At 61.3% G+C, this 57,671-nt stretch carries 51 protein-coding genes (2 of these 51 cut by a window edge); 18 read left to right on the top strand and 33 right to left on the bottom strand.

What is annotated here, in order from left to right; genetic code table 11:
- From E4P32_RS14740 to E4P32_RS14715, 6 genes are all read right to left on the bottom strand, one after another.
- Positions 1–73 carry the 5' end (the start) of a M48 family metallopeptidase gene (locus E4P32_RS14740; protein WP_116435068.1) on the bottom strand. Its footprint begins 1,019 nt before the window's first position, so the window shows 73 of its 1,092 coding nt (coding positions 1–73); the start codon lies at positions 71–73; the stop codon falls past the left edge of the window.
- Between the two features lie 12 nt (positions 74–85).
- Positions 86–535 (bottom strand): dUTP diphosphatase, encoded by a 450-nt coding sequence (dut, locus tag E4P32_RS14735; RefSeq protein WP_116435069.1) that lies wholly within the window; start codon positions 533–535, stop codon positions 86–88.
- 37 nt (positions 536–572) lie between these two features.
- On the bottom strand, positions 573–1,781 hold the full coding sequence (gene coaBC, locus E4P32_RS14730) for a bifunctional phosphopantothenoylcysteine decarboxylase/phosphopantothenate--cysteine ligase CoaBC (RefSeq protein ID WP_116435070.1): 1,209 nt from the start codon (positions 1,779–1,781) through the stop codon (positions 573–575).
- Between the two features lie 75 nt (positions 1,782–1,856).
- Positions 1,857–2,366, bottom strand: a complete 510-nt coding sequence (lspA, locus tag E4P32_RS14725) for a signal peptidase II (RefSeq protein WP_116435071.1) — start codon at positions 2,364–2,366, stop codon at positions 1,857–1,859.
- Between the two features lie 98 nt (positions 2,367–2,464).
- The gene (ileS, locus tag E4P32_RS14720; RefSeq protein WP_116435072.1) at positions 2,465–5,359 is read right to left on the bottom strand and encodes an isoleucine--tRNA ligase; all 2,895 of its coding nucleotides are present in this window, start codon (positions 5,357–5,359) and stop codon (positions 2,465–2,467) included.
- A 94-nt stretch (positions 5,360–5,453) separates the two neighbouring features.
- Positions 5,454–6,431 (bottom strand): bifunctional riboflavin kinase/FAD synthetase, encoded by a 978-nt coding sequence (locus E4P32_RS14715; protein ID WP_116435073.1) that lies wholly within the window; start codon positions 6,429–6,431, stop codon positions 5,454–5,456.
- A gap of 286 nt (positions 6,432–6,717) precedes the next feature.
- On the opposite strand from E4P32_RS14715, the gene E4P32_RS14710 reads away from it, so the two are divergent.
- Positions 6,718–7,173, top strand: coding sequence for a GNAT family N-acetyltransferase (locus E4P32_RS14710; protein ID WP_116435074.1), 456 nt, complete (start codon positions 6,718–6,720; stop codon positions 7,171–7,173).
- Positions 7,174–7,209: 36 nt separating this feature from the next.
- On the opposite strand, the gene E4P32_RS14705 is transcribed toward E4P32_RS14710, so the two are convergent.
- From E4P32_RS14705 to E4P32_RS14640, 14 genes are all read right to left on the bottom strand, one after another.
- Entirely contained in the window at positions 7,210–7,902 is a 693-nt protein-coding gene (locus E4P32_RS14705; protein ID WP_116435075.1) for a GntR family transcriptional regulator, read from the bottom strand.
- Positions 7,903–7,945: 43 nt separating this feature from the next.
- A complete protein-coding gene (hpxZ, locus tag E4P32_RS14700; protein WP_116435076.1) occupies positions 7,946–8,326 on the bottom strand; it encodes an oxalurate catabolism protein HpxZ in 381 nt (126 codons plus the stop codon).
- On the bottom strand, positions 8,323–9,009 hold the full coding sequence (locus E4P32_RS14695; protein ID WP_116435077.1) for a cysteine hydrolase: 687 nt from the start codon (positions 9,007–9,009) through the stop codon (positions 8,323–8,325). Before E4P32_RS14695 ends, hpxZ begins: the two co-directional genes overlap by 4 nt.
- Positions 9,006–10,595 (bottom strand): ABC transporter ATP-binding protein, encoded by a 1,590-nt coding sequence (locus E4P32_RS14690; RefSeq protein WP_116435078.1) that lies wholly within the window; start codon positions 10,593–10,595, stop codon positions 9,006–9,008. Before E4P32_RS14690 ends, E4P32_RS14695 begins: the two co-directional genes overlap by 4 nt.
- A gap of 2 nt (positions 10,596–10,597) precedes the next feature.
- Positions 10,598–11,293: an isochorismatase family cysteine hydrolase gene (locus E4P32_RS14685; protein ID WP_116435079.1), complete on the bottom strand. Its 696-nt coding sequence runs from the start codon at positions 11,291–11,293 to the stop codon at positions 10,598–10,600.
- A gap of 16 nt (positions 11,294–11,309) precedes the next feature.
- On the bottom strand, positions 11,310–12,230 hold the full coding sequence (locus E4P32_RS14680) for an ABC transporter permease (protein WP_116435080.1): 921 nt from the start codon (positions 12,228–12,230) through the stop codon (positions 11,310–11,312).
- Positions 12,223–13,365, bottom strand: a complete 1,143-nt coding sequence (locus tag E4P32_RS14675) for an ABC transporter permease (RefSeq protein WP_116435335.1) — start codon at positions 13,363–13,365, stop codon at positions 12,223–12,225. Before E4P32_RS14675 ends, E4P32_RS14680 begins: the two co-directional genes overlap by 8 nt.
- Positions 13,366–13,473: 108 nt before the next feature.
- Positions 13,474–14,571, bottom strand: coding sequence for a BMP family ABC transporter substrate-binding protein (locus E4P32_RS14670; RefSeq protein WP_116435081.1), 1,098 nt, complete (start codon positions 14,569–14,571; stop codon positions 13,474–13,476).
- 63 nt (positions 14,572–14,634) lie between these two features.
- Positions 14,635–15,480, bottom strand: a complete 846-nt coding sequence (locus tag E4P32_RS14665) for an ABC transporter ATP-binding protein (protein WP_116435082.1) — start codon at positions 15,478–15,480, stop codon at positions 14,635–14,637.
- Positions 15,477–16,334 (bottom strand): ABC transporter permease, encoded by an 858-nt coding sequence (locus E4P32_RS14660; protein ID WP_116435083.1) that lies wholly within the window; start codon positions 16,332–16,334, stop codon positions 15,477–15,479. Before E4P32_RS14660 ends, E4P32_RS14665 begins: the two co-directional genes overlap by 4 nt.
- Positions 16,335–16,336: 2 nt before the next feature.
- Positions 16,337–17,386, bottom strand: a complete 1,050-nt coding sequence (locus E4P32_RS14655) for an ABC transporter substrate-binding protein (RefSeq protein WP_116435084.1) — start codon at positions 17,384–17,386, stop codon at positions 16,337–16,339.
- Between the two features lie 45 nt (positions 17,387–17,431).
- A complete protein-coding gene (atzF, locus tag E4P32_RS14650; protein ID WP_116435085.1) occupies positions 17,432–19,288 on the bottom strand; it encodes an allophanate hydrolase in 1,857 nt (618 codons plus the stop codon).
- 341 nt (positions 19,289–19,629) lie between these two features.
- Positions 19,630–20,094, bottom strand: a complete 465-nt coding sequence (locus E4P32_RS14645) for a YidB family protein (protein ID WP_116435086.1) — start codon at positions 20,092–20,094, stop codon at positions 19,630–19,632.
- Between the two features lie 212 nt (positions 20,095–20,306).
- Entirely contained in the window at positions 20,307–21,032 is a 726-nt protein-coding gene (locus E4P32_RS14640) for a 16S rRNA (uracil(1498)-N(3))-methyltransferase (protein ID WP_116435087.1), read from the bottom strand.
- A 302-nt stretch (positions 21,033–21,334) separates the two neighbouring features.
- Between E4P32_RS14640 and tkt the strand changes: the two genes are divergently transcribed.
- The 6 genes from tkt (at position 21,335) to E4P32_RS14610 (ending at position 27,350) form a co-directional block, all read left to right on the top strand.
- Positions 21,335–23,329: a transketolase gene (gene tkt / locus E4P32_RS14635; RefSeq protein WP_116435088.1), complete on the top strand. Its 1,995-nt coding sequence runs from the start codon at positions 21,335–21,337 to the stop codon at positions 23,327–23,329.
- Positions 23,326–23,916 (top strand): GNAT family N-acetyltransferase, encoded by a 591-nt coding sequence (locus E4P32_RS14630; RefSeq protein ID WP_116435089.1) that lies wholly within the window; start codon positions 23,326–23,328, stop codon positions 23,914–23,916. The genes tkt and E4P32_RS14630 overlap by 4 nt, the downstream gene beginning before the upstream one ends.
- Before the next feature lie 9 nt (positions 23,917–23,925).
- Entirely contained in the window at positions 23,926–24,939 is a 1,014-nt protein-coding gene (gene gap, locus E4P32_RS14625) for a type I glyceraldehyde-3-phosphate dehydrogenase (protein WP_016832950.1), read from the top strand.
- A 252-nt stretch (positions 24,940–25,191) separates the two neighbouring features.
- Complete coding sequence (locus E4P32_RS14620) at positions 25,192–25,680, top strand: hypothetical protein (protein WP_116435336.1); 489 nt, start codon at positions 25,192–25,194, stop codon at positions 25,678–25,680.
- A gap of 125 nt (positions 25,681–25,805) precedes the next feature.
- The gene (lepB, locus tag E4P32_RS14615; protein ID WP_116435337.1) at positions 25,806–26,495 is read left to right on the top strand and encodes a signal peptidase I; all 690 of its coding nucleotides are present in this window, start codon (positions 25,806–25,808) and stop codon (positions 26,493–26,495) included.
- A gap of 126 nt (positions 26,496–26,621) precedes the next feature.
- Positions 26,622–27,350, top strand: coding sequence for a class I SAM-dependent methyltransferase (locus tag E4P32_RS14610; protein ID WP_116435090.1), 729 nt, complete (start codon positions 26,622–26,624; stop codon positions 27,348–27,350).
- Between the two features lie 52 nt (positions 27,351–27,402).
- On the opposite strand, the gene glnE is transcribed toward E4P32_RS14610, so the two are convergent.
- Positions 27,403–30,156 (bottom strand): bifunctional [glutamate--ammonia ligase]-adenylyl-L-tyrosine phosphorylase/[glutamate--ammonia-ligase] adenylyltransferase, encoded by a 2,754-nt coding sequence (glnE, locus tag E4P32_RS14605; RefSeq protein ID WP_255419425.1) that lies wholly within the window; start codon positions 30,154–30,156, stop codon positions 27,403–27,405.
- A 165-nt stretch (positions 30,157–30,321) separates the two neighbouring features.
- Here glnE and E4P32_RS14600 point away from each other — a divergent pair, with 165 nt between their 5' ends.
- The 5 genes from E4P32_RS14600 to E4P32_RS14580 all read left to right on the top strand — a co-directional run bounded on the left by E4P32_RS14600 (position 30,322) and on the right by E4P32_RS14580 (position 38,940).
- On the top strand, positions 30,322–34,494 hold the full coding sequence (locus E4P32_RS14600) for a YhdP family protein (protein ID WP_116435092.1): 4,173 nt from the start codon (positions 30,322–30,324) through the stop codon (positions 34,492–34,494).
- 72 nt (positions 34,495–34,566) lie between these two features.
- Positions 34,567–35,373, top strand: coding sequence for a carbon-nitrogen hydrolase family protein (locus E4P32_RS14595; protein ID WP_116435093.1), 807 nt, complete (start codon positions 34,567–34,569; stop codon positions 35,371–35,373).
- Between the two features lie 46 nt (positions 35,374–35,419).
- Entirely contained in the window at positions 35,420–36,880 is a 1,461-nt protein-coding gene (tldD, locus tag E4P32_RS14590; protein ID WP_016832944.1) for a metalloprotease TldD, read from the top strand.
- Between the two features lie 338 nt (positions 36,881–37,218).
- Positions 37,219–38,283: a 3-deoxy-7-phosphoheptulonate synthase AroG gene (aroG, locus tag E4P32_RS14585; protein ID WP_116435094.1), complete on the top strand. Its 1,065-nt coding sequence runs from the start codon at positions 37,219–37,221 to the stop codon at positions 38,281–38,283.
- Positions 38,284–38,442: 159 nt separating this feature from the next.
- Positions 38,443–38,940, top strand: a complete 498-nt coding sequence (locus tag E4P32_RS14580; RefSeq protein WP_116435095.1) for a VOC family protein — start codon at positions 38,443–38,445, stop codon at positions 38,938–38,940.
- A 94-nt stretch (positions 38,941–39,034) separates the two neighbouring features.
- On the opposite strand, the gene E4P32_RS14575 is transcribed toward E4P32_RS14580, so the two are convergent.
- Positions 39,035–39,520 (bottom strand): YajQ family cyclic di-GMP-binding protein, encoded by a 486-nt coding sequence (locus E4P32_RS14575; RefSeq protein ID WP_116435096.1) that lies wholly within the window; start codon positions 39,518–39,520, stop codon positions 39,035–39,037.
- Positions 39,521–39,661: 141 nt separating this feature from the next.
- Between E4P32_RS14575 and murB the strand changes: the two genes are divergently transcribed.
- Entirely contained in the window at positions 39,662–40,687 is a 1,026-nt protein-coding gene (murB, locus tag E4P32_RS14570) for a UDP-N-acetylmuramate dehydrogenase (protein WP_116435097.1), read from the top strand.
- Positions 40,688–40,772: 85 nt separating this feature from the next.
- On the opposite strand, the gene E4P32_RS14565 is transcribed toward murB, so the two are convergent.
- The 4 genes from E4P32_RS14565 to argF are packed head-to-tail and all read right to left on the bottom strand — an operon-like array spanning position 40,773 to position 43,821.
- On the bottom strand, positions 40,773–41,087 hold the full coding sequence (locus E4P32_RS14565) for a pyrimidine/purine nucleoside phosphorylase (RefSeq protein WP_116435098.1): 315 nt from the start codon (positions 41,085–41,087) through the stop codon (positions 40,773–40,775).
- 31 nt (positions 41,088–41,118) lie between these two features.
- Positions 41,119–42,459 carry an argininosuccinate synthase gene (argG, locus tag E4P32_RS14560; protein ID WP_116435099.1) on the bottom strand — a complete coding sequence of 447 codons (1,341 nt, stop codon included), beginning with the start codon at positions 42,457–42,459 and terminating at the stop codon, positions 41,119–41,121.
- A 52-nt stretch (positions 42,460–42,511) separates the two neighbouring features.
- Complete coding sequence (locus E4P32_RS14555; RefSeq protein WP_116435100.1) at positions 42,512–42,910, bottom strand: VOC family protein; 399 nt, start codon at positions 42,908–42,910, stop codon at positions 42,512–42,514.
- The gene (gene argF, locus E4P32_RS14550) at positions 42,907–43,821 is read right to left on the bottom strand and encodes an ornithine carbamoyltransferase (RefSeq protein WP_116435101.1); all 915 of its coding nucleotides are present in this window, start codon (positions 43,819–43,821) and stop codon (positions 42,907–42,909) included. Before argF ends, E4P32_RS14555 begins: the two co-directional genes overlap by 4 nt.
- 377 nt (positions 43,822–44,198) lie before the next feature.
- Between argF and E4P32_RS14545 the strand changes: the two genes are divergently transcribed.
- A complete protein-coding gene (locus tag E4P32_RS14545; protein ID WP_116435102.1) occupies positions 44,199–46,370 on the top strand; it encodes a TonB-dependent siderophore receptor in 2,172 nt (723 codons plus the stop codon).
- Between the two features lie 68 nt (positions 46,371–46,438).
- Here the strand turns inward: E4P32_RS14545 and rsgA are convergent, their stop codons facing one another.
- The 3 genes from rsgA to E4P32_RS14530 are packed head-to-tail and all read right to left on the bottom strand — an operon-like array spanning position 46,439 to position 48,985.
- Positions 46,439–47,344: a ribosome small subunit-dependent GTPase A gene (gene rsgA, locus E4P32_RS14540; RefSeq protein WP_116435103.1), complete on the bottom strand. Its 906-nt coding sequence runs from the start codon at positions 47,342–47,344 to the stop codon at positions 46,439–46,441.
- 2 nt (positions 47,345–47,346) lie between these two features.
- Complete coding sequence (locus E4P32_RS14535) at positions 47,347–47,700, bottom strand: 4a-hydroxytetrahydrobiopterin dehydratase (protein ID WP_116435104.1); 354 nt, start codon at positions 47,698–47,700, stop codon at positions 47,347–47,349.
- A gap of 10 nt (positions 47,701–47,710) precedes the next feature.
- Positions 47,711–48,985: a M48 family metallopeptidase gene (locus tag E4P32_RS14530; RefSeq protein ID WP_116435105.1), complete on the bottom strand. Its 1,275-nt coding sequence runs from the start codon at positions 48,983–48,985 to the stop codon at positions 47,711–47,713.
- Positions 48,986–49,096: 111 nt separating this feature from the next.
- On the opposite strand from E4P32_RS14530, the gene orn reads away from it, so the two are divergent.
- Both orn and E4P32_RS14520 read left to right on the top strand, forming a co-directional pair.
- Positions 49,097–49,687 carry an oligoribonuclease gene (orn, locus tag E4P32_RS14525; RefSeq protein WP_116435106.1) on the top strand — a complete coding sequence of 197 codons (591 nt, stop codon included), beginning with the start codon at positions 49,097–49,099 and terminating at the stop codon, positions 49,685–49,687.
- A gap of 46 nt (positions 49,688–49,733) precedes the next feature.
- Positions 49,734–50,495: a sulfite exporter TauE/SafE family protein gene (locus tag E4P32_RS14520; RefSeq protein WP_116435107.1), complete on the top strand. Its 762-nt coding sequence runs from the start codon at positions 49,734–49,736 to the stop codon at positions 50,493–50,495.
- A 22-nt stretch (positions 50,496–50,517) separates the two neighbouring features.
- Here the strand turns inward: E4P32_RS14520 and E4P32_RS14515 are convergent, their stop codons facing one another.
- A complete protein-coding gene (locus E4P32_RS14515; protein ID WP_116435108.1) occupies positions 50,518–51,210 on the bottom strand; it encodes a UPF0149 family protein in 693 nt (230 codons plus the stop codon).
- Positions 51,211–51,309: 99 nt separating this feature from the next.
- On the opposite strand from E4P32_RS14515, the gene E4P32_RS14510 reads away from it, so the two are divergent.
- Entirely contained in the window at positions 51,310–52,305 is a 996-nt protein-coding gene (locus tag E4P32_RS14510; protein WP_116435338.1) for a serine/threonine protein kinase, read from the top strand.
- 25 nt (positions 52,306–52,330) lie between these two features.
- Positions 52,331–52,912 carry a DNA-3-methyladenine glycosylase I gene (locus tag E4P32_RS14505; RefSeq protein WP_116435109.1) on the top strand — a complete coding sequence of 194 codons (582 nt, stop codon included), beginning with the start codon at positions 52,331–52,333 and terminating at the stop codon, positions 52,910–52,912.
- Positions 52,913–52,989: 77 nt separating this feature from the next.
- On the opposite strand, the gene E4P32_RS14500 is transcribed toward E4P32_RS14505, so the two are convergent.
- From E4P32_RS14500 to E4P32_RS14490, 3 genes are all read right to left on the bottom strand, one after another.
- The gene (locus tag E4P32_RS14500; protein WP_116435110.1) at positions 52,990–54,423 is read right to left on the bottom strand and encodes an NAD-dependent succinate-semialdehyde dehydrogenase; all 1,434 of its coding nucleotides are present in this window, start codon (positions 54,421–54,423) and stop codon (positions 52,990–52,992) included.
- Between the two features lie 165 nt (positions 54,424–54,588).
- Complete coding sequence (gene namA, locus E4P32_RS14495) at positions 54,589–55,704, bottom strand: NADPH dehydrogenase NamA (protein ID WP_116435111.1); 1,116 nt, start codon at positions 55,702–55,704, stop codon at positions 54,589–54,591.
- 177 nt (positions 55,705–55,881) lie between these two features.
- Positions 55,882–57,671, bottom strand: partial view of an ABC transporter transmembrane domain-containing protein gene (locus tag E4P32_RS14490; protein ID WP_116435339.1) — the 3' portion only. It continues 16 nt past the right edge of the window; only the last 1,790 of its 1,806 coding nucleotides appear in the window; its start codon lies beyond the right edge, outside the window; the stop codon is at positions 55,882–55,884.

Genomic DNA, 57,671 nt, shown 5'->3' with positions numbered 1-57,671 from the left:
CGAGCAGTGCCGCCGGCATGACTGCCAACGCGATTTTTATTCTTCCCCAATAAGCCAGGTGTCGAGCGTGCATCCAGTGATCTCCTTAATGTTTGCCGGTACTGCCGAAGCCGCCTGCGCCGCGCTCGCTGCTGTCGAATTCTTCAACCACGTTAAAGCCCACTTGCATGACCGGAACGATCACAAGTTGCGCCAGGCGCTCCATGGGGTTTAGGACAAACTCGGTCTGTCCGCGGTTCCATGTCGATACCATCAGTTGACCTTGATAGTCGGAGTCGATCAGGCCGACCAGGTTACCCAGCACGATGCCGTGCTTGTGGCCGAGACCGCTGCGCGGCAGGATGATCGCGGCGTAGCCGGGATCGGCCACGTGGATCGCCAGACCGGTCGGGATCAGGTGCGTGGTTCCCGGTGCGATCGTCAGCGGCGCGTCCAGGCAGGCGCGCAGATCCAGTCCGGCGCTGCCGGCGGTAGCATAGGTCGGCAGCTGGTCTTTCATGCGCGGGTCGAGGATTTTGACGTCGATAGTTTTCATGGGAAAAAAAGTCGTTAAGTTGAAAGTGAATACTGAATTAGTGCGTGCCTGATGCAGACAGGCGATACGCAATCTCGCGCACCAGTTGTCGCGCCAGCGTCTGCTTGTCGGCGCGCGGCAGGCTGGTATGGCCCTTGTCATCGAACAGCGTCAGCGCGTTCTCATCCTTGCCGAAGGTCTGATGGCCGATGTTGCCGACCAGCAGGGGAATGTTTTTCTTCACGCGTTTGGCGGCGCCGTATTGTTCGAGGTTTTCGGACTCTGCTGCAAAGCCCACACAGTATGGACGATTGGGCAACGCGGCGACATCGGCGAGGATGTCGGCATTTTGTTCGAAAGCCAGTTTGAGACTGTCGTCGTCCGCGCTTTTCTTGAGTTTCTGATCGCTGACGTTGGCGACGCGCCAGTCGGCCACCGCAGCAACGGCGACGAAGATATCCTGGCCAGCTATGTTGGCGAACACCGCGTCATGCATTTGCTGCGCGGTCTGCACGTCGATGCGACGTACGCCGTAAGGCGCATCCAATGCCGTCGGACCGGACACCAGCACCACCTCGGCGCCGGCTTCGCGAGCAGCGCGTGCCACCGCGTAACCCATCTTGCCGGACGACAGGTTGGTGATGCCGCGCACTGGATCGATAGGCTCGAACGTCGGCCCGGCGGTCAGCAGCACACGGCGACCGGCCAGCAGCTTCGGTTGGAACGCCGCGATGATTTCTTCCAGCAGTTGCTCGGGTTCGAGCATGCGGCCATAGCCGACCTCGCCGCAGGCCTGGTCGCCGGAATCGGGACCGAGCAGCCTGATGCCGTCCTGCTGCACCTGCGCGATATTGCGCTGGGTCGCCGGGTTCTGCCACATCTCGACGTTCATGGCCGGGGCGATCATCAGCGGCACGCCATGCGGACGCGCCACGCACAGCGTGGACAGGAGATCATCGCAGGCGCCATGCGCAAGTTTGAAAATGAAATCGGTGGAGCAGGGCACGATCACGATCGCGTCGATGCCGCGTGTGAGATCGATGTGCGGCATGTTGTTCTCGATGCGCGCATCCCATTGATCGGTGTAGACCGTGTTGCCGGTCAGCGCCTGCATGGTGACGGTCGTGATGAACTGCGTCGCCGCCTGCGTCATCACGACTTGCACCGAGGCGCCCGCCTTGCCGAGGCCGCGCGCCAGTTCGGCGGCCTTGTAGCAAGCCACGCCGCCGGTCAGGCCGAGAAGGATTTTTTTGCCAGCGAGATCCATTGCCTTACTCCTTATAGAACTCAATCGTGACGACCGCAGCAATCAAGCAAATTGCTGCAGCCTTGCCGCCCGACACTATTTGCCGACGCGGCGCAATTCATCCAGCACGAACAATACCGCACCGACGCAGATCGCACTATCGGCGATGTTGAACGCCGGCCAGTGCCAGTTGCCGATGAAGACGTCGAGGAAGTCGATCACGTGACCGTACAGGATGCGATCGATCACGTTACCCACCGCGCCACCCAGGATCAGCGCCAGCGCCCAGCAAAACATGCGTTGGCCGGCGTGCTTGCGCAGCAGATAGATGATGTAGATCGCGGCGGCGATGCCGATCGCGGTGAAGAGGTGACGTTGCCAGCCCGATTCCGCTGCGAGGAAGCTGAACGCCGCGCCCTTGTTATAGACCAGCACCAGGTTGAAGAAGCCGGTGATCGGACGCGATTCGCCGTAATGGAACAGTTTGACGATGGTGATCTTGGACAACTGATCCAACAGCAATATGATCAGCGAAATACCCAGCCATGGCAGCAGGCTGTTGTTGTTGCTGGAGCTGGGCATGAGGCGTTTTTTATTGGAAGCCATGGAGGATGAATTTGGATACGGACGTGGATGATATCGGGGGAAAAGCTCGGAAAAAGCGCCGGCACGTGTCATATGTCACGCGCCGGCTTGCCTGATGCTTACGCGAAGTGGCGGTCTTCACCACTGCCAAACAGATTGGCGACGCAGCGGCCGCACAGGCCTTCGTGCTCGGCGTGTGAGCCGACGTCAGCGCGGTAGTGCCAGCAGCGTTCGCATTTCTGGTTGGCCGATGGCGTGACGACGATGGCTTCGTCGGCTTCCGTCGCCACCGCAGTGACCTTGGCGGCCGAGGTGATCAGCACGAACTTCAGATCGTCGCCCAGGCTTTGCAGCAGAGCCACCTTGTCGCCGCTGACCTTCAGTTCGACTTCCGCTTGCAGCGACGAGCCGATGTTGCCGGCGATGCGGACTTCTTCCAGTTGCTTGGTCACGGTCGCGCGCACTTCGTGCAGCACGTTGAACTTGGCCACCAGCGCCTCGGCTTGCGCCACTTCCGGCAGCGCGTAATACGTCTGCGTGAAGATGGTTTCGCTGCTGTCGGCAAACGCTTCCTTGCTGGCGAAGAAGCTCCACGCCTCTTCCGCCGTGAACGACAGCGTCGGCGCCATCAGGCGCAGCAGCGCCTGGGTGATATGCCAGATCGCGGTCTGCGCGGAACGGCGCGCGTGCGAATCGACGCCGCTGGTGTACAGGCGATCCTTGAGGATATCGAGGTAGAAGCCGCCCAGGTCTTCCGAGCAATACATCTGCAGCTTGGAGACGACCGGATGGAACTCGTAAGTCTCGTAATGCGCCAGGATTTCCTTCTGCAGGTTGGCCATGTTGGCGATCGCATAGCGATCGATTTCCAGCATCTCGGCGACCGGCACGGCGTTCTTGGCCATGTCGAAATCGGCCGTGTTGGCCAGCAGGAAGCGCAGCGTGTTGCGGATGCGGCGATACGCTTCAGTGACGCGTTTCAGGATTTCGTCGGAGATCGAGATCTCGCCGGAGTAATCGCTCGACGCCACCCACAGGCGCAGGATTTCCGCGCCCAGCGAGTCGGCCACCTTCTGCGGCTCGACGCCGTTCTTGAGCGACTTCGACATCTTGCGGCCTTCGCCGTCGACCACGAAACCGTGGGTCAGCAGGGCCTTGTACGGTGCGCAGCCATTCAGCATCGAGGAAGTCAGCAGCGACGAGTGGAACCAGCCGCGATGCTGGTCTGAACCTTCCAGATACAGATCGGCAGGAAATTGCAATTCCTGCTTGTGCGAACCGCGCAGCACGGTCTGATGGGTCGAACCGGAGTCGAACCAGACGTCCAGCGTGTCCTTGTTCTTCAGGTATTGATCGGCCTCATCACCCAGCAATTCCTTCGGATCCAGCGCCTGCCATGCCTCGATACCGCTCTGCTCGATGCGCTGGGCGATCTGTTCCAGCAACTCGGGCGTGCGCGGATGCAGCAGGCCGGTTTCCTTGTGCACGAAGAAAGCCATCGGCACGCCCCATTGGCGTTGGCGTGACAGCGTCCAGTCGGGACGGTTGGCGATCATGCCGTGCAGGCGCGCCTTGCCCCACGCCGGGAAGAAGGCGGTGTCTTCGATGCCTTGCAGCGCGGTTTCGCGCAGGCTCTTGCCGCCGTCTTTCGGCGCGTTGTCCATGCTCGCGAACCATTGCGAGGTGGCGCGATAGATGATCGGCGTCTTGTGGCGCCAGCAGTGCATGTAGCTGTGGTCGAACATCACCAGCTTGAACAGCGTGCCGACTTCTTCCAGCTTGGCGCAGATCGGCTTCGAGGCTTCCCAGATCGTCAGGCCGGCGAACAGCGGCAGCGACGACGCGTAGCGGCCATCGCCCATGACGGGGCTGATGATGTCGTCGTCCTTCATGCCATGCGCCTTGCACGAGATAAAGTCTTCGATACCGTAGGCAGGCGCCGAGTGGACGATGCCGGTGCCGCTGTCGGCGGTCACGTAGTCGCCCAGGTAGATCGGCGACAGGCGGTCGTAGCCCTTGTCGGCGGTCGCCAGCGGATGATGGAAGGCGATCAGCGACAGCGCCTCACCCTTGGCGGTGGCGATGACCTTGCCGGTCAGGCCGAAGCGTTGCAGGCAGGATTCGACCAGGTCGTTGGCCAGGATCAGCAGCGTCGGCTCTCCATTGCGCTCGGTCTGCACCAGCGCGTAGTCGAATTCCGGATGCACGTTCAGCGCCTGGTTGGACGGGATGGTCCATGGCGTGGTGGTCCAGATGACGACGTAACCCTTGTCGGTTGGCAGCTTGCTCAGGCCGAAAGCCTTGGCGATCTTGTCGTGTTCCGCAAACGGGAAGCCGACGTCGATGGCCGGATCGCGCTTGTCTTGGTATTCGACTTCAGCTTCCGCCAATGCGGAGCCGCAGTCGAAACACCAGTTGACCGGCTTCAGGCCGCGATAGACGTAACCCTTCTCCAGGATCGTGCCGAGCGCGCGCAACTCATCGGCTTCGTTGGAGAAGTTCATGGTCTTGTATGGATTGTCCCATTCGCCCAGTACGCCCAGACGGATGAAGTCTTTCTTCTGCAGCTCGATCTGCTCGTTGGCGTAAGCGCGCGCCTTGGCTTGCACTTCGGCCACCGGCAGGTTCTTGCCGTATTTCTTTTCGATCTGGATTTCGATCGGCATGCCGTGGCAATCCCAACCCGGCACGTATTGCGCGTCGAAGCCGGCCATGTTGCGGGCCTTGACGATCATGTCCTTGAGAATCTTGTTGACGGCGTGGCCCAGGTGGATTTCACCGTTGGCGTACGGAGGACCGTCGTGCAGGATGAACTTCGGACGACCGGCCGAGGCCTTGCGGATGCGTTGATACAGCTTCTTGCTCTGCCATTCCTTGACCCATTGCGGCTCGCGCTTGGCGAGGTCGCCGCGCATCGGGAATGCGGTTTCGGTCATGTTGACCGGATACTTGCTGGCCGGTTTGCCTTCGTTCTTGCCGGGCTTGTTCGGCTTGGAGGATTCGTTGTTCGACATAAGTTGTTTTCAGTTAAATTCTGGAAATCGGTGACGGCTGATGCCGGAAGAAGCGACGCCGCAAATGACTGCCGGCGAGCGGGGCGGGCCAGCGTCAAATTCGGTCGGTGGCGGACACGGCGAAACTCGCCTGATCCTTGAACCAGGCACGCGCCTGTTGCGCATCGCGCTCAATGGCTGCCGTCAATGTCGGCAGATCGACGTATTTCTCTTCGTCGCGAATCTTCTTCAGGAATTCCACGCGCAGCAATTTGCCGTAGCAATCGCCGCTGTAGTCGAAGATATGCGTTTCCAGCAGCACGCGGCCGCTGTCGTCCACGGTCGGACGCACGCCCAGGCTGGCGACGGCCGGCAGTGGCTTGTCGCCCAGTCCGTGCACCTGCACGATGAAGATCCCCGACAACGCCGGATGCTTGTGGCTCACGCGCATGTTCAGCGTCGGGAATCCGATGGTGCGGCCTAGCTTCTTGCCGTGCACCACATGGCCGGAGATCGCGTACGAATGGCCCAGCAACTGGCGCGCATGCGGGAAGTCAGCCTTCGCCAATGCTGCGCGGATCGCCGACGACGAGATGCGCACGCCGTCGTTGTTCACGTTCGGCATGGTGTGCACTTCAAAGCCGTATTGCTTGCCGGCCTCGATCAGGGTCTGGATATTGCCGGCGCGGCGCGAACCGAAGCAGAAGTCTTCGCCCACGAGCAGCCAGCGCACGTGCAGACCCTGAATCAGGATCTTTTCAATGAAGTCTTGGGGCGACAGGGCGGCGAAGTTGGCGTTGAAATGCTCGACGATCACGCGGTCGACACCGGCGTTGGACAGCGATTGCAGCTTGTCGCGCAGGTTGGCGATGCGTTGCGGGGCTTTTTCCGGGGTGCCGGCCAGTTGCGCGAAGAACTCGCGCGGATGCGGTTCGAACGTCATCACGGCGGCATCCAGGTTCAGGCGGGTGGCCGCTTCGCGCACCTGCGCCAGCAGCGCCTGGTGGCCACGGTGCACGCCGTCGAAGTTGCCGATCGTCAGCGCGCAGGGCGCACGCGATTCAGCGTTGGGAAGTCCGCGAAATACCTTCATGGAAGAGGTTAAAAGTGATGCCGTTGCAAAAGCCTTCCATTATAAATGTTTTCGGAGGCTTACCCCTGATTTGGCGGCGAAACGGCGGGAAACAAGCGGCAGCAGAAGCCGCGCCACCGTAACGCGCTGGCCGGCGAGGTGGGTTTTTCAACGGAATTGATCAAATTGCAAATATTTCAAATTGGAAATGTTGTTCGCCGCCAATGCCATCCTGCTCAACCATGGGCATAATGGTCGAATCCCGCAGAACTTCGCACAACAGACTCCAACCCCCAAGGAAGCAGAGATGCACATAGAAGTCGACGATCTTTCTCGCCCCGCCATTCACGCCTTGCTTGAAGAGCATTTGCGCAATATGCGCGAGATATCGCCTCCCGAAAGCGTCCATGCACTCGATCTCGGCAAGCTGCGCAGCCCGGACATCACGTTCTGGACGGTTTGGGAGGATGCGCAACTGATCGGTTGCGGCGCGCTCAAGGAACTCGATCGTGTGCACGGCGAGATCAAATCCATGCGCACCCCTGAAGCGTTGCGGCGCAAAGGCGCCGGCCGGGCAATGCTGGCGTACATCATCGGGCAGGCCAAGGCGCGCGGCTATGAACGTCTCAGCCTCGAGACCGGATCGTTCGATGCATTCAAACCGGCCCGGCAACTGTATGAGAGTGTGGGTTTCGTCTACTGCGGTCCGTTCGGGACTTACGAAGAAGATCCGAACAGCATGTTCATGACTTTGCGTCTGTAAACTTGGGCGAGGCGGCGGAGGGAGTTGTTCCGGCCGCTAAGGCAGTGTTTTCAATTGTTCCTGGCGCGCCTCGGCCAGCATCCAGATGGTGATCTTGCGCACTTCCAGCTTGCTTTGCGTGATATGGGCGCGCAGCAGGATCTGCGCCTCGGTCGCCTTGCGCTTGGCGATCAGCTTGAGGATCTTGCCGTGTTCTTCATAGGTCGCCAGTACGCGGTTCTTTTTGAGGAAGTCGAGGCGGCGCACGATGCGGATCTTTTCCGTCACTTCGGTGTGGATGCGCGTCATTTCCTCGTTGCCGGCGGCGGCCACCAGGTTGGTGTGGAAGCTTTCGTCCAGCTCCGCCACCTTGACCGCTTCGCTTTCGCGTTCTTCTTCCGGTACCAGCCAGACGGCATTCAATTCTTCCAAACCGGGCGATGGGTCGGGATTTTGGCAAAGACGTTCCAGCGCGGCCATTTCCAGCACGATGCGCAAGTCATACAGATTGTCGAGACGATCGAAGTCGATCGGCCGCACCTTCCAGCCGCGCCGGAAGCCGACGTCCAGATAGCCTTCACGCTGCATGCGGAACAGGGCGTCGCGCAGCGGCGTACGCGAGACGCCGTAGGACAACGCCATTTCGGTTTCGGTGAAGTTGTCCCCGGGCAGCAGGCGGAAATTGAAGATGTCTTCCTTGAGCCGGTTGTAAACCTGTTCAGCAAGCGGATTTGCAGCAGTTACGGTCATGGCGGGACGTCGTCAATACAAAAGGGAAATCGGAACAACGGCTTTACAACATCAGGCTGACATGGGCGGCGACAATACGCCATCCGGCGTCCATGCGCACCCAAGTTTGCATCTGGCGGCCGATTTTATCGGAGTCCTCACCGGTAAATTCGGTGCTGACAGTAGCATAGTCGCTGCCGAAGGTCGTGACCACCGTGCGATGCAATTTACGTGAAGGATGCACCGGCGCGCAGGTCTGGCGGTATTGGCGGATCGCTTCGCCGCCGAGCAGGATTTCACCGACGCCATAGCGCACCGTCTGCGGGTCGTACCAAAACCAGCGATCCAGCGCGGGCACGTCGTGGATCAGCAGGGCGTGTTCATAGTTGGCGAAAGCTTGTTCGACCTCTTCCACGATATGCGGCAGGTTGACTTGCGGATTCATGATGCGGTTTCTCCTGCGGTTTCTTTGAATGAGGTTTGCAGTGCGGACAGCGGCGCTTGCCAGCCGACGATGCCGCCCTGCGCGGTCAGCATGGCCAGCGTGGCCTGATGGAAGACGGGGAAATAGCTGGCGCAGGCGTCTTCGACGATCAGGCATTCGTAACCGCGATCGTTGGCCTCGCGCATCGAGGTCTGCACGCAGACTTCGGTCGTGACGCCGGAAAACAGCAGATGCGTGATGCCGCGCGCCTGCAATTGGGCATGCAGGTCGGTGGCGTAGAACGCTCCTTTACCGGGTTTGTCGATCACCAGTTCGCCGTCTTGCGGCGCCAGCAGCGGCAGGATCTGGTTGCCCGGTTCGCCGCGCACCAGTATGCGGCCCATCGGGCCTTCATCGCCGATGCCCAGCGTGGGATTGCCGCGCTTGAGTTTGGCCGGCGGACAGTCGGACAGATCCGGCAAATGCGACTCGCGCGTGTGTATCACCAGCATGTTCTGTTCGCGCGCCAGCGCCAGCAGCTTCGCCACCGTCGGCACGATGATCGTCAGCGGCCGCACGTCATTGCCGAGCACGCTGCCGAAGCCGCCTTCCTCGACGAAGTCGCGCTGCATGTCGATCACCACCAGCGCCGTGTGACGGCTGTCGAATTGGTAAGGATAGGGAATGGCGTCGACGGTGATCATGCGGTCTCCAGTTGAATATGATGTGCTGATGCTTCCGCATGTTGACCGCGCCCGGCCATCCAGCGTCCCAATTCGGCGCGGTCGGCGCCGGCCGCATCAGTCGCATGCACGATGGCGCCGTCGGTCATCACGAGGATGCGGTCGGACAATTCCAGTAATTCATCGAGATCTTCGCTGACCAGCAGGATTGCCGTACCCAGCGCGCGCGCCTGCAACAGACGCGCATGGATGTCGGCCACCGAGGCGAAGTCCAGTCCGAACACGGGATTGGCGACGATCAGTACGTTCACCGCGTCTTCCGGTCGTATGGAATCACCCAGTTCGCGCGCCAGCACGGCGCGTTGCACGTTGCCTCCCGAGAGCGTGCCGATGGCGCGTTCCGGCAGCGGTGGTTTGACGTTGAAGGCGGCAATCAAAGCCTGCGCCTGCTTGCGCATGGCGGCGCGATTGACGCTCCAGCGCAGCCAGCCGCTGCGGCGGAACGGCGCCACGTCGAAATTGCGCAGCGCCATGTTTTCGGCGACGTTCATGCCGGCGATGCAGGCGTTGCGCAGCGGTTCTTCCGGCAACGCAAAGACTTTGCGCTCGCGCATTTCAGTACGGCTGGCCTGATAGTCGGCGCCATTGATCTGCACTTCTCCGGACAAGCGGCGGCGCTGGCCGAGCAGGGCTTCCACCAGTTCTTTCTGACCGTTGCCGGAGATGCCGGCCAGACCAACGATCTCGCCGCGCTTCACTTGCAGCGACAGCGTATTGACGGCGGTGACGCCGCGGTCGTTGAGCACCAGCAGGGAGTCCACTTTCAGGCCAACAGGCGCGTCGGCAGGTACCGGCGGGCGCGCCACGATTTCTTTTTCGACGCGCGCCTGTCCCATCATCCAGTGTGCGAGTTCGGCCGGGCTGGTGTCGGCGACCGCCGCGCTGCCAACCAGCCGTCCCTTGCGCAACACCGTGACGTCGTCGGCGTAGGCGGTGACTTCGTGGAACTTGTGCGTGATCATCAACACGGTCAGTTCTTCGCGGCGCGTAAGGTCGCGCATCAGGCCCAGCACTTCGTCGGCTTCCTGAGGCGTGAGCACGGAGGTCGGCTCGTCGAGGATCAGCAGGCGGCGACGCAGATAGAGTTGCTTGAGGATTTCGAGCTTCTGTTTTTCGCCGGCGGACAGGCTGCTGATGAGGCGGTCGAGGTCGAGCCGGAACGGCATCGCCTCCATGAATTCTTCCAGCGCCTGGCGTTCCAGATTCCAGTGGATGCGCCAGCGTGCGAGGCCGCGCGCCAGCAGCAGGTTCTCGGCCACGGACAAACTCGGCGCCAGCGTGAAGTGCTGATACACCATGCCGATGCCGAGCGTGTTGGGCACGCGCGGGCCGCGGATTTCCACCTCGCGGCGATCGGCCTGGATGATGCCCTGGTCGAGCGGACTGTAGCCGACCAGGCCTTTGACCAGCGTACTTTTTCCCGCGCCGTTTTCGCCCAGCAGCGCATGGATGGTGCCGGCCTTGATCTTGATCGAGACCTCGTCCAGCGCGCGGAATTCGCCGAAGGACTTGCCGGCGCCGATGACTTCCAGCTCGAGCGCGTGCATGATTATTTTCCGATCGCTTGCAACAACGAGGAGGAGTCCGACACCGCGCCGAACACGCCGCCCTGCATCTTGATCATCGACAGCGCCGCCAGGTGATTGTTGTGATCGGTGGCGCCGCAGCAGTCGGCCAGCATCACGCATTCAAAACCGCGGTCGTTGGCTTCACGCATGGTGGTGTGGACGCAGACGTCGGTGGTGATGCCGGTCAGAATCAGGTTGCGGATGCCGCGCGTGTGCAGCACCAGTTCCAGGTCGGTGGCGCAGAACGAGCCCTTGCCGGGTTTGTCGATGATGATTTCACCGGCGATGGGCGCCAGTTCAGGAATGATGTCCCAGCCCGGCTCGCCGCGCACGAGGATCTTGCCGCAGGGGCCGTCATCGCCGATGCCGACACCCTTGGTGCCGATCCGGCGCGAACGCCAGCGCTTGTTGGCGGGCAGATCGGACAGGTCGGGACGATGGCCTTCGCGGGTATGGATGATGGTGTAGCCGCCGGCGCGCATGGCGCTCAGCACACTCTTGATCGGCCCGATCGGCGCGCGCGTGAGCGACAGGTCATAACCCATCTTGTCGACGTAGCCGCCGATGCCGCAGAAGTCGGTCTGCATGTCGATGATGACCAGCGCAGTGTTGGCCGGCGTCAATGCGCCGTCGTAGGGCCACGGGTAAGGTTCGGACTGGATGAACAATTCGGACATATCGGTTTCTCCTGATTTATCTGGTAAGGCTGAGCTCGCCCGGCGCGCTCGACAGCGTGCGGTCGGGCCGGCAGGTAATGATCATGATCAGCAAGGTCAGTGCGTAAGGCGCGGCGTTGAACAGGTAATAGCCCGAGGTCACGCCGACCGCCTGCAAGGCCGGGCCGAGTGCGCCGGCAGCGCCGAACAGCAGCGCCGCCAGCAGGCAACGCAGCGGCTGCCAGCGCGCAAAAATTACCAGCGCTACCGCCATCAGGCCTTGTCCGCTGGACAGGCCTTCATTCCAGCTGCCGGGGTAATAGAGCGACAGATAGGCGCCGCCCACCGCTGCCAGAAAACCGCCGCAGGCCGTCGCGATGATGCGCGTCAGATTGATGCGATAGCCCAAGGCGCGCGCGGTCTCGGCATGGTCGCCGACCAGACGCAGCGCCAGGCCCCAGCTGGTGCTGGACAGACCCCATTGCAAGGCGGCGGCCAACAGCACGCCGATCAGGAACAGGGCATTGATTTCCAGCGCGTGATGCAGATGCGGATTGCTGCTCCAGCTACCGAGATCGATCGACGGTAGCATCGTCGCCTGCGGCTGGATGAACGGCTTGCCGAGGAAGAAGGCGAGGCCGGTGCCGAGCAGCATCAGCGCGATGCCGAAGGCGATGTCGTTGACGCGCGGCAGCGAACACACCAGCCCGTGCAAGGTGCCGAGCAGCATGCCGGAGACACCCGCCGCCAGCACACCCAGCCAGGCCGAGCCGGAGAAGAAGGACACCGCATATCCGGTCATCGCGCCGCAAACCAGGATGCCTTCCAGGCCGAGATTCACACGGCCGCCTTTTTCAGTCAGGCATTCGCCCAGGCTGACGAAGAGGAAGGGCGTCCCGACGCGGATCGCGCCGGCGAACAAGGCCAGCAGCAGCGTGGTGAAATCGAAATCAACCATGGATGGTCTCCGCGACAGTGGTCGGTAAGGGTTGCGCCTGCTGCTGCCAGCGCGTCTTCAGCGCGCCGAGACGACCGGTGATCGCTTCCCATGCCAGCAGGTTGCAGAACAGCAGTCCCTGCAACACCAGCGTGGTGGCGTCGGGCAGGTCGAGGCGGCGTTGCAGCAGGCTGCCGCTGGCTTCGACGCCGCCGATGACGACTGCGCAGACGATGATGGCGAGTGGATTCTGGCGCGCCGCGAAGGCCACCAGAATGCCGCTGAATCCGTAGCCTGCCAGTAGTGCACTGTTGGCGCTGCCATGCACGGCGGTGACTTCGAACATGCCGGCCAGACCTGCGGCAGCGCCGCCCATGGCGCAGGCAATGACGACCAGGCGATTGACCGGCAAGCCGACCAGGCGCGCGGTGCGGCCGTTGCCGCCGGCAATCGCCATGGCGAAACCGATCACGCTATGGCGCAGGAATATCCACGCCGCCACGCAAGCCAGCGCGCCCCACACCAGGCCCCAATGCACATCGAGACCGGGCAGGGGATTGATCAGATAGGCATCCGGTAGCGGCACTGTCGACGGCTTGTTGAGACTGGCCGGATCGCGCAGCGGACCTTCGACCAGATGTTTGAACAGCGCCACCGCGATGTAGGAAAGCAGCAGGCTGGAAATCGTTTCGTTGACGCCGCGCCATTGACGCAGGGCGCCGCACAGCGCGATCCAGAGTCCGCCGGCGATCATGGCGATGACGGCCATGGCAGGCAGCATGATCCACGGCGACAGCGCAGGTAAAAAAGAGGGAAGTACCGCAGCAAACAATCCACCCATCGCCAGCGCACCTTCGCCGCCGATGACGATCAGGCCGACGCGCGCCGGCAGCGCCACGCATAGCGCAGTCAACAGCAAAGGCGCCGCGCGCTGCAAGGTATTTTGCCAGGCGAACGCCGAGCCGAACGCGCCCTGGAAAATCAGCAGGCAGGCTTCAGTCGCGGGCTTGCCCTGCACCAGAAGGAACAACACGAACAGCAGCAGTGCGCCGGCCAGCGCGCACAGCGTCGGCAATACCGGCGCCAGTGCGATGCCGGCACGGGCCTTGAGCCGTAAGGTGAATGCACTGTTTTCCGCGCGGTCGTAAGTGGTCATGACGATTGATGAACAATGAATGGCGAAAAAACGGATGGCGGCAGCGCGTTGCGGCGACATGTTCTCGTCGTCGCAACGCGCCAGGCTTCACATTGCATTAAGCAGTTTTCATACCTGACCAACGACGCCCGCCACCAGATAATTCATCTTTTCCAAAGCGACGTCGGTCTGCGCTTGCGTGGTGCCGGCCGGGATCACGACTGCACCCTTGTTGTCTTTGATCGGGCCCTTGAAGATCTGGAACTTGCCGGCCAGCATCTGCGCCTTGACGTCGTCGGCCTTCTTCTTCGCGGCGGCACTGACGTTGGCGCCGTAGGGCGACATCTTGACGAAGTTGTCCTTGAGGCCGCCGCGCAGGAAGTTGATCATCGGCTTGCCTTCCAGCGTGGCCTTGACGATCTCGGTATAAGGCGTGGCCCAGTTCCATTCCGCGCCGGTGAGGTAGCCCTTGGGCGCGAGCGCAGCCTGGCTGGCGTGGTAGCCGCAGGTCATGACGCCGCGCTTCTCGGCGGTTTCGACGATGACCTTGGGGCCGTCGACGTGGCAGGTGATGACGTCGCAGCCCTGGTCGATCAGGCTGTTGGCGGCTTCGGCTTCCTTGACCGGCAGCGACCAGTCGCCGGTGAAGATCACCCGTGTGGTGATCGATGGATCAACCGACTGCGCGCCCAGCGTAAAGGCGTTGATATTGCGCAGCACTTGCGGGATGGGCTTGGCAGCAATGAAGGCCAGCTTCTTGGATTTGCTCATGTGGCCGGCGACCACGCCGGACAGGTATTCGCACTCTTCGATGTAGCCGAAGAAGCTGCCGACGTTGAGCGGATGCTTGCCTTGCGTCCACAGGCCGCCGCAGTGGGCGATGCGTACCTTGGGATATTTCTCCGCGACTTTCAGGACGTGCGGATCAAAGTAGCCGAACGAAGTCGGGAAGATCAGCGATGCGCCGTCTTGCTGGATCATGGCTTCCATGGTCTTTTGGACGGCCACGGTTTCCGGCACTTTCTCTTCCTCGATGACCTTGATGCCGGGCATTTTCTTGATGATGGCGGCAGCTTGCGCATGCGACTGGTTGTAGCCGAAGTCGTCGCGCGCGCCGACATAGATGAAGCCGACCGTCAGCGGTGCGGCAGCCAGCAGGTCCAGTGGAAATGCCGAGCCCAGCGCGGCGGCGCCGGTCAGTTTGAGAAAGTCACGACGGTTGTTCATCTTTGGCTCCGGTAAAGGGAAACGTTGGTGGTGTTGTTGGCAAAGTGATGCTGAAAAAGCGTGTTATTTCGGCGGCTGAGCGGTGGCTTCGCGCCGTACTTCGGTCTGGAAAATCTCCAGGCTCATCTTCTTGGCGTCGATGAAGCGCGGCTGCGTCAGCGTCTCCACCGTGCGCGGGCGGGCATCGTCGTAATGCAGGATGTGTGCCACCTTGGTCGGGCGCTTGGTCAGCAGCAGGATCTCGTCGGCGAGGTAGACCGCCTCTTCCAGATCGTGCGAGACGAGCATCATGGTGGTGCCGGTCTGCATGAAGACTTCCTGCAGCTTTTCGCGGATGAACAGCGTCATCTCGAAGTCGAGCGCAGAGAACGGTTCGTCGAGGAACAGCACCTCCGGTCCCGGCGCCAGTGCGCGCATGATGGAAGCGGTCTGCTGCTGGCCGCCGGACATTTCATACGGATAGCGGTTGAGGTCGAACTTGACGTCGAAGGAGGCGACCAGTTCTTCCACGCGGCGGTTGATCTCGACCTTGGATTTTCCTTCCAGCTTCAAGGGATAGGCGATGTTGTCGATGGTGCGCAGCCACGGAAACATCGCTTCGCGGTAGTTCTGGAAGACGTAGCCGATCTTGGTGTCGGCCAGCGATTTTCCGTCGAACAGGATCTGCCCCGCGTCGATCGGAATCAGGCCGGCGATCATGTTGATCAGCGTCGACTTGCCGCAGCCGTTGGGGCCGAATACCGAGACGATTTTTCCCTTGGGGATGTCGAGATTGAAATCCTCGTACAGGGGCCAGCCGGCGAAGTATTTGGTCAGCCCGCGGATCGTGATGTGGGTGCCGGGAGGACCCGGAACGAAAGGGATGACCGGCTCTTCGTACTTCAGTTTTGGGGATATGACGACGCTCATCTTCCGCTCCAGTGAACGATACGTTTTTCAATCACGATGAACACCACGTTCAACGCATAGCCGAGCGCACCGGCGGCCAGGATCGCGGCATACATTTCGCGCACGTTCAGCACTTGCTGGGCGTCGATGATCTTGTGGCCGAGACCGTTTTCGGAGCCGATGAACATTTCGGCGACGATCACGATCACCAGCGCCATCGAGACCGCGCTACGCAGGCCGACGAAGGTCGGTTGCAGGCTTTCCCACAGCAGCACGTCCTTGAAGATTTGCCAGCGTGAGGCGCCCATGACCTTGGCTGCCATCACGCGCTGCTTGCGGGCGTTGAGCACGCCGTAGGCACTGTTGAACAACACGATCAACAGCGCGCCGAAGGCGGCGATGGCGACCTTGTTGATGTCCGACACGCCGAAGATCAGCAGGAACAGCGGGATCAATGCCGAGGATGGCGTCGAACGGAAAAAGTCGATCAGGAACTCCACACTGCGATAGGCGCGCTCATTGCTCCCCAGCAGAACGCCGAGCGGCACGCCGACCACGGCCGCGATGAGGAAGGCTTCCAGCGTGCGCATCACCGTCACCAGAAAATCCAGCAGCAGCGGGCCGCCGGCCAGGCCATTGACCAGCGTGATCAGTGTGGCCGCAGGCGTCGGCAGCAGGATCGCCTTGATCCAGCCGGCGCGCACCACCAGGTCCCAGATGATGAACAGGGCGATCGGGCCGACGAAAGGCAGGAGCTTGCCGAAGGACGGCAGCGCACGGCGCTTTTTTACAACTGGAACAGGCTTGATTTCAGCCGCCGCAGCGCCTGCGGTGTCCGGCTTCGAGGCACCTTCAACAGTGAGGGAGTCAGCCATGATCAACCCTTGTAAAGAAGTGAATCCACCATCACGCGCGAGGCGAAGATGCCCTTGTCGACGAACAGGTCGTAGAACTTCTGGAAGTAGGCGACATCGCTGGCCTTGAACTCGTTGTAGAGCATGTAGGACGCCAGCGGCACTTCATTGGTGAGCGAACCTTCGATGGCGGTGTAGCCCTTGAGGTAAGGACGCGCCTTGTCGGGCGTCTTGCGGATCAGTTCGATGCCGCGCGTGTAGGCGGCGATGTATTTTTTTGCTTCGGCCGGATGCTTCTTGATGAACTCGGTGGTCAGCGCCGCCGCACCGCCATGCCATGGCGCGTTCGGATTGCCGAGGACGTACTTGGCGATGACGCCTGCCTCCAGCACACGGGTGGTGTTGTTCATGCGGCCGATGGTGCCGGTCGGTTCCAGCGTGTAGACGGCGTCGACCTGGCCGGCGGCGAGCGCGGCGACGTGCTGGCCGATCGGCAGTTCGATCACGGTCGCTCCGGTGGCGCCGGCACGTTCGAGCACGGTCTTGGCCAGCGTGACGTTCTGGATGCCGGGACCGGAGGCGACCTTCTTGCCCTTGAGTTCGGCGATCGATTTGATGGTGCTGTCTTTCGGTACCAGGAACTCGTCGAGCACGTACTGCGCATTGCTCGGATTGGTCGCGAAGATCTTGAACAGGCCCGGCTGGGCGATCTCACCGATGGCCAGGTTGCCGGCGCCGGTGCCGTTGGCCGACCCGTCGGCACGTCCCGACAGCATGGCTTCCATCACCTGCTGCGCGCCGGCGAATTTGATCGGTTGCACGTCGAGACCGGCTTCCTTGAAGTAGCCGTCTTCCACTGCAGCATAGAAGGGCAGGCCGGCGGCGACCGGCCAGTAACCGATCCGGATCGGCACGCTTTGCGCACGCAGGATGGCAGGCGCACCACCCAGTGCCAGCGTAGTCGCGACCGTGCCGGCGACGCCGAGAAAGCGGCGCCGTTGCGCTGACTCCGCCTTCACCTCTGTCTGTGTGCCGAATGCGTTTTCTGTATCAGAGATTGCTGTTTTTTTCATGCTGGCTCCGTGAGGTGAAGGCGGAAAGTAAGGTCGGAAGGTTGTTCAGATTTTTGCAGCGAGATACGCAGTCCAGCCGCCGTAACCGGTGATGTCGCGCGCGTTGTCCAGCGCCGCCGGTTCGCAGATGAAGCCCTTGACGCTGCTGCCGTCGGCCAGCTCCATCGTGCCGATACCGAGCGGCGCCGGAATCGCGGCGACGAAGCTGCCGAAATTGCGCAGCGGCATTTCCCAGACTTCGGTGATGATGGCGGCGCCGTCATCTCCATTTGCACTATTGATGCGGACAAGGCCCGGTTTGGCCGGTGTGGTGTTGGCGAGCGCGTAGAGGCGGTAGTGTTTGCTGGTGGTGGTGCTGGCATGCAGGCGGGCGCCTGCTTCCAGCAATTGCCAGTTCAGCGGCTGGCCGCTCAGGTGCGCGCCGACCACGCCGACCTTGACGGTCGTTTCGTTGAAGGGCAGCGGCGCAGCGGCCACGGCGTCGGCTTGCGCGGCACCGCCCAGCAATTGTTGGAATTGCGCGCCGGCTTCCGCCAGCAGATGGTCGGACCCGGCTGGGCCGATCAGCGTGATCCCGGCGGGCAGGCCGTCCTTGCGCCACACGGCGGGAATCGCCAGCGCCGCCATGTCCATCAGGTTGACGAAGTTGGTGTAGTAGCCGAGCTGCGAATTGCGCACGATCGGATCGGCCTCCACCTCGGCGATGGTCGGCATGGTGGTGGTGGTGGGCACCAGCAGCAGGTCGGTGTTTTGCAGCAGGCTCTCAGCTTCGCGGCGCAATTCGGCCAGGCGGTATTGGCCGTTGAAGGCGTCGACCGCGTCGAACTTGTCGGCTTGTGCGGTGATCTCCCTGACCACCGGATGGATCGCTGCGTTATTGGTGTTGAAGAAATCTCCCAACGCGGCGCGTCGTTCCGCAACCCACGGGCCCTGGTAGAGCAGTTGCGCAGCGTCCGTGAAGGCGTCGAAAGGAATGCGTGTGATGCTCACGCCAGGCATGGATGTGACTTTTTCCAGCGCTTGTTCGAACGCCATACGGGCCTGCTCGTCGCCATAGAATTCCGGCTTGGCCGGTACGGCGATGCGATAGCCGCGACGCTTGACGCCGAGCATGGCCGGCATGCGCGAGTAGGCGTCGGATGCATCGAAACCGGCCGCGCTTTGCAGCACGCGCCAGGCATCGGCGACGTCGTGCGCAAAGATGGAGATGCAATCGAGCGTGCGGCAGGCCGGCAACATGCCGCTGCTGCTGAGGAGGCCGCGCGTCGGCTTGAGGCCGACCAGGTTGTTGAAGGCGGCCGGTACGCGTCCCGAGCCGGCGGTGTCGGTGCCCAGCGAGAACAGGACTTGTCCCAGCGCGACCGCGACGGCGGAGCCGGAGCTGGAGCCGCCCGATACATATTCGGGTTGCAGTGCGTTGCGCACCGCGCCGTAGGGCGAACGCACGCCCACCAGGCCGGTGGCGAACTGGTCGAGATTGGTCTTGCCGATCAGCAGGGCGCCGGCTTTCTGCAAGCGCGCGACGACCGTGGCGCTGACTTGCGGCACATGGCTGAATTCAGGACAGGCGGCGGTGGTCGGCAGTTCGGCGACGTCGATATTGTCTTTCACCGCAAACGGGATGCCGAACAGCGGCAGCGTGTCGAACACCGCTTCGCCCTTGATCTGCAGCATCAGGTCGAGTGCGGCTGCCTGTTGCTTGAGCGTCTTGGCGGACACGCGATGGATCCAGACCTCGGTGCGGTCGGACTGCTCGATCTGCGTCAACAGGTCGCCGATCAGCTTGCTCGGCTTGAGGCTGCCGGTGCGATAGGAGGCCAGTAAATCGGCGATGGTCCTCTGCGGGGCGGAGGAATTCGAGGAGGCGGAGGAGGCGTATTGGGGCAAAGTAGTTGCTGACATAGATATATTCATTCTTGAATACAAGATGAAAAATATTAAGCAGATAGCGTGCCAGCGGATCTTGGGGCCGGTCTGAGAACGACGGGAGGCGCCGAAACCGCTTGCCGCAGCTTGTTTGGCGGCATCGCAGCCAGCGCCACAATGAGGGGAGATTGATGGAGGAAAGAGGACGGACTTGATCGGAAACGCGGGGGAGTGCGTTCGATTGGCGCGTTCAGCAACGCCAAACTGGTGCCTGCACCAGATTTTGGTGCAGGCGGTGATGCAGGCAGCTAATGATTAGTAAGGCGGTGGGGCGTGGCGACTGCCCCTTTGACAATTTCCAGATTCAGGCTCGAGATTCAGGCCGACTTGCCGCCGAGAAAGCCGCCAAGCAGGTTGCCGATTTCCGAGCCGAGATCGCCCCCGGATGCGGGCACCTGGCCGTTTGGCGTCAGATGATCAACCAGGCCGGGAAGAATCTGGGCCAGGTGGCCGGCGATATCGCTTTGCGGAATGCCTGCCGTTTGCGCCAGGCTGCTCAACTGATCATCGCCTAGCGCTTGCGCCAGCTGATCGCCCGAGACCGGCTGGTTCTGGCCGGTGCCGATCCAGGAGTCGACAATCTGGCCGAGGCCGGCGTTTTGCAGGGTGCCGAGCAAGCCGCCCAATCCGCCAAGCCCACCCAGCGCGCCCGAGCCGCCGGACTGATTGTTGGCAAGCATGCTCAGCACAGCCTGGATCAACGCCGCTTTGGGATCGCTGCCGGTTGCATTGCCGTTTGCATTGTTATTGAGTGCGCCAAGTACGCTGTCGAGTAAGCCCATGAGATTCTCCTGAAAGGAAGTGAAGGAACGATCCGGCAGGGGAGGAAAAGAATTGCCGGAACGGGTGGAGAGGCAACGGATGGCACGCTGACTGCGTTGTCGAAGGATGTGGAGATATCTCTTCTTTTGTCTCTCTATGCCTATGTTTACTGCTTTTCCTGCTTCTTCATGTTTCTGCTGACTTCTCTGAAGCGGCCTTGCCGGGAGGCTGCCTACATCTCGCCCCAGATCGCATTGATCGCCGCCAGCGCGCTCAGGCCGGCGGTTTCGGTGCGCAGCACGCGCGGGCCCATTGACAGCATCAGCGCGCCCTGGTCGCAGGCGAGGTTTTCTTCGGCTTCGGTAAAGCCGCCTTCCGGGCCGATTACCAGACTCAGCGCCTGCGCCGGATGATGACGAGCCCAGTCGGATAGCGATTGCTCCCCACGTGGCGACAGCAGGATGCGCTTGTGCAGGTCGCTCTGGCCGATCCAGCTGGTGAATTCGGTCAGCGGGGCCAGATGCGCCAGGCGGTTGCGGCCGCTTTGTTCGGCCGCGGCCTGGATGATGCCTTGCCAGTGGCTCTGCTTCTTCTCGGCACGCTCGCTGTTGAGCCGCACCACGCAGCGTTGCGCCGCCAGCGGCTGGATCGCGGCCACGCCCAGCTCCATGGCCTTTTCGATGATCCAGTCCATTTTGGATGCTTCCGGCAGCGCCTGCGCCAGCGTGACGGCGTAGGACAGCTCGGCCTCGCGCGGCGAAAAGGTCTTGACCTCGGCGTGCACGCGCTTCTTTTCCATCTGCGTGATGACCGCCGTATATTCGCCGCCCTGGCCGTTGAACAGCGTGATCGGATTGCCCAGTTGCATCCGGATCACTTGGACATGGTGCGCGACCTGGTCGGGCAGGGCCAGCGTCATGCCGATGGCCAGGGAGTCGGGGCAGTAAAAGCGGGGCATGTGATAGACGATCCGATTAGAAAAATGACAATTGGCAAGGATTTGAAGCGATTTAACTCGCGGCGACGGCAAAAACGCGTAAAAAATTGTTTTTTGACATGCCGGAATGTGCCGTCCGCATGGGGCGATTTTAATTCTTCGGGCAGGTCTCTGGTAAAATAGTTGGCTCAGTCTGGCTCGTTCCGGGAGTTCATCCGGGCCGACCGGCAAGGCATCCGACATGCGCGCGTTATTAACGTAAGTAGTCCGAATTGTTCGTAACGACGTAGTTCGACCGCAATCCGCAACTCTTTGACATCGACATGACTTCCACACTCCCTACCGACAAGATGGCCAACGCGATCCGCGCGCTGGCAATGGACGCAGTACAAAAAGCAAACTCAGGACACCCAGGCGCGCCGATGGGGATGGCGGAAATCGCAGTCGCATTGTGGGCCAAGCACTATCGCCACAACCCGACCAATCCGCAATGGGCCAACCGCGACCGCTTCGTGCTGTCCAACGGCCACGGCTCGATGCTGCAATACGCCTTGCTGCACCTGACCGGTTACGACCTGTCGATGGACGAGATCAAGAATTTCCGCCAACTGCATTCCAAGACCGCCGGCCATCCGGAAGTCCACGTCACCCCAGGCGTGGAGACCACCACCGGTCCGCTGGGTCAGGGCATCACCAACGCCGTCGGCATGGCGCTGGCTGAAAAGCTGCTGGCTGCAGAATTCAACAAGCCGGATCTGGCGGTGGTTGATCACTACACTTACGCTTTCGTCGGCGACGGCTGCCTGATGGAAGGCATCTCGCACGAAGCCTGCTCGCTGGCCGGTACGCTGCGCCTGTCGAAGCTGATCGTGCTGTACGACGACAACGGCATCTCCATTGACGGCAAGGTCGAAGGCTGGTTCAAGGACGACACCCCGAAGCGCTTCGAAGCCTACGGCTGGAACGTCATCCCTGCTGTCGACGGTCACAACGTCGAAGCGGTCAATTCCGCCATCCATCAAGCCAAGCTGGCCGACAAGCCGACCCTGATCTGCTGCAAGACCGTGATCGGCAAGGGTTCGCCGAACCTGGCCGGCACCGACAAGGTCCACGGCGCGGCGCTGGGCGACAAGGAAGTCGCGGCAGTGCGCGAAGCGCTGGGCTGGACTTCGGCGCCATTTGAAATCCCTGCCGACATCTATTCCGCGTGGGATGGCAAGGTCCAAGGCCAGCAATTGGAAGCCGACTGGAACAAGCTGTACCAGGCTTACCAGGCCAAGTACCCGACCGAAGCCGCCGAACTGGTGCGCCGCCTGAAGGGCGAGCTGCCGGCCGGTTTCGACGCAGCGGTGCAGGCTTACATCGCCAGCACCATCGACAAGAAAGAAACCATCGCCACCCGCAAGGCCAGCCAGAACGCGATCCAGGCTTACGCGCAAGTGCTGCCTGAATTCCTCGGCGGTTCGGCCGACCTGACCGGCTCCAACCTGACCAACTGGAAAGAATCGGTGGCCGTGCGCGCCGATGTCGCCGGCAACCACATCAACTATGGCGTGCGCGAATTCGGCATGAGCGCGATCATGAACGGCATCGCCCTGCATGGCGGCTACATCCCGTTCGGCGCGACCTTCCTGACCTTCTCCGATTACAGCCGCAATGCCTTGCGCATGGCCGCGCTGATGAAGCTGCGCGCGCTGTTCGTGTTCACGCATGATTCCATCGGCCTGGGCGAAGACGGCCCGACCCATCAATCGGTCGAGCACGTTTCCAGCCTGCGCCTGATCCCGAATCTGGACAACTGGCGTCCATGCGACACGGTCGAATCGGCCGTGGCATGGGAGCAGTCGGTCAAGCGCAACGACGGTCCGAGCACCTTGATCTTCTCGCGTCAGAACCTGCCGTTCCAGGAGCGTACGCCTCAGCAAGTCGCCGACATCAAGCGCGGCGGCTACATCCTCAGAGAAGCCAAGGACGCCAAGGTCATCCTGATCGCCACTGGTTCGGAAATCGAACTGGCGGTCAAGGCGGCCGACGAACTGGCGGTGCAGGGCATCCCGGCGCGCATCGTGTCGATGCCGAGCACCGACGTGTTCGATCGCCAGGATGCAGCCTACAAGGCCAGCGTGCTGCAGCGCGGCGTGCCGCGCGTCGCGATCGAAGCCGGCGTGACGTCGACTTGGCATAAATATGTCGGCCTGGAAGGCGCCGTGGTCGGTATCGACACCTTCGGCGAATCGGCTCCGGCCGGCGTGCTGTTCAAGCATTTCGGCTTCACCGTCGAGAACGTCGTCGCCAAGGCCAAGGCTGTCCTGGCATGAGTCTGAGCGGCAAGGTTCAGGGGCAGGACATCACCAACGTCGTCGGTCCGGTAACGGTCCGGCGCGCGACGGTCGATGATGCCGCCCTGATCGCTCAGGTACGCATCGACAGCTGGCGTGCCGCCTATCGCGGCATGATTCCGGATAGCTATCTGGACGGCATGAAGGTGGACGACAGCACGCACATGTGGACGCGCGTGCTGAGCGCCGGATCCGATGCGGCCTGCACCTTCGTGGCGGAAGTTGAAGGTGAACTGGTCGGTTTCGCCGCCGGCATCACGCTGGCGGAACGCAAGCTCGATTTCGATGCCGAACTGACGGCTTTGTACGTTTTACCCTCCGCTCAGCGCGCCGGCATCGGCCGCCGCCTGCTGAGCGAAGTGGCGGCAACACTGGCCGCTGCAGGTGCGCCCAACATGCTGGTCTGGGTGCTGGCGAAAAACAGCAAGGCGCGCGACTTTTACGCGCACCTCGATGCGCAATTGCTGGCCCAGCAGACCTTCAAGTGGGATGAACTGGATTTGATCGAAGTCGCCTATGGCTGGCGCGACATCCAATCCATCGGCAGAATTACTACTGTTTCTTAAGGAGAAAACATGACTATCCGCGTCGCAATCAATGGCTATGGCCGCATCGGCCGCAACATCCTCCGCGCTCATTACGAAGGCGGCAAGAAACACGACATCCAGATCGTGGCGATCAACGACCTCGGCGATCCGAAGACCAATGCCCACCTGACCCAATACGACACCACCCACGGCAAGTTCCCGGGCACTGTGACTGTCGACGGCGATTCCATCGTCGTCAACGGCGACCGCATCAAGGTGCTGGCGCAACGCAATCCGGCAGAACTGCCATGGGGCGAACTGAAGGTTGACGTCGTGCTGGAATGCACCGGCTTCTTCACCACCAAGGAAAAGGCCAGCGCCCACCTGAAGGGCGGCGCCAAGAAAGTCATCATCTCCGCACCAGGCGGCAAGGATGTCGACGCGACTGTCGTGTTCGGCGTCAATGACGGCGTGCTGAAGGCCACCGACACCGTGATCTCCAACGCATCGTGCACCACCAACTGCCTGGCGCCGCTGGTCCAGCCGCTGCACGAGAAGATCGGCCTGGTCAACGGCCTGATGACCACCGTCCACGCCTACACCAACGACCAGGTCCTGACCGACGTCTATCACGAAGACCTGCGCCGCGCACGTTCGGCTACCCAGTCGATGATCCCGGCCAAGACCGGCGCCGCTTCCGCAGTCGGCCTGGTGCTGCCTGAACTGAACGGCAAGCTGGACGGCTACGCGATCCGCGTGCCGACCATCAACGTCTCGATCGTCGACCTGTCGTTCATCGCCGCGCGCGACACGACTGTGGACGAAGTCAACGCCATCATGAAGGCCGCTTCCGAAGCCGGTCCGCTCAAGGGCATCCTGACTTACAACACCGAACCGCTGGTGTCGGTCGACTTCAACCACAACCCGGCATCGTCGAACTTCGACTCGACACTGACCAAGGTTTCCGGTCGTCTGGTCAAGGTTTCGTCGTGGTATGACAACGAGTGGGGCTTCTCGAACCGCATGCTGGACACCACAGTCGCACTGGTTTCGGCAAAATAATCGGTCTCAAACCGTCATTTTTGATTGATCCGGCCTAATTTGGCTTCTTTTCTTCGCATGCTTGTCAGGCGATGTCTAAGAAAATATCTTGGGCGGATCAATAACCAGACGATGTGTTCTGGAAAGGCTGTTGCAAATCCGTTTTGCGATAGCCTTTTTTATTGACGATTTAACAATAATTAATCGAGGGCTGTAATGTCGTCACCTTCTTCAACACCGATTTTGCGTAGCCACGGCGTCAAGCTGATTGCCATGCTGGCCCTGAGCCTGACGCTCGGCGGCTGCGACTATGTCGCCAGCTTCACCAAACCCAAGCAGACGCCCGAAGAAGCCAAGGCCGAAGGCATCGCGCTGGGCGCCGGCTGCCGTCAGGCAGGCCAGAGCCTGGAAGATTGCTACCAGCGCAATCCCGACAAGCTGAAGGCGGGTATTTTTGCCGGCTGGAAGGACATGCACGAATACATGGCGGCCAAGAACATCCAGACCATCGTGCCGCCGCCGATGCCTGAGAAAACCGAAGCCGACACGGCCAAGGAAGCGCCCAAGGACGACCGCACCGCACGCCGCGAGCGCCGTGAGCGCGAGAAGGCCGAGAAAGATGGCAAGGACAGCAAGGATACTAAAGACAGCAAGAGCAAGGATAGCAAGAGCAAGGACGGCGGCGGAGGCGACAGCGACCGCAGCAGCCGCAGCAGCCGTAGCAATCGCGATCGCGACGACAGCAGCTCGAGCAAAAAGTAAGTAGACTGGGCGGCTGGAGCGAATCGGATTGCAGGTATCGATTCGCCGCGCGCCGACCTGCAGCAAGCAGTTCAAGGTTGACAACGCGCCCCGCCAGTCGGGGCGTTTTTCATGGAATGAGCGACATGCAAGCGATCAAGAAACTGATTTCCGCCAACAAGGGCTTCCTGTGCTTTCTGCTCGGCATGCTGCTGATCCGCAGCGCCGTGGCGGACTGGTATGGCGTGCCGTCGGCGTCGATGTACCCGACGCTGCTGATCGGCGACCGCATCATTTCGAATCGCCTGGCCTATGACGTCAAGCTGCCGTTCACCGATATCGTGGTCGGCCGCATCGCCGATCCGCAGCGCGGCGACATCGTTACCTTCAGTTCGCCGCAAGACGGCACCCGCCTGGTCAAGCGCCTGATCGGACTGCCCGGCGACATCATTGAAATGCGCGACGAGCAACTGGTCATCAACGGTGCGCCGATGTCCTATGATGCTGCAGCGGCCGCACCGGCCTCGCACCGCATGCCCGATTATGAAGGACGCCAGATGATCGTCACGGAAAGCCTGCCGGCCATGGCGCACGGCGTGATGCTGCTGCCCGAGCGCATGGCCTTGCGCAGCTTCGGCCCGATGACCGTGCCGGCAGGGGAATACCTGGTGCTGGGCGACAACCGTGACGACAGCAAGGATTCGCGTTATATCGGTTTCGTGCCGCGCGCCTTGCTGACCGGCCGCGTGAGCCGCGTGATGTTTTCGCTTGATCCGCAACGTCACTATCTGCCGCGCGTGCAGCGTTTTGGCGCGGCCTTGCGGGACGCCGGTTAAGCGCGGATAGCGCCCGACAGCGGCTTGCCGCGGCGACTGGCATTCTCCCGGGAATGTGGGCGCAGGTTTTGCATTTCCCGGCAAGGCAGGGCATCATGCTCGCTCGTCACGCAAGACCACAAGAATATGAACGCTCCCCTGATCGTCAAATCGCCGCACAGCTATCCCCACGTCCCCGAGACCGCCTTCGGCATCTGGTTCCTGCAAACCCATACCTGGACCTTGCATGTATTGGAGCGCGCCTTCAAGGATCTCGAGCCGCTGATCCCGGAGCGGCGTGCGTCGTATCCGGTGGTGGCCGACGTCGGTTGCGGCTGGGGCCGGTCGCTCACGAAGCTGCATGCGCGTTTCGCGCCGCAGCGGCTGATCGGCATGGACATCGATTCCGCCATGCTGGAGGCGTCCGCGAAAGAAGTCGCCGGCGCCGGCATCCGCGCCGAATTCATCCAGTGTTCAAGCTCGCACATGACGCTGGAAGACAATAGCGTCGATCTGCTGTTCTGCCACCAGACCTTCCATCACCTGATCGAGCAGGAAGAGGCGATCCAGGAATTTTTCCGCGTGCTCAAGCCGGGCGGCGTCTTGTTGTTCGCGGAGTCGACCAAACGCTACATCCATTCGTGGATGATCCGCTTGCTGTTCCGCCATCCGATGGAAGTGCAGAAGACCGCCGGCGAATACCTGGCGCTGGTGCGCAGCGCCGGCTTTCAGGTGGCGCCGCAGTCGATTTCCTATCCTTACCTGTGGTGGAGCCGCGAAGACCTGGGCCTGATGGAGCGCGTGCTGCGCATCAAGCCCAACGCCGTGCGCGAAGAAACCCTGATCAACCTGGTTGCGGTCAAGCCGGTCGTCTGAATTTTTGCAGCCGGTCCGTCCTGCTCCGGCTGCACCTCCAGCTTCAACCCCCTCATCCCCCGAACACTTCCAGCCACAAGCGCTTGACGCTGTCGCTTTCCTTTTGCACGCGTTCGATCGGCGTGCGTGCGCGCTCTTCGCCGCGCAGACGGATCTGATGCTGCAGTTTGCGGAACAGGCGATAGGCATTGGCCACTTCATCGGCCAGCGCAGCGTCGATCAGTCCCAGCGAACCGCACATCTTGAGCAGCGCGATGTTGCCGATGTCGCCGGTCAGCTGCTGGTATTGCGAGGCGTAGCGCAGCACCAGGAATTGCACCAGGAACTCGATGTCGATCATGCCGCCGTCGTCATGCTTGAGGTCGAACAGCGTGCTGGGATTGGGATGCGCCTGGTGCATCTTCATGCGCATGCCGAGTACTTCCTGAGTCAGCTTTTGCGGGTCGCGTTCCTGCCGCAGCAAGTCTTCGCGCAAGGCTTCGAAACGATTGCCGATGCCGGTGTCGCCGGCGCAATAGCGCGCCCGCGTCAGCGCCTGGTGTTCCCACACCCAGGCTGAGGTGCGCTGGTATTTTTCGAAGGTCGCAAACGACGACACCAGCAAGCCGCTGGCGCCGTCCGGGCGCAGCGCGATGTCGATGTCGAACAGCGTGCCGGCCGGCGTATGCGAAGTCATCCAGGTGATGAAGCGCTGCGCCAGCTTGGCGTACAGGCCGGGCGCTTCCTGGTCGTCATCGTCATAGAGAAAGACCACGTCGAGGTCGGACACATAGCCGAGTTCCTTCCCGCCCAGCTTGCCATAGGCGATCACGGTGAATTGCGGCACGTCGCGATGGCGGTTGGCGACGGTCTGCCAGACCGCCTGGATGGTGGCGGCGACCAGGATGTCCGCCAATGCCGACAGGTGATCGGCCAGACGCTCTACGCTCAGGTCGCCTTCCAGATCCTGCGCCAGCAAGCGGAACAATTGGGCGTGATGGACTTCGCGCAGGATATCCATCTGGCGCTCGGTGTCGCCCGGCGCGGTGTCGAGCTGGCGCTGGCAATCCTGGGCGAACGCCGGCCAGTCGGGCGGCGCCTTGAGGTTGCGGTCGTCGAGCAATTCGTCGAGCAGGATGGGATGCTGGGTCAGGTATTTGGCAGCCCAGTCGCTGGCGGCCATCATGCGGATCAGGCGTGTGAGCGCATGCGGGTATTCGGTCAGCAGCGCCAGGTAAGCGGCGCGGCGTGCAATCGCTTCGAAGAAATCGAGCAGCCGGCGCAAGGTCGGCAGGCGCTTGTCCGGCATCGCGCCGATGATCGGCAACGCGGCGTTGATCAGCGTCATCAGGCGCGTGCGGCTGGTTTCCGGCAGCGATTGCAGGCGTGGCGATTGCAGCGTCGCCAGCACGCGCTGGGTGGCGCCGTCGACATCGTCGTAGCCGAGCAGCGTGAGCGTATCGGCAATCGACTCGGCGCTCTCGCCGTCGTTGAGTTCGCAGACGGCGCCGTCGCCCTCCGAGTCGGCGCGGTCGTCGGTGTTGTTGGCGCCTTGCTTGTCACTGAAAATGGTGTCGAATTGGCCGGCCACGATGCGGCGGTGGCGTTCCAGTTCGGCCAGCAATGCGGCGACGTCGGTGTAGCCCATCATCTGCGCGACAATCAGCTGGTCGCTGCCGTTGACCGGCAGCGTGTGGGTTTGCGCGTCTTCCAGGTATTGCAGGCGATGTTCAAGATTGCGCAGGAAGGTGTACGCCTCCAGCAATTGCTCGACCACGTCCGGCTCCAGCAGATTCTTGTCGGCCAGGGTGCGCAGCGTGACACGGGTCGAGCGGTCGCGCAATTCCGGATCGCGGCCGCCGCGGATCAGCTGGAACACCTGGCTGGTGAATTCGATTTCGCGGATGCCGCCGCGACCCAGCTTGACGTTGTTGCTGCGTTCCGGGTGCAGCGACTCCTGGCGTTTGACCTCGGCGCGGATCTGCGCGTGCATCGAGCGCAGCGCATCGATCGAGCCGAAGTCAAGGTAGCGGCGATAGATGAAGGGATGGCTGATGGCTTCCAGCGCGGCGATGTCGCAGTCCTTGCCGGTCAGCGCGCGCGCCTTGGTCCAGGCGTAGCGTTCCCATTCGCGGCCCTGGCGGATCAGGTATTCCTCGACCATGTTGTGGCTGGCCACCAGCGGGCCGGAGGCGCCGTTGGGGCGCAGCGCCATGTCGACGCGGAAGGTGAAGCCGTCGGCGGTGATCTCGGACAGGGCGGCGATCAGTTTCTTGCCCAGCCGGATGAAGAATTCATGGTTCGACAGCGAGCGTTGGCCGGCCTGGTCGGCCAGCGTGTCGCCATCTTCGGGATAAACGAAGATGAGATCGATGTCGGAGGAGACGTTGAGTTCGCCGCCGCCGAGCTTGCCCATGCCGAGGACGATCATTTCCTGGTGGTTGCCGGACTCTTCGCCGATCGGCATGCCGTACAGCGCGGTCAGCTCCTGCATCAGCGCCTGCAGATGGGTCTGGACGGCGAAGTCGGCGAATTCGCTCATGGTTCTGACCACTTCGGCCAGATCGGCCTTGCCGCTGAGATCGCGTTCGATCAGCGTGCAGACGACCAGGTTGCGCAAGCGCCGCATCGGGCCGTTGAGCGCCGCCGCACCTGTCTCCGGCGCCCGGGCGGTACTCATGTCATGTTGTAAAACGCGCTCGAAAACCGCACGGTTCAGGGATAATTGCGAAAATTCCGCCAGTTGGGCGGGGCGCGCCGCATCGGCATTGGCCCAACGGGCCAGGAACCGGGAGGCCGTCATGCTGTCGAGAAGGGAGTTAGTCACAAATTGTCAGGATATCGGGTTGAATACGAGGTTAAAGATGGTAAAGCCGGGGTTTTCCTCCATGAAAACGGGCCGCCGTCCTCTAGGTCAAACCACGCTTCCATGCGATGATGCTGGGCTACGACGCTTGTTTCATTCTACCGTGAGTTTTTCCTCTTGCCCCTGATGTCCGAAGACCAACACGACGCCATTCCGCCGACCGGCCGCCGCGCTGCCGCCTGGCGTAATGCGTGGGGTGCGGCCAAAGGTGCGTATTGCCATCTGAGCAGCGCCACGCGCCGCGTCATCGGGTTTGTCTTCAAGCTGCTGGTGCTGGCTTACTTCGTGTTTTGCGCGCTGTTCCTGACGCTGCGCTACGGCATCCTGCCCGAGATCGACAGCTACAAGGGCGACATCGAAAAGATCGCCACCCGCGCCGTCGGTCGTCCGGTCACCATCGCCGACATCGACGCCTCCTGGAGCGGGCTGCGGCCGCAGCTGGAACTGAGCGAAGTCGTGATCCACGACAGCGCCGGACAGGCGGCGCTGACCTTGCCCAAGGTTTTCGCCACATTGTCCTGGACCACGGTGCTGGTGGGCGAGTTGCGCTTCGACAATTTGACCATCTTGCGGCCCGATCTTTCCATATTGCGCGACGCCGACGGCAAGTTCTTCGTCGCCGGCCTGCCGGCCTCCAGCGGCAAGGACAACAGCGCCGGCGCCGACTGGCTGCTGTCGCAACGCGAAGTCGTCATCCGCGACGGCAAGATCCGTTGGCGCGACGACAAGCGCGGGGCACCGGAACTGGCGCTCGACAAGGTCGACCTGGTGCTGCACAACCAGTGGCGCCTGCACCAGATGGCGCTGAAGGCGACGCCGCCGGCCGACTATGCGGCGCCGCTCGATGTACGCGCAAATTTTTACCATCCCAGTTTCGCCAGCAAAATTTCCGACGTGACGCGTTGGAAAGGCACCTTGTACGCCGACGTGCGCAATACCGATCTTGCAGTCTGGAAAGCCTATGTCGACTATCCGCTGGAGCTGAGCCAGGGGCGCGGCTCGGTGCGCGCCTGGCTGGACCTGGATCACACCAAGATCGCCAACTTCACCGCCGACCTCAGTCTGAGCAATCTGTCGGCGCGGCTGGACAAGAAACTCGAACCGCTGCAACTGGCGCGTGTCAGCGGCCGCGTCTCCGGCAGCGAGATTTACTCCCCCGATCTGCAGGACGGCATCCCGACCTTCGGCGCCAACGGGCACAAGCTGACGCTGAGCAATTTCTCGCTGGAGACCGATGACGGCTTCGCGCTGCCGCCGACCACGATTTCCGAAGTGTTCGAACCGGCCACGCGTTTCCGTCCTGAAAAAATGACGGTGGAAGCGAAGTTGCTCGACCTCGCCATCCTTTCCGACCTCGGCAGCCGCCTGCCACTGACGACGTCACAGCACAAACTGCTCGCCGATCTGGCGCCGCATGGTCAGCTCAAGGATTTCTCGGTGCAATGGGAGGGCAGCTATCCCGAGGTGCGCGCCTATCGCCTGCGTGGCGCCTTCAGCGGCCTCGGCATGCAGCCGCAGGCGGCTCGCCTGGCCCAGCCCAAGACCGCGACGCAAGCCGCGCGCGCCGGCGCGCCGGCGATTCCCGGCTTTGCCAACCTGGATGGGCAGATTGATGCGACGGAGCGCGGCGGCAAGCTGAGCCTGGCATCGCAGGACGTTGCGCTGCAACTGCCGACATTGTTCGCCGATGCAGCCATGCCGTTCGACAAGCTCAATCTGCAAAGCCATTGGGAAATCCAGAACAACGAGATCCTGCAGTTCCACGTCGACAGCCTCGACTTTGCACAGGACAGCGCGGCGGGCACGGTGAGCGGCACCCACACGCTGCCGCTGCAAGGCAAGTCGCCCGGCGTCATCGACCTGAAAGCCAAGCTGTCGCGCTTCGATCTGCAAAAGCTGTCGCGCTACCTGCCGCTGCACACGGCCAAGCCGGCGATGGACTGGATCAGCGGCGCGCTGCTCGACGGCCAGGCCACGAATGTCGACATCGTCGCGCGCGGAGACCTGGCCGACTTCCCGTTCCGAAACATCAAGCCGGGCAGCAAAAATCCGGGTGAATTCAAGGTGTCCGGCAAGTTCGACAAGCTCAAGATCAACTATGCGCCGTCGCATACCGGCAAGGACGGCAAGTCGCCTGAATGGCCGCTGCTGGAAGACGTCAAGGGCAGCATCACGATCGACCGCACGCGCCTGGAAATCCTGGCCGATTCGGGCAAGACCCACGGCGTCGCGGTGTCGGACGTCAAGGCCGTCATCCCGGATTTGCTGAATGCCGAATCGTCGCTGGAGATCGACGGCAGTGCCGCCGGCGCCATGCCGGATTTCCTGCGGTATGTGAAGGACAGTCCGGTGGCGCACTGGATCGGCAATTTCACCGAAGACACGCAAGCGACCGGCAACGCCAAGCTGCAATTGAAGTTCCAGCTGCCGTTGCATCACATGATCGAGGCCAAGGTCGACGGCGCGCTGCAATTCCAGAACAACGACGTTGCGCTGATGGCCGGACTGCCGACCGTCTACCGCACCAACGGCAAGCTGGAGTTCAATGAAAAGGGCTTCAACCTGAACGGCATCAAGGGCATGTTCCTCAATGAGCCGGTCACGGTGGCGGGCGGCACCCAGCGCGACGGTACGACGCTGGTCAAGGTCGACGGCGCGGTTACCGCCGACGGCTTGCGCAAGGCCTACAGCGAGCCGGTGCTGCAGCGTTTGCTGGGTCGCCTGAGCGGCGCTTCGCGTTATACCGCCACCATCGCCGTGCGCCAGCATCTGCCCGAAATCACCATCGAATCCAGCTTGCAGGGACTGGCCGTGGATTTGCCGGCGCCGATGCAGAAGACCTCGGGCGAGAGCTGGCCTTTGAAATTTGAAATCATCGGCATGCCATCGGCTGATCCCTTGCTTCAGCGCGATGAAATCAAACTGTCGCTCGGGTCGGTATTGGCTGCGCGCTACCTGCGCCAGAAGGCGCCCGGCAAGGCCGACTGGCAGGTGCTGAGCGGCGGTATCGGCTTCGGCCAGGCGGCACCGCAACCGGACAGCGGCCTGGCGATTTACGCCAGCGCCAAATCGATGAACATCGATCAGTGGATGAGCTTCCGTTCTGCGATGCTGAAGCAGTCCGACGGTAGCGAGGGCGCTCCCGATCCGGGCCTGAGCGCCTATCTCGAGCCTGACGTCATCGCCGGACGCACCAGTGAATTGCTGCTGATGGGCAAGAAGCTCGACAACGTCGTGCTGGGCGCATCGCATCAGAACAAGGCCTGGCAGGTGAACATTTCTTCCGACCAGGCCACCGGCTACGCCACCTGGAGCGAGTCGGGCAGCGGTCGCGGACTGGGACGTGTCACGGCGCGCCTGGCCACGCTGAACATCCAGAAGGGCGCCGGCACGGATCCTGCCGACCTGCTGGAAAATAACGCCGATGCGGCCGACAACAATAGTGCCAGCCGCATTCCGGCGCTGGACATCGTGGCGGAAGACTTCCGCCTGTTTGGCAAGAAGCTCGGCCGCCTTGAGCTCAACGCCAATAACGTGCGCGTCAGCGTCGGCAGCGAATGGCGCATCAACAAGCTCACGCTGATCAATCCCGACGCCGAGCTGCGCGCCGCCGGCAACTGGATGGCGTTCGGCCGCAACAATACTTCCAACCTGACCTATGCGCTGGACATCAACGATGCCGGCAAGCTGCTGGAGCGCTTCGGTTTCGTCGGCGTGGTGCGCGGCGGCAAGGGGCAGCTCGACGGCGACGTCAGCTGGAAGGGGTTGCCGTATTCGCTCGATATTCCGACGCTGAGCGGACAGATCCACATGGACATGCATTCGGGCCAGTTCCTCAAGGTCGATCCGGGTGCGGCCAAGCTGCTCGGCGTGCTGAATTTGCAGGCGCTGCCGCGTCGCCTTGCACTGGATTTTCGCGACGTGTTTTCCGAGGGCTTTGCCTTCGACAACATCGTCGGCACGGCGGCCATTGCGCAGGGCATTGCGACCACCGACAATCTCAAGATGACCGGCGTGGCTGCATCGGTGCTGATGAACGGTTCTGCCGACATCGCCAAGGAAACCCAGAACCTGCACCTGGTAGTGATCCCGGAAGTCAATCTCGGCACGGCGTCGCTGGTGGCGCTGGCGATCAATCCGGTGGTCGGCGTCGGCACTTACCTGGCGCAACTGTTCCTGCGCAACCCGCTGATGAAGACGCTGACCTTTGAATATAATGTAACCGGGTCCTGGAGCGATCCGCTGGTCGTCAAGCAGGAACGCACTGCCGACGCCAACAGTAAACCTGCCGCAAAATAACATTCATACAATATTCATACGGCATGCCGATGACGCCATGTTCCGGCGCAACCGATTTCCAGCGAGGCTGACATGAGTGAAACTTACAAAGTCGCGGCGATACAGATGGTGTCGACGCCCGAGGTCGAAGAGAATTTCGCCGCCGCGCGTCGGCTGGTCGGACAAGCCGCAGAGCAGGGAGCGCAATTGGTGCTGCTGCCGGAATACTGGCCCATCATGGGCATGCACGAAAAAGCCAAGCTTGCGCACGCCGAACAGGCCGATGTCGGCAAAATTCAGGATTTCATGGTGGCGCTGGCCAGCGAGTTCAAGGTCTGGCTGATCGGCGGCACCTTGCCGATGGCCTCCGATGAAGCCGACAAGGTGCTCAACACGACGATGGTCTACGACCCGGCCGGTCGCCGCGTGGCGCGCTACGACAAGATCCACCTGTTCAGTTTCGTGCGCGGCGAAGAAGCTTATGACGAAGCGCGCACCATCGTCTTCGGCAACGAAGTCGGGGGCTTCACCGCGCCGTTCGGCAAGGTCGGCCTGTCGATCTGCTACGACCTGCGTTTCCCCGAGCTGTACCGGGCCATGGGAGACTGCGCGCTGATCGTGGTTCCGGCGGCATTCACCCACACCACCGGCCAGGCGCACTGGGAAACCCTGCTGCGTGCGCGAGCCATCGAGAACCAGTGCTACATCCTGGCGTCGGCGCAAGGCGGCAAGCACATCAACGGTCGCCGCACCTGGGGCCACAGCATGCTGATCGACCCGTGGGGTGAAATCGTCAGCGTGCTGCCGGAAGGCGAAGGCCTTGTTATCGGCGACATCGACCCCCATCGTCTACAATACGTACGTGAAAGCCTGCCTGCGCTCAAGCATCGCAAGCTCTAGGCGCCGGGAAGGCGCCCAATAGTTGCTGTAATTAAATAAATAATTTATGAAAACATTCGAACCCAATCTCAGCGCGCTCGGTATTGCACGCGACGTCCTGCTCACGCCGTTCGGCCTGGACGAAGCCAAGTTGCTGAAAACACTGGGCACCATGTTTACGCACAAGGTCGATTACGCCGACCTGTATTTCCAGTTCACCAAGAGCGAAGGCTGGAGCCTGGAAGAGGGCATCGTCAAGACCGGTAGCTTCTCCATCGACCAGGGCGTGGGCGTACGCGCCGTGTCGGGCGACAAGACCGCGTTCTCGTATTCGGATGAAATCTCGGAATCCATTCTGCTCGACGCCGCTGCAGCAACCCGCACCATCGGTCGCCAGGGCGCCGGTCGCGTCAAGATTGCCGGCAGCATGCAGCCCAACGGCGGTCGTTCGCTGTACCTGCCGCATGATCCGCTGACTTCATTGGACGCGACCGCCAAGGTCAATCTGCTGGAACGCATCGAACGCATCGCCCGCGCCAAGGATCCGCGCGTCGTGCAAGTCATGGCCAGCCTGGCCGGCGAATACGACGTGGTGCTGGTGGCGCGCAGCGACGGCATCATCGCCGCCGATATCCGTCCGCTGGTGCGCGTGTCGATCACCGTCATCGCCGAACAGAACGGTCGCCGCGAAATGGGCAGCAGCGGTGGCGGCGGTCGCTACAGCTATGCTTACTTCAGCGACGAGTTGCTGGAAAAATATGCGTCCGAAGCGGTCTCCACCGCATTGGTCAATCTGGACGCGCGTCCTGCGCCAGCCGGTCCGATGACCGTCGTGCTCGGACCGGGCTGGCCGGGCATCCTGCTGCACGAAGCCATCGGCCACGGCCTCGAAGGCGACTTCAACCGCAAGGGCTCGAGCACCTTCTCCGGCCGCATCGGCGAGCGCGTCGCCGCCAAGGGCGTCACCGTGGTCGATGACGGCACCATCGCCGATCGCCGCGGTTCGCTCAACATTGACGACGAAGGCAACCCGACCCAGTGCACCACGCTGATCGAAGACGGCATCCTGAAGGGCTACATCCAGGACACCATGAACGCGCGCCTGATGAAGATGCCGGTGACCGGCAACGCCCGTCGCGAATCGTTTGCGCACCTGCCGATGCCGCGCATGACCAACACCTACATGCTGGCCGGCGACAAGGATCCTGCAGAAATCCTGGCTTCGGTGAAGAACGGTTTGTACGCCGTCAACTTCGGCGGCGGCCAGGTCGACATCACCAACGGCAAGTTCGTCTTCTCGGCGAGCGAGGCCTACATGATCGAGAACGGCAAGATTTCCTACCCGGTCAAGGGCGCCACGCTGATCGGCAACGGTCCTGACGTGCTGAACCGCGTTTCGCTGATCGGCAACGACATGAAGCTCGATTCCGGCGTCGGCGTGTGCGGCAAGGAAGGCCAGAGCGTCCCGGTCGGCGTCGGTCAGCCGACCTTGCGCATCGATGGCGTCACGGTGGGTGGTACGGCATAAATTGTGCGTTGTAGGCATTGAGTGACGGTTTAAATGCAAAAAAACGTCATTCAATGCGGTTTTTGTGAAAAATTAATGACCGCTGTTGCCAAAGCCGGGAAATTGTTGCATTATCGTTTTCTGTTGTAACTAACGACTATTCGCATAGATCACACCATGTCTTTCGCCCGCGCTTACTTCTTTTATTTTTACTTTAGCTATTCCAGCCCCACGGCGGTGAAAAGCGGTAAGCGTTCGTAAGTAGAGACCAAACCGAATTTCTAAAAAACCGCCAGTGATGGCGGTTTTTTTTTACCCATTCGAATTCATCCAATTCAGATTGCAATCAGGAGAAAAAAATGCCGCGCACCGACGATCTACGCATCCGAGAAATGAAAGAACTGACACCCCCCTCGCACCTGATCCGTGAATTCGGCGGCAGCGAAAAAGTCGAGAGCACCACCGCAGAATGCCGTACGGCCCTGCATCGCATCCTGCACGGCCAGGACGACCGCGTCATGGTCGTGATCGGCCCTTGCTCGATCCACGACACCAAGGCCGCGATGGAATATGCCCGCCGTCTGGTGGTCGAGCGCGAGCGCTTCAAAGGCGAGCTGGAAATCGTCATGCGCGTCTACTTCGAAAAGCCGCGCACCACAGTCGGCTGGAAGGGCCTGATCAACGATCCCTACATGGACAACAGCTTCCGCATCAATGACGGCCTGCGCACCGCGCGCGAGCTGCTGCTCAACATCAACGAACTGGGCCTGCCGGCCGGCACCGAGTTCCTCGACGTGATCAGCCCGCAATACATCGCCGACCTGATCAGCTGGGGCGCCATCGGCGCGCGCACCACCGAATCGCAGGTGCACCGCGAACTGGCTTCGGGCCTGTCGTGCCCGGTCGGTTTCAAGAACGGCACCGACGGCAACATCAAGATCGCCGTCGATGCGATCAAGGCGGCCTCGCAGCCTCACCATTTCCTGTCGGTCACCAAGGGCGGCCACTCGGCCATCGTCTCGACCGCCGGCAATGAGGATTGCCACATCATCCTGCGCGGCGGCAAGGCGCCGAATTATGACGCCGCCAACGTGGAAGCAGCCTGCCAGGACATCGCCAAGAGCGGCCTGGCGGCGCGCCTGATGATCGATGCCTCGCACGCCAACAGCTCGAAGAAGCCGGAGAATCAAATCCCGGTTTGCGCCGACATCGCCGGCCAGATCGCCGGCGGCGACACGCGCATCGTCGGCGTGATGGTCGAGTCCAACCTGGTGGCAGGACGCCAGGACCTGGTGCCGGGCAAGGAGCTGACCTACGGTCAATCCGTCACCGACGGCTGCATCGACTGGGAAGAAAGCCTGGGCGTGCTGCAAGGTCTGGCGGATGCGGTCAAGCAACGCCGTCTGATTGGCGACAAGGAGTAATCCCGCTCGGTTTGCAGCGTCTTTGCAGACAGGAAAAAGCCCCGCATGCGGGGCTTTTTTTCATCCCGGCGCCATATCCGGGCTTGTCCGTTCGCCAACTTGATTTTTGAGATGCAGAGCGCACAATGAGCCTCCTGATTTCATCAAAAGGAGACAAGCATGGCCACTTCTTCCCAAGTTAAAGCGGTGCCGGACGGCATGCATACGCTGACGCCGTACCTCATCTGTGCCGGAGCCGCGCAAGCCATCGAATTTTACAAACAGGCGTTCGGCGCCATTGAACTGGCGCGGCTGCCGGGGCCGGATGGCAAGATCATGCACGCGCTCTTGCGAATCGGCGATTCGCCGTTGATGCTGGTCGATGAAATGCCTCAATGGGGCGCGGGCTCGCGCGGTCCGCATCTGCTGGGTGGTTCTCCGGTCGTCGTTCATCTCTACGTCGAGGATGCCGACGCCGTGTTTGCCCAGGCGCAGTCTGCCGGCGCGAAAGTCGTGGTGCCCTTGGCTGACATGTTCTGGGGCGACCGCTACGGCCAGCTCGAGGATCCGTTCGGCCATCGCTGGTCGGTCGCCACGCATCAGCGAGACCTGTCGCCTGCCGAAATCAAGGAGGCGATGGAAAACATGAGCAAGGAACAGAAGCTGCAATGCGGCTGATCGCGCGAGAGAAAGCGCGCAGAAATAAAAAACGCCGGCACATCATGATGTGCCGGCGTTTTTTATTCGTCCTGACAATGACCGTTATTGACCGTTAGTCGCGGAAGTTGTTGAATTCCAGCGGCAAGTCCTTGATTTCCTTACGCAGCATCGCCATGGCGGCTTGCAGGTCGTCGCGCTTGGTGCCGGTCACGCGCACGGCGTCGCCCTGGATGCTGGCTTGCACCTTCATCTTGCTGTCCTTGATGACGCGCACGATCTTCTTGGCGTCTTCGGTCTCGATGCCATTCTTGACCTTGATGACCTGCTTGACCTTGTCGCCGCCGATTTTTTCAATCTTGCCGTGGTCGAGGAAACGCACGTCGACGTTGCGCTTGGTCATCTTGTTGGTCAGCACGTCGCGCACCTGGCCGAGCTGGAATTCGGAGTCGGCGTAAGCGGTCAGGTCGCGTTCCTTTTGTTCGACGCGGGCATCGCTGCCCTTGAAGTCGAAGCGGGTGGTGATTTCCTTGTTGGACTGCTCGACGGCATTCTTGACTTCGACCAGATTGGCTTCGGAGACGGTATCAAATGAGGGCATGGCGATTTCCTTTATATCCTGTGGGCGCGCGCAAAGCGAAGATAAGGCGCTTGCACCCGAAAGACGTGATTTTAACGGACAACCGCGTTTGCGGCTACGCCCGTGCCGCAGCCACATGGCGCAGGCTATAATCCTGCGCTTATGTTTCCCATTCCAGTACAGCGCGATTTCTCCCTGCGCCATCTCAATACCTTCGGCATCGACGCCAGGGCCGCCGCCTATTTGCCGGTCGACGACGTCGATACCTTGCTCGCGGTAAAAAACGACAAGGAATTGTCGGTACTTCCACGCCTGATCCTCGGCGGCGGCAGCAATTTGCTGCTGACCCAGGATTTCGCCGGCCTGGTGCTGCACATGCGCAGCGCCGGCATGCGTATCGTCAATGAGGATGACGACTTCGTCTACGTGACCGCCGCCGCCGGTGAAAATTGGCATCGTTTCGTGCAATGGTCGCTGGACCTCGGCCTCGGCGGACTGGAGAATCTGTCCCTGATTCCCGGCAGTGTCGGCGCAGCGCCGATCCAGAACATCGGCGCCTACGGCATCGAAGTGAAAGACCGTTTCCACAGTCTGACCGCTTTCGATTTCATCGACGGCAAGACGATCATGCTGGATGCTGCGGCCTGCCGCTTCGGCTATCGCGACAGCATCTTCAAGCAGACGCTGCGCGATCGCGCCGTGGTGCTCGATGTGACCTTCGCTTTGCCCAAGCAATGGCAGCCCGACATGAACTATGCCGACGTCATGCAGGAATTGTCGCTGCGACAAATCACCACGCCGTCGCCGCGTGACATTGCCGATGCGGTGATTGCGATCCGCACGCGCAAGCTGCCCGATCCGGTGCAGATCGGCAACGCCGGCAGCTTCTTCAAGAACCCCGTCGTGCCGGCGCAGCAGCGCGAGTCCTTGCTGGCACAGCATCCGCAACTGGTGAGCTATGTGCAGCCCGACGGCGGTTACAAGCTGGCGGCCGGCTGGCTGATCGATCAATGCGGCTGGAAGGGCAGGTCGCTGGGTGCGGCCGGCGTGTATGAAAAACAGGCGCTGGTATTGGTCAACAAAGGCGGCGCCACCGGCAAGGAAATCGCTGCATTGGCGCAGGCGATTCAGGCGGATGTGCAGGCCAAGTTCGGCGTCAAGCTGGAACCGGAGCCGGTGTTCATCTGATCTGCCTTGCGGAGATAAATCGACGCACAATAAAAAACGCGGCCAAGTTTCCCTGGCCGCGTTTTTGTTTGCTGCGTTCCGGCGATTAACCGAAGTGGCAGACGTAATCCACAGTCTCGGTCACTTCGATCTCGAAGCTGGAGTCGCCCGGGACGTTGAAGCTGGTGCCGGCTGCATAGGTCTTCCAGGCTTCTTCACCCTTCAGGCGAACGTTGCAGCTGCCGCCGTTGATTTCCATGATTTCCGGTGCGCCGGTGTTGAAGACCAACGAGGAAGGCAGGATCACGCCCAGCGTCTTCTTGGTGCCGTCGGCAAAAATCACGGTGTGCGAAACGCACTTGCCGTCAAAATAAACATTGCCCTTTTTCAGGACGGTAACGTTGTCGAATTGAGTCGTCATGTTGTCTGGTTTTCGTTGATTGGTTGCGTGATTACTTCGCGTTCTTGTCTTTTTCCAGCAGCGGCAGCGACACCGCGTTGCTGGTCGCCAGCAGGCCGGTGCTTTGATAGATTGCCAGCTTCTGACGCGTGTCGATGATATCGAGGTTGCGCATGGTCAATTGGCCGATACGGTCTTGCGGCGTAAAGGCGCCTTCGCCCTTTTCCATGGTCAGGCGTTCCGGCTGATAGGTCAGGTTGGCCGACTCGGTGTTGAGGATCGAGTAGTCGTTGCCGCGGCGCAGTTCGACGGTGACTTCGCCGGTGATGGCGCGTGCGACCCAGCGTTGTGCGGTTTCGCGCAGCATGATCGCCTGCGAATCGAACCAGCGGCCTTGATACAGCAGGCGGCCCAGCTTGCGGCCGTTGTCGCGGTATTGCTCGATAGTGTCTTCGTTGTGGATGCCGGTGATCAGGCGCTCGTAGGCGATGAACAGCAGGGCCAGGCCCGGCGCTTCATAGATGCCGCGGCTCTTGGCTTCGATGATGCGGTTTTCGATCTGGTCGCTCATGCCGAGGCCGTGACGGCCGCCGATGCGGTTGGCTTCCAGGATCAGGTCGGTCATGTTGTCGAAGGTCTTGCCGTTCAACGCGACCGGACGGCCTTCTTCGAAGCGCACGGTGACTTCTTCCGCCTTGACGGCGACGTCGTCGCGCCAGAACGCCACACCCATGATCGGTTGCACGATCTTGATGCCGCTGTTGAGGAACTCCAGGTCTTTCGCTTCGTGGGTCGCGCCGAGCATGTTGGAGTCGGTCGAGTAGGCCTTTTCCACCGACATCTTGTAGTCGAAGCCGGACTTGATCATGAACTCGGACATTTCCTTACGGCCGCCCAGTTCGTCGATGAAGGTGTTGTCCAGCCATGGCTTGTAGATGCGCAGGTTGGGGTTGACCAGCAGGCCGTAGCGGTAGAAACGCTCGATGTCGTTGCCCTTGAAGGTACTGCCGTCGCCCCAGATGTCGACATTGTCTTCGCGCATGGCGGCGACCAGCATGGTGCCGGTGACGGCGCGGCCCAGCGGCGTGGTGTTGAAGTAGGTGACGCCGGCGGTCGAGATGTGGAAGGCGCCGCTTTGCAGTGCTGCGATACCTTCGTTGGCCAGCTGTTCGCGGCAATCGATCAGTCGCGCCAGTTCTGCGCCGTATTGCAATGCCTTCTTCGGGATTTCGTCGTAATCAGGCTCGTCCGGTTGACCCAGGTTGGCGGTGTAGGCGTAAGGAATGGCGCCTTTCTGGCGCATCCAGGTCAGCGCGGCGCTGGTATCAAGGCCGCCGGAGAAGGCGATGCCGACTTTTTCGTTGACCGGAACGGATTGCAGGATGTTGGACATGATGTTCGTAGTGGCTGGTTATGACGGATGGATTGAATTTACTTGCGCGTAGTTATGCAGGGTCGTGGCAGACAACTTCAATGTTGTGCCCGTCCGGATCGCGGACGAAGGCGCTGTAGTAATCAGGATGGTAATGCGCGCGGATGCCGGGAGCGCCGTTGTCTTTGCCGCCGTCCTGCAGGGCTGCCTGGTAGAACGCATCCACCGCGCCGCGTGAGTTCACGCGGAAGGCGAAATGCAGCGTCGGGCTGTGCGCCGGCTTGTCGGCGGTGGCGCGCGCTAGCCAGAAATCGGGCTTGGGCGCTTCGCCGAAACCGGCAACGTCGGTGCCGCCGGTGACCGAAGCGGACAGCTCCATCAGCAAGGTGTAGCCGATGGGCGCCAATGCCTGCGTATAAAACGCCTTGGTGCGGTCGTAGTCGGAGGGTGTAAAGCCGGTATGGTCGATCATGCCACTTTCCCCAGGACGAGATATTCGAGCAAGGCCTTTTGCACGTGCAGGCGGTTTTCAGCTTCTTCCCAAACCACCGATTGGGGACCGTCGATGACTTCGGCGGACACTTCCTCGCCGCGATGCGCCGGCAGGCAGTGCATGAACAAGGCATCCTTGCGGGCGCGCGCCATCTTGGCCTGGTCGACGATCCAGCCGTCGAAGGCCTTCAGGCGGGCGGCGTTTTCGTCCTCGTAACCCATGCTGGTCCAGACGTCGGTCGTGACCAGGTCGGCGTCCTGGCAGGCGTCGGCCGGATTGGCGAAGAAGGTGTAGCGCTGGTGGCCGGGGCTGACCAGCTTCTGGTCGATGTCGTAACCCTTGGGCGTCGAGACGTTGACGTGGAAGCCGAACACTTCGGCGGCTTGCAGCCACGAGTACAGCATGTTGTTGGCGTCGCCGATCCAGGCCACGACCTTGTCCTTGATCGAGCCACGCTGTTCGATGTAGGTGAAGACATCCGCCAGCACCTGGCAGGGATGGTGTTCGTTGGTCAGGCCGTTGATGACCGGCACGCGCGAATAGGCGGCGAATCGGTCGATGATTTCCTGGCCGAAGGTGCGGATCATGATCACGTCGCACATGCGCGACATCACCTGGGCGGCGTCTTCGATCGGCTCGCCGCGGCCGAGCTGGCTGTCGCGGGTGTTGAGGTAGATCGCGGCGCCGCCGAGCTGGTGCATGCCGGCTTCGAAAGACAGGCGTGTACGTGTGGAATTCTTTTCGAAGACCATGACCAGCGTGCGATCGGCCAGCGAGTGATGCGGCTCGTAGTTTTTGAATTTGCGTTTAATCACACGCGACCGCTCGATCACGTACTCATACTCATCAAGCGTAAAGTCGGAAAACTGCAGGTAGTGTTTGATTGCCATAAATAAAAACGGCGGCCAGGGGGCGCCTGCCGCCGATTGTTGTAACTGCTTAGATTATAAGGGATTCGGGCCAAAAAGATACCCAAAAGCAGGCATGTCGAGGGCGGGATGGCAGGGTGTCGCTCTATGGCATGACGGCCGTCGCGGAAAAGGGGGACAGGGAGCATGTCGGCGACTGTCCAAGTGTGGGATCGCGACTGGGTAAATTAAATTGTTATTTTGACATTTATTGAAATCAATTCCAGTTGGCATTTTCAGATTCGCGACGAGATGATCGGTACTCAGCGATTTTCTCAGGATTTTCGCACTTGTTGAGAATTGTTCTCAACATAAATCATTAGACTGCGCCTCTTTCAAAGACCAGTCGAGTGATCAACATGCCTTTTTTTCCTGTCCGTCGCGGCGCACGGCTCCGGCCCCTTGCCATCGCCATTTGTTCCATCGTTTCTTCCTTTGACTACGCTTACGCGGCCGATGGCTCCGAGAGCGAAGCCGTCGATTTGCCTGCCATCGAGATCCGCAGCAAGCGCAGCCACTACGATCCGCGTCCGGCTTCCATCAGCACGGCAACCAAAACGGATAGCGATCCGCACGATGTACCGCAGACGATCAACAGCATCAAAGTCGAAGACATCGCCTCGTACGGTGGTCGGACGCTGGCCGATGCGTTGCGCGGCGTACCGGGGGTTTCGAATGCTTCGGATACCCGTTTCGATTCTTTCCGTATTCGCGGTTTCTCGAGTGCCGGTGACGTCTTTCTGGATGGTGTACGCGACGACGCGCAATATGTTCGCAGCCTCGGCAACATTGAAAGAGTAGAAGTGCTCAAAGGGCCGGCTGCGGTGCTATACGGTCGTGGCAGCGGGGGTGGAGTCATCAATCGCATCAGCAAGCAGCCAGGACATGACGTGCAGAGTAGCGTCAGTCTCACGGCCGGGAGCTATAGCCAGATTGGCGCAGCGGTGGACATCAATCAAGTATTGTCCGAAGAGTGGGCCATGCGCGTCAACGCCGGGCGCGAGCATGGCAACAGCTTCCGTGACGGCGTCAATAGTTCGCGCCAATACCTTGCTCCCTCGCTGAAATGGGACGATGGTCGCACCAGTTGGTTATTGCAGACGGAACTCTCCGAGTACGACCGAACTCCCGATCGCGGCATGCCAGCCGGGCGTCGTGGCAGCAGCTCCGCTACATACAGCTACTACTTGCCACCGGCAGCCATCGGCACTACTTACGGCGTACCGAGCCGTGATTACATTAAAGACAGCAATCTTTATCTGCGCTCGACGTTGGAACACAAATTCGATCAGGACTGGAAGCTACGCTATGTGCTCAGCATGCTGAGCTTGAACAGCATCTTCGACAATACCTACGCGAACAACTGGACGGCAGACAACAAGAGTGTCTCGCGCGTACGCTGGCAGCAGAATCTGCATCAACGCAACTGGCAAAACAACCTGGAGTTGGAAGGAAGATTCGATACCGGGCCAGTCAGGCATGAGATGCTCGCTGGCGTCGAATACAGCGTGGTCCGCCGTCAGCCGACTCTTTATACAATCGCATCCAACGACGTAGCGTTGCTTAACCCTTCCAAGGCGGCCGGCTCCTCGTCACAACCAGGCTTATTTAGCAGCAGCCTGCATCGCGCCGATGGCATCGCCTTGTATGCGCAGGACCAAATGACATTTTCACCGGAGTGGAAGGTGCTGTTGGGGCTGCGCTGGGATCGTTTTGCGGCCGACTCCACCAGTCGGCCTACAAGCCGGAACAGCTTTAACCGAGTCGAGCGTACGACGTCTGCGTTGAGCCCCAGGGTTGGCGTTGTCTGGTCGCCACTGGTCGATCACAGTATTTATGCTTCGTACAGCAAAAGCTTTATTCCTTCCGGCGGCGCCGACACGGTGAATCTGGATACAGGCACGAGTACCGTTTCCAACAATAGTTTGTCGCCGCAATTCAGTAGGCAGTTTGAAGTCGGTGTGAAGAGCGATTGGCTGGACAAGAAAATTAGTTCCACCCTGTCGGTGTTCCAACTGGATCTCTACAATCGTCGAACTCAGATCCAACGCGATCCGAGTCTGTTCATCGTCAACGGCTTGGAGCGCAATCGTGGAGTGGAGTTGGCACTCAATGGTCAAGTAGCTAACAACTGGTTTATCCGCAGTGGTTTTACGATTCAGCGCGCGCGTATCGTTGAGGCGCCTCGTTGCGCTACCTGTACAATCCCGGCACTTCAGGGGAAACGTTCGACGGGCGTATCCAGCGCTAATGGCAGCGTGTTCGTCAGCTTTGCCCCGGCGCAGGGATTCTTCTCCGAACTCGGTTTGGTCTACGAAGGTTCTCGCTATGCAGACGTCGCCAATCAATTTGATTTGCCCGCCTATACCCGTTGGGACGGCAAGGTTGGCTATCGCCTGCCCAAGGTAGAGTTGACGTTCGCGGTCACCAACTTGACCAATCGCCGCTACTACGATACTTCCACTTCGTTGACGCAAATCATGCCCGGTTCGCCGCGAAGCGGATTCTTGTCGGCGGTTTACAAGTTCTGAACTGTCATCGGAAAAAGCAAAAAGCCGCTCAGGATTGAGCGGCTTTTTTTATGTTGAGCTGATCGGAATCAGTACAGCTTCTGCGACGACTCATGCAGCAATTGCACGTACAACTGATGCCGCATGCGCGCAATCTCGCCGCTTTCCACTGCTGCCAGCACCGCACAAGCGGGCTCGCTCAGGTGATGGCAGTTGTAGAACTTGCAGTGGCCGAGATGCGGCGCGAATTCGCGGAAGGCGCGCTCCAGCATGCCTTCGCTCAACTGATACAGGCCGAACTCTTGAAAGCCCGGTGAATCGATGATCGCCGTATCGTCCGTCATCACATACAGCCGCGTGAAGGTGGTGGTGTGCTTGCCGGTGTCGAGTGCGGCGGAGATTTCGCGCACGGCGATGTCGGCGTCCGGCACGATCAGGTTGATGATCGATGATTTGCCCATGCCGGATTGACCGATCAGGATCGTGGTCTGGCCTTGCAGCAAGGGCATGATGGTGGCGTGGGTCGCCTCGGGTTGCGCCGTTGCCGACACTTCGTGGATCGGGTAGCCCAGCTTGCGGTACACCTCAAGACGTTCACGCGTGCGCGGCAGCGCTGCTTCGATGTCGGTCTTGTTGAGGATGATGTGGGCGGCGACACCGGCGGACTCCGCTGCCACCAGCGAGCGTGAAATCAGGTCGTCGGTAAAACCCGGTTCGGTCGCCACCACGATGAACAATTGGGTGACGTTGGCGGCCAGCAGTTTGGATTTGTATTGGTCCGAGCGATACAGCAAAGTCTTGCGCTCGGCAATGGATTCGATCACGGCCTGGTTGAGCGAAGTGCGCTTGAGGTTGATCTTGTCGCCGACGGCGACGTCGCTCTTCTTGCCGCGGGTGACGCATTGCAGTTTTTCTTCGCCTACTTGCGCCAGATAGTGGCGGCCGTGGGCGGCGATGACGGTGCCGACTTCAGTATTGTTTTTGGGTGCGCTCATGCTCAGGAAAAAGTCTGGTGGAAAATCGCATCCACCTTGGCGGCGCAGATGAAATCGTTTATCGACAAGCCGCCGCGTCCTTCGTTGACGCTGTGCGTGTCGAACTTGGCGACACAGCGGTTGTAGGTCACGACCAGTTCCGGATGATGGTCTTCGGCATGGATGACATAGGCAATGGCATTTACGAACGCCAGCGTCTCATGGTAATCCTCGAAGGCATACGATTTGACCAGCTTGCCTTGTTCCAGCGTCCAGCCCGGCACCAGCGGCAGGTATTGCTGGATGTCGGCATCGTTGAAGGCGGCGACCTGATGCTGGCTCTTTTGTGTCAGCAGGGTTTGGGTTGTCAGTGTCATGGTGTGCTCCTCAGTGTGCCGCGTTCAGTTTGTCGTGCAGTTTTCCTATCCGCAGCGAGGCGGGAGGATGCGAATCGTAGAACGCGGAATGCAGCGGATCCGGCGTCAGCGTCGAGGCATTGTCTTCATACAGCTTGACCAGCGCCGACACCAGGTCCTGTGCATTGGTGTGCTGGGCGGCGAAGGCGTCGGCTTCGAACTCGTGCTTGCGCGACGACAGCGACGACAACGGCGACAGCAGGAAAGTGAAAATCGGCAGCGCCAGCATGAACAGGATCAGCGCCATCGCATCGTTGTTGCCGAACAGCAGCGGGTTCACGCCGAGACCGGTATAGAACCAGGCCTGGCCCTTGAGATAGCCCAGCAGCGCCAGGAAAGCCAGCGAAATCGCGAACATCACGCTGATGCGCTTGACGATGTGCTTGAGTTTGAAATGGCCCAGTTCATGCGCCAGCACCGCTTCGATTTCCTGCGGCGCCAGACGCGCCAGCAGCGTGTCGAAAAACACGATGCGCTTGCCCGCGCCGAAGCCCGAGAAGTAAGCGTTGCCGTGCGCGCTGCGCTTGGAGCCGTCCATCACGAACAAGCCTTTGGACGCAAAGCCGACGCGCTGCATCAGGCTCTCGATACGCGCCCGCAGGCTGTCGTCGTCGAGCGGCGTGAACTTGTTGAACAGCGGTGCGATCACGGTCGGATACAGCACCAGCATCAGCAGCTGGAAGCCGCTCCACACCAGCCATGCATAGAACCACCACAGCGCGCCGGCCTGGTCCATCAGCAGCAGGATCACCCACAGCAGCGGCAGGCCGATGGCGGCGCCGATCAGGCCGGTCTTGACGGCGTCAACGAAGAACAGCGTGCGCGTCATCTTGTTGAAACCGAAGTACGCTTCCAGCACGAACTGGCGGTAATAGTCGAACGGCAAATCGATCAGACCGGAGATCACCGCGAAGGAGCCGATCAGGCACAACTGGTACACCATGCCGGGACCGCCCAGCCATTGCAGCAGCAGGGTCGACAGCAGTTGCAGTCCGCCCAGCAGGGTAAAGCCGATCAGCACGGCGGCATTCACGAGCAGCGCAAGGATGCCGAACTTGGTGCGCGCGACGGTGTAATCGGCGGCTTTCTGATGCGCCGCGAGCGGGATTTTTTCGGCGAATTCAGCCGGCACTGCGCTGCGATGCGCCAGCACGTGGCGGATGTGGCGCGAGCTGAGCCAGAACCGGACGAGCAGCGTCACCAGCAGAAAACCGACAAACAAAACTGAAAACGTGAGTGAATACATTCTTTCCCTGTGCGAAAATGGCGGATCAAGACCGCTCAAAAAATTCGATGAAAATGGCGAATCGAATGGGGGGAGCGGCCGATTCAAGCAGAATATGAAGAAAGAACGATTATGTCACAAGCCACCGACACCAACGCCGCTCCGTATACGATACCGGCGCGTCCAAACGAGTTCAACCTGATCTGGGTCGATATGGAAATGACCGGCCTGGATCCGGACAACGACCGCATCATCGAAGTTGCCGTTGTGGTAACAGATCCTGAGCTCAATGTGCTGGCCGAAGGCCCGGTGTTCGCGATTCACCAGTCCGATGAGATCCTCGACGGCATGGACGCCTGGAACAAGGGCACGCACGGCCGCTCCGGCCTGATCGAGCGCGTCAAGGCCTCGACCGTGACCGAAGAAGAAGCCTCGGCGGCGCTGATCGCTTTCCTCAAGCCTTTCGTGCCGGTCGGCAAGTCGCCGATGTGCGGCAATTCGATTTGCCAGGATCGCCGCTTCATGGCGCGCGGCATGCCCAAGCTGGAAACCTTCTTCCACTACCGCAACCTCGACGTGTCCACACTCAAGGAACTGTGCCGTCGCTGGAAACCCGAGCTGGCAAGCGGTTTCAAGAAGCATCAGAAGCACACCGCGCTGGCCGACATCATCGAATCGATCGAAGAGCTGAAGTACTACCGCGAGCATTTCATCAAGGAGTAATCCTGATGACCATGCCGACGACGGGATTGCGGCCGGGGACCTTGCCTTGATCCAGGATCCGCTGTTCTACGCAGCGGCGATCCCCGCGGTGCTGATCGTCGGCATTTCCAAGTCCGGGCTGGGCGGCGGCTCGCTCGGCATCCTTTCCATTCCCATCCTGTCGCTGGTTGCCTCGCCCTCGGTCGGCGCGGCAATCATGCTGCCCTTGCTGATCGCCATGGACATCATGGGACTGATCACGTTTCGCGGCAAAGGCGACCTGCGCAATCTGCGCATCCTGATTCCCGCCGCGCTGGTCGGCATCGCCATCGGCGCGCTGACCTTCCGTTTCACCTCCGACGCCATGCTGCGCGGCCTGATCGGCATGCTGTCGATTGGTTTCGTGGCGCAGCGCCTGCTTGGCCGCGGCCGCGTGTTGCAGCCCACGTCGCCCAGCGTGGTGCGCGGATCGGTGTGGGGAACCATGTCCGGCTTCACCAGTTTCATCGCCAATGCGGGCGGACCGCCGTTCGTGATCTATCTTGCGCCTCAGCAACTCGACAAGCTGGTCTTCGTCGGCACCTCGGTGATTTTCTTTTCGGTCATCAATGCGGTGAAAGTCGTGCCGTTCGTGCTGCTCGGCCTGTTCGACGCGCGCAACCTGACAACCTCGCTGGCTCTATTGCCGCTGGCGCCGGTCGGGTATTGGCTGGGATTGAAATTGCTGATGAAGGTGGATCAGGTGCGCTTCTACCAGATCACCATTGCGGCCTTGTTCGTGGCGGGCTGTAAATTATTATGGGATGCTGCCGGAGCTTATCTGGGATAAGCCCCGGTATTGAGAGCCTTGCTTAGGCCTGGTCGGCGCCGCAGCACTTCTTGTATTTCTTGCCGCTGCCGCATGGACAGTCATCATTGCGGCCGGCCTTGGGGCCGTCGCGGCGCACGGTTTCCACCGCCGACTTGCGATGCGGCAGCCAGTATTTGTAGATGTGCGGAATCGCCGATTCCACTTCCACCGCCAGCTTGTGCGTCTTGACCGGATCTTCGACCAGGGCGATTTCTTCCTCTTCCAGTTCATCCGAGCCGAGCAGGTAAATCGGGCGCATCAGCTCGGCCAGGTTGGAATGGAAAATCGGATCCCACTCCTTGGCGCGCATCTGGATGCCTTCCCAGAATCCCCACGACCAGGCTTCGCCGTCGAGCAGGCTCTTGCCTTCGTGTTCGCGTTCGCAGAACAGCGGCTCGTATTCCTTGGGCGCCACTTCCAGCGTGATGGCGATTTCGTTCATCGAGCGCGCGATCAGGCCGGTGATGCGTTCGGCTTCCTTGGGGTTCTTGAACTTGGGCGTGTCCTCCGGCTGACTGCCCCAGACGCGCGGCAGCCATTCGGCCATGAGGATTTCCTGCGGGCCGATCACCAGTGCGGTGAGGAAGCCATGCAGCGTATCCATGGTCATGGCGTCTTCCGCGCAGCGGTCGGACAGCAGGAAATCGTCGAGTTCGTCGAACTCTTCGTCGGAGAGAGGTTGGTCAAGTTGCATGATGTGCGTCCGTGTTGCGAATAAAACCGCAGTTTAATTGCTATTGGCTACGGAGGCGAGGATTACCGCAGCTCCCCCCGGGCACGTACAATGGCAGCCATGACCGATTCCACCACCGTATTCAACTTCGCCGGGCTGTCGCCGGACACCGTGCTCGATGCACTCGACAGCGTCGGCCTCTACGGCGACGGTCGCCTGCTGGCGCTCAACAGCTATGAAAATCGCGTCTACCAGGTCGGCATGGAAGACGGGCCTCCCATCGTCGCAAAGTTCTACCGGCCGCAGCGCTGGAGCGATGAAGCAATCCTCGAAGAGCACGCTTTCGTCAGCGAACTGGTCGAGCAGGAAATCCCGGTCGTGCCGGCGATGCTGCTCCCCAACGGCCGCAGCCTGCAGGAATTCCAGGGCTTCCGCTTTGCCGCCTTCACACGTCACGGCGGCCGCGCGCCTGAGCTCGATAATCCCGACACGCTGGAATGGCTGGGCCGCTTCATCGGTCGCATCCACGCGGTCGGGATGCCGCGTCCCTTCGAGCATCGGCCCGCGCTTACTATCGCGACCTTCGGTGAAGAGCCGCGCGATTATTTGCTGGCTAATGATTTCATTCCGATGGATGTACTGACTTCGTACAAGAGCACCGTCGATCTGGCGCTGGACGGCGTGCGTCGCTGCTTCGACCGTGCCGGCGACATCAAGCAGTTACGCCTGCATGGCGACTGCCACGTCGGCAACGTCTTGTGGACCGATGCCGGTCCGCATTTCGTCGACTTCGACGACAGCCGCAGCGGTCCGGCGATTCAGGATTTGTGGATGCTGTTGTCGGGCGAGCGCGGCGAGATGGTGCGCCAGCTGTCCGATCTGCTGGCCGGCTATGAAAGTTTCTGTGAATTCGAGCAGCGCGAGCTGTATCTGATCGAAGCTTTGCGCACGCTGCGTTTGATCCATTATTCGGCATGGCTGGCGCGGCGCTGGGAAGATCCGGCGTTCCCGCAAGCTTTCCCGTGGTTCAATACCCAGCGTTACTGGCAGGACCGAATTCTGGAATTGCGCGAGCAGATCGCGCTGATGGATGAACCGCCTTTATGGCCTTTGTGATTCTTGGAAAACAAGTGAGGAAGCAATGAGCGTACAACGCTGCGCCTGGGTCAATCTCGCCAACCCGCGCTACGTGACTTACCACGACGAAGAATGGGGCGTGCCTTGCCACGACGAGACGCGCCTGTTTGAAATGCTCAACCTGGAAGGTGCGCAAGCCGGCCTCAGCTGGGAGACCGTGCTCAACAAGCGCGAGACTTACCGCGCCGCCTTCGATCAATGGAATCCGGAAAAGATCGCGCGCTACACCGACGCCAAGGTGGCCAAGCTGCTGGCCGATCCGGGTATCGTCCGCAATCGCCTCAAGGTGGCGGCGACCATCACCAATGCGCAGAGTTATCTGCGCCTGCGCGACGAAGTCGGCGGCCTCGATCCTTTCCTGTGGGCGTATGTGGACGGCAAGCCGCTTCGCAACAAATGGAAAAGCCTGGGCGAAGCTCCGGCCAAGACGGCGCTGTCGGATCAGGTGTCCAAAGACCTGCTCAAGCGCGGCTTCAAGTTCGTCGGATCGACGATCATTTACGCCTATCTGCAAGGCATCGGTGTCATTGATGACCACGTCGTCGACTGCCACTGCCACGGTCGCAAACACAAGCAGCCCAAGTAACACCGCCGCATTTGCCGCAATGGAAAAAGCCCGCGCTCCTTTGAAGAGCGCGGGCTTTTTTTCGCCGTACGAAGTGCTTACACGTCCAGCTGCGAAACGAACTTGGTGTTGACGTAAGCTTCGATCGCTTCGGTGCCGCCTTCGGAACCGTAGCCGCTGTCCTTGATGCCGCCGAACGGGACTTCCGGCAGCGCCAGGCCGAGATGGTTGATGGTGATCATGCCGCTTTCGACGCGTGACGACAGCGCGTGCTTGGTCTGCGCCGACTTGGCGTAGGCATAGGCAGCGAGGCCGAACGGCAGGCGGTTGGCTTCGGCGATCACTTCATCCAATGTGTCGAACGAGTTGATCAGCGCCAGCGGGCCGAACGGTTCTTCATTCATCGCGCGCGCCGACAGCGGCACGTTGGTCAGCACGGTCGGCTCGAAGAAGTAACCCTTGTCGCCGACGCGCTTGCCGCCGAAGCGCAGTTGCGCGCCTTGTTCAACCGCATCGCTGATCAATGCCTCCAGCGCCGGGATGCGGCGCTTGTTGGCGACCGGGCCCATGGTGGTGCCGGTAACCGTGCCGTCGCCCACCTTGAGCTGGCTGGCGACGGCGATGAACTTCTCGACGAAGGCGTCGAACACATTCTTTTGCACCAGGAAGCGGGTCGGCGACACGCACACCTGGCCGGCATTGCGGAACTTGGCCGTTGCCAGTTGCTTGGCGGCGGCGTCGATGTCGGCGTCGTCGAACACGATGGCCGGTGCGTGACCGCCCAGTTCCATGGTGGCGCGCTTCATGTGCGTGCCGGCCAGTGCGGCCAGTTGCTTGCCGACCGGGGTCGAGCCGGTGAAGGAAATCTTCTTGATGATCGGATGCGGGATCAGGTATTCGGAGATTTCCGACGGCACGCCGTAGACCAGGTTGACCACGCCGTCAGGGATGCCGGCATCGGCAAACGCACGGATCAGTTCGGCCGGCGAGGCCGGGGTTTCTTCCGGCGCCTTGACGATGATCGAGCAGCCTGCAGCCAGTGCGGCGGAGAGTTTGCGTACGACCTGGTTCAGAGGGAAGTTCCATGGCGTGAACGCAGCGACCGGACCGACCGGCTCCTTGATCACCATCTGATACGCGTTCGGCACACGTGCCGGCACCAGGCGGCCGTAGGTGCGGCGGGCTTCTTCGGCGAACCAGTCGATGGTGTCGGCGGCGCCCAAGGTTTCAGCCTTGGCTTCGGCCAGCGGCTTGCCTTGTTCCAGCGTCATCAGCAGCGCCACTTCATCAGCGCGTTCGCGCAGGATGTTGGCGGCCTTGCGCATGATCTTGGAGCGCTCGAAAGCGGAGACCTTGCGCCAGGTTTCAAAACCTTTTTGCGCGGAAGCCAGCGCGGCGTCGAGGTCTTGCTTGTTGGCGTGGGCGATGTGGCCGATGACTTCTTCGGTGGCCGGATTGACGACCGCAATGGTGCGGTCGGAAACGCTGGCGGTCCAGCGACCGTCGATGAAGAGTTGGACGTCTTTATACATGGATATCTCTTTGCAGATCGGGTGGGTGAAAGGTGTCGGCTTGAAGCAGTGCAGCGGCTTTAATTCACAGCCGGCGACGGCTCAATGCGGAAATGAAAGGCAGGCGTCATTTATACCACGCCATCAAAAACTGCGCCGACCCGGCAGGCCGGCGCAGGGGAGTAATCAATCCAGATCGCTGTAGTCGACGTTCTCGCGCAGCGGCGTCTTGCTCGATGCGGCGCGCACGTATTGCGGCGGCCAGGCGACGTTTTCCTTGAGTTCGTCGGCGGCGTGCAGCGGCCAGTACGGATCGCGCAACAGTTCGCGCGCCAGCAGCACGAGGTCGGCTTGTTCCGTGCGCAATACGTGTTCAGCCTGGGTGGCGTCGGTGATCATGCCGACGGTGCCGGTGGCGATCTTCGCTTCGTTGCGCACGCGCGCCGAGAATGCAGTCTGATAGCCCGGCCCGGTCGGGATCACCGCAGTGGCGACATTGCCGCCGCTGGAGACGTCCACCAGATCGACCTCTGCCTCGCGCAGCAGGCGCGAGACGGCGACGATATCGTCCGGCGTCAGGCCGCCCTCGGTCCAGTCGGTGGCCGAGACGCGCACGAACAGCGGCAGGTCGGCTGGCCATACCTTGCGCACGGCGGCGACGACTTCCAGCAGGAAGCGTGCGCGGTTTTCCAGGGTGCCGCCGTATTGGTCGGTGCGCTGGTTGCTCAGCGGCGACAGGAATTCATGCAGCAGGTAACCGTGCGCGGCATGCACTTCGACCACCTTGAAACCGGCCTTGAGCGCGCGCTGGGCAGCATCCGCAAATGCCTGCACGCGTTCGGCGATGGCGGCGACGCTCAGCTCGACCGGCGCTTTGAATGTTGCGTCGAACGGCAGCGCGGACGGACCGACGGTTTCCCAGCCGCCTTCTGCTGCGGGGACGGTGCCGGCTTTGCCGGCCCATGGACGCCATGCGCTGGCCTTGCGGCCGGCATGGGCCAGCTGGATGCCGGCGAACGAGCCCTGGGTTTCGATGAAACGCGTGAGGCGTTGCAGCGGTTCGATGTGTTCGTCTTTCCAGATGCCGACGTCTTCCGGCGTGATGCGGCCTTCGGCCAGCACGCCGGCGGCTTCCACGATCACCAGCCCGGCGCCGCCGACGGCGCGGCTGCCCAGATGCACCAGGTGCCAGTCATTGATGAAGCCGTCTTGTGACGAGTACTGGCACATCGGCGAGACGACGATGCGGTTGGGCAGAGTCAGTCCGCGCAAGGTGAACGGAGAAAACAGTTTGCTGCTCATCGGAAACTCCTGGTTGTGCGCGGCGCGCCTGGGATGAAGGCGCGTCTTCGCGGATGGGGAAATGACGGAAGTGGTTGCGGGCTGAATGTGGCCAGAATCTGGCCTCAACCCGAAAGTCTATTTTATTTTTTGAAACCGCGTACGAGGAGGCCGGATGCCGGAGTCCGGCCGGCGTCCTCAGTCGGTATTGAACTGCAACGCCGCCAGGCTGGCGTAAAGGCCATCCTGCGCGATCAGCTCGGTATGCGTACCGGTCTCGACGATGCGACCGTGTTCGACCACCACGATGCGATCGGCGCGCTGCACGGTCGCAAGGCGATGCGCGATGACCAGCGTGGTGCGGCCGACCATGGCCGCCTCCAGCGCCATTTGCACGAGTCGCTCCGATTCGGCGTCGAGCGCGCTGGTGGCTTCGTCGAGCAACAGCAGCGGCGGATTCTTCAGCAGGGCGCGGGCGATTGCGATGCGCTGGCGCTGGCCGCCCGAGAGGCGCACGCCACGCTCACCGAGGAAGGACTGGTAACCCTGCGGCAGGCGCTCGATGAATTCATGCGCGGCGGCCATCTTCGCGGCCGCAATGACTTCTTCATCGCTGGCGTCGGCGCGGCCGAAGCGGATGTTCTCCAGCGCGTTCTCGGAAAAGATCATGGTGTCCTGCGGCACGATGCCGATGGCGTTGCGCAGCGCCGGCAAGGTCAAGAAACGGATGTCGACGCCGTCCAGCGTGATCTTGCCGTGTTGCGGATCGTAGAAGCGCAGCAGCAGCTGGAACAGCGTGGTCTTGCCGGCGCCGGACGGGCCGACCACGGCAATCGTTTCGCCGGGTTTGATGTCCAGCGACAAATGCATCAGCGCGTTGCTGTCGGGGCGCGACGGATAGTGGAACACCACGTCGTCCAGTCGCAGGGCGGCGCCGTTGGCGGTGCGCGGCGGCAATGTCTCCGGCAGCAGCACCGATTGCACCGGCGACTGTGCCGCCAGCAGGTCGAGCAGGCGTTCGGTGGCGCCGGCGGCGCGCTGGGTGTCGCCCAGCACTTCCGACAGGGCACCGATGGAGCCGGCCACCAGCGAGGCGTACAGGATGAACTGGCCGAGCTGGCCGCCGCTCATGCTGCCTTGCACGACCGCATGCGCGCCCAGCCACAATACGAACACGATGGCGCCGAACACCAGCAGGATCGCCATCATGGTCAGCACCGAACGCGCGCGGATGCGCTGCATGGCGGTGTGGAAAGCGCGCTCCACCGAGGTGCCGAAACGCTTGGCCTCGATCTCTTCATGCGTGAACGCTTGCACGGTCGGCATGGCGTTGAGGATTTCGCCGGCCAGCGCCGAGGCGTCGGCCACGCGATCCTGCGATTCGCGCGACAGCTTGCGCACGCGGCGGCCGTAGAACACGATCGGCAGCACCACCGCCGCCAGCATCACGATGATGATGGAGGACAGTTTGACGCTGGTGATGAACAGCATGACCATGCCGCCGATGAAGAGCAATCCGTTCCGCAGCGCCATCGAAATGCTGGTGCCGACCAGGGTCTGGATCAGCGTGGTGTCGGTGGTCAGGCGCGACAGCACTTCGCCGGTCTTGGTGGTTTCGAAGAACTGCGGGCTTTGCGTGACCACGTGCGCGTAGACCGCGCTGCGCAGATCCGCCGTGACGCGTTCACCCAGCCACGACACCATGTAGAAGCGCGCCGCCGTCGCTACGCCGAGGACGCAGGCAACGCCGAACAGGGCGAGGAAATAGAGATCGATGTGCAGCGTGCTGGCGGCCGCGTCGGCGCCGCCGATGCCGCTACTGCCGAAGCCCAGATCGATCATTTGCCGGAAGGCGTAGGGGATTGCCAGTGTCGCCGCGGCAGCGACGATCAGCGCCAGGCCGGCCAGCATGAATTGACGCTTGTAGGGTTTCAGGAAGGGGAGCAGGCCGATCAGGGTTTTGATGCTGCCTTTGGCTGGTTCTGGTT

This window comes from Herbaspirillum sp. 3R11, from assembly GCF_004563925.1.
In the GTDB taxonomy this organism is placed as follows: Bacteria; Pseudomonadota; Gammaproteobacteria; order Burkholderiales; family Burkholderiaceae_D; genus Herbaspirillum.
The sequence above is the reverse complement of the archived record's forward strand: the minus strand, read 5'-3'. Positions and strand labels throughout refer to the sequence as shown.

Bases quoted from the DNA above. Each gene is read 5' to 3' on its own strand.
- aroG (WP_116435094.1), top strand. From the start codon at position 37,219: ATGCCGCGCACCGACGATCTACGCATCCGAGAAATGAAAGAACTGACA.
- E4P32_RS14630 (WP_116435089.1), top strand. From the start codon at position 23,326: ATGAGTCTGAGCGGCAAGGTTCAGGGGCAGGACATCACCAACGTCGTC.
- coaBC (WP_116435070.1), bottom strand. From the start codon at position 1,781: ATGGATCTCGCTGGCAAAAAAATCCTTCTCGGCCTGACCGGCGGCGTG.
- rsgA (WP_116435103.1), bottom strand. From the start codon at position 47,344: ATGAGCGCACCCAAAAACAATACTGAAGTCGGCACCGTCATCGCCGCC.
- atzF (WP_116435085.1), bottom strand. From the start codon at position 19,288: ATGTCAGCAACTACTTTGCCCCAATACGCCTCCTCCGCCTCCTCGAAT.
- E4P32_RS14645 (WP_116435086.1), bottom strand. From the start codon at position 20,094: ATGGGCTTACTCGACAGCGTACTTGGCGCACTCAATAACAATGCAAAC.
- E4P32_RS14620 (WP_116435336.1), top strand. From the start codon at position 25,192: ATGCTGGCCCTGAGCCTGACGCTCGGCGGCTGCGACTATGTCGCCAGC.
- E4P32_RS14695 (WP_116435077.1), bottom strand. From the start codon at position 9,009: ATGATCACCGTCGACGCCATTCCCTATCCTTACCAATTCGACAGCCGT.
- E4P32_RS14705 (WP_116435075.1), bottom strand. From the start codon at position 7,902: ATGACCGTAACTGCTGCAAATCCGCTTGCTGAACAGGTTTACAACCGG.
- gap (WP_016832950.1), top strand. From the start codon at position 23,926: ATGACTATCCGCGTCGCAATCAATGGCTATGGCCGCATCGGCCGCAAC.
- argG (WP_116435099.1), bottom strand. From the start codon at position 42,459: ATGTCCAACATCCTGCAATCCGTTCCGGTCAACGAAAAAGTCGGCATC.
- E4P32_RS14715 (WP_116435073.1), bottom strand. From the start codon at position 6,431: ATGAAGGTATTTCGCGGACTTCCCAACGCTGAATCGCGTGCGCCCTGC.
- tkt (WP_116435088.1), top strand. From the start codon at position 21,335: ATGACTTCCACACTCCCTACCGACAAGATGGCCAACGCGATCCGCGCG.
- E4P32_RS14535 (WP_116435104.1), bottom strand. From the start codon at position 47,700: ATGACACTGACAACCCAAACCCTGCTGACACAAAAGAGCCAGCATCAG.
- E4P32_RS14655 (WP_116435084.1), bottom strand. From the start codon at position 17,386: ATGAAAAAAACAGCAATCTCTGATACAGAAAACGCATTCGGCACACAG.
- E4P32_RS14530 (WP_116435105.1), bottom strand. From the start codon at position 48,985: ATGTATTCACTCACGTTTTCAGTTTTGTTTGTCGGTTTTCTGCTGGTG.
- tldD (WP_016832944.1), top strand. From the start codon at position 35,420: ATGAAAACATTCGAACCCAATCTCAGCGCGCTCGGTATTGCACGCGAC.
- hpxZ (WP_116435076.1), bottom strand. From the start codon at position 8,326: ATGAATCCGCAAGTCAACCTGCCGCATATCGTGGAAGAGGTCGAACAA.
- orn (WP_116435106.1), top strand. From the start codon at position 49,097: ATGTCACAAGCCACCGACACCAACGCCGCTCCGTATACGATACCGGCG.
- E4P32_RS14595 (WP_116435093.1), top strand. From the start codon at position 34,567: ATGAGTGAAACTTACAAAGTCGCGGCGATACAGATGGTGTCGACGCCC.
- E4P32_RS14515 (WP_116435108.1), bottom strand. From the start codon at position 51,210: ATGCAACTTGACCAACCTCTCTCCGACGAAGAGTTCGACGAACTCGAC.
- E4P32_RS14660 (WP_116435083.1), bottom strand. From the start codon at position 16,334: ATGGCTGACTCCCTCACTGTTGAAGGTGCCTCGAAGCCGGACACCGCA.
- E4P32_RS14505 (WP_116435109.1), top strand. From the start codon at position 52,331: ATGAGCGTACAACGCTGCGCCTGGGTCAATCTCGCCAACCCGCGCTAC.
- dut (WP_116435069.1), bottom strand. From the start codon at position 535: ATGAAAACTATCGACGTCAAAATCCTCGACCCGCGCATGAAAGACCAG.
- E4P32_RS14510 (WP_116435338.1), top strand. From the start codon at position 51,310: ATGACCGATTCCACCACCGTATTCAACTTCGCCGGGCTGTCGCCGGAC.
- namA (WP_116435111.1), bottom strand. From the start codon at position 55,704: ATGAGCAGCAAACTGTTTTCTCCGTTCACCTTGCGCGGACTGACTCTG.
- E4P32_RS14600 (WP_116435092.1), top strand. From the start codon at position 30,322: ATGTCCGAAGACCAACACGACGCCATTCCGCCGACCGGCCGCCGCGCT.
- E4P32_RS14675 (WP_116435335.1), bottom strand. From the start codon at position 13,365: ATGACCACTTACGACCGCGCGGAAAACAGTGCATTCACCTTACGGCTC.
- argF (WP_116435101.1), bottom strand. From the start codon at position 43,821: ATGGCAATCAAACACTACCTGCAGTTTTCCGACTTTACGCTTGATGAG.
- E4P32_RS14575 (WP_116435096.1), bottom strand. From the start codon at position 39,520: ATGCCCTCATTTGATACCGTCTCCGAAGCCAATCTGGTCGAAGTCAAG.
- E4P32_RS14610 (WP_116435090.1), top strand. From the start codon at position 26,622: ATGAACGCTCCCCTGATCGTCAAATCGCCGCACAGCTATCCCCACGTC.
- E4P32_RS14670 (WP_116435081.1), bottom strand. From the start codon at position 14,571: ATGAACAACCGTCGTGACTTTCTCAAACTGACCGGCGCCGCCGCGCTG.
- lepB (WP_116435337.1), top strand. From the start codon at position 25,806: ATGCAAGCGATCAAGAAACTGATTTCCGCCAACAAGGGCTTCCTGTGC.
- E4P32_RS14640 (WP_116435087.1), bottom strand. From the start codon at position 21,032: ATGCCCCGCTTTTACTGCCCCGACTCCCTGGCCATCGGCATGACGCTG.
- E4P32_RS14710 (WP_116435074.1), top strand. From the start codon at position 6,718: ATGCACATAGAAGTCGACGATCTTTCTCGCCCCGCCATTCACGCCTTG.
- lspA (WP_116435071.1), bottom strand. From the start codon at position 2,366: ATGGCTTCCAATAAAAAACGCCTCATGCCCAGCTCCAGCAACAACAAC.
- E4P32_RS14555 (WP_116435100.1), bottom strand. From the start codon at position 42,910: ATGATCGACCATACCGGCTTTACACCCTCCGACTACGACCGCACCAAG.
- E4P32_RS14565 (WP_116435098.1), bottom strand. From the start codon at position 41,087: ATGACGACTCAATTCGACAACGTTACCGTCCTGAAAAAGGGCAATGTT.
- E4P32_RS14680 (WP_116435080.1), bottom strand. From the start codon at position 12,230: ATGGTTGATTTCGATTTCACCACGCTGCTGCTGGCCTTGTTCGCCGGC.
- ileS (WP_116435072.1), bottom strand. From the start codon at position 5,359: ATGTCGAACAACGAATCCTCCAAGCCGAACAAGCCCGGCAAGAACGAA.
- E4P32_RS14685 (WP_116435079.1), bottom strand. From the start codon at position 11,293: ATGTCCGAATTGTTCATCCAGTCCGAACCTTACCCGTGGCCCTACGAC.
- E4P32_RS14690 (WP_116435078.1), bottom strand. From the start codon at position 10,595: ATGCACGCGCTCGAGCTGGAAGTCATCGGCGCCGGCAAGTCCTTCGGC.
- E4P32_RS14545 (WP_116435102.1), top strand. From the start codon at position 44,199: ATGCCTTTTTTTCCTGTCCGTCGCGGCGCACGGCTCCGGCCCCTTGCC.
- E4P32_RS14665 (WP_116435082.1), bottom strand. From the start codon at position 15,480: ATGAGCGTCGTCATATCCCCAAAACTGAAGTACGAAGAGCCGGTCATC.
- murB (WP_116435097.1), top strand. From the start codon at position 39,662: ATGTTTCCCATTCCAGTACAGCGCGATTTCTCCCTGCGCCATCTCAAT.
- E4P32_RS14500 (WP_116435110.1), bottom strand. From the start codon at position 54,423: ATGTATAAAGACGTCCAACTCTTCATCGACGGTCGCTGGACCGCCAGC.
- E4P32_RS14580 (WP_116435095.1), top strand. From the start codon at position 38,443: ATGGCCACTTCTTCCCAAGTTAAAGCGGTGCCGGACGGCATGCATACG.